We start from the raw sequence: 56,553 nt of genomic DNA, 5'->3' as shown, positions 1-56,553 counted from the left end.
GACCCGGTGATCCGCGAACGCCGCATTTCCGGTGCCGGGCAGGCCCGCAGTTTCCTCGCCGAGTTCGCGCCGCTGAAGGACATCCGTGTCTGGCGCTTCGCGCTCTACTACTTCTTCGTCTTCGGCGCATTCGTCGCGCTGGCGCTCTGGCTCCCCCGCTATCTGACCGGCGTCTACGGCTTCGACATCGCGACCGCAGGCATGATCGGCGCGGCCTATTCGATCCCGGCCTCGATCTTCCGCGCCTATGGCGGCGTCCTGTCGGACAGGATCGGCGCGCGCACCGTGCTCTATTGGACCTTCGCCGTTTCCGCCGTGGCCTGTGCGGTGCTCTCGTTGCCGGTCGCCGACTACACCGTGCGGGGCATAAACGGACCGATCAGCTTCCATTTCGAGATCGGGCCGATTGCCTTCGTCGCGGTTGCCTTCGTCCTCGGTTTCTTCATGAGCCTCGGCAAGGCGGCGGTCTACAAGCACATTCCAGCCTACTACCCGCACAATGTCGGTGCGGTGGGCGGCCTCGTCGGAATGATCGGAGGCCTCGGCGGCTTCGTCCTGCCGATCGCCTTCGGAGCCCTCAACGACCTCACCGGCGTCTGGTCGAGCTGCTTCATGCTGCTCCTCGCCATCGTCCTCGTCTGCTTCGGCTGGATGCACGTCGCCATCCTGCGGATGGAACAGGCGCGGGCGCTGGCCGAACAGGCCGTCGTTTCGCCGGCCGAATAGTGCCAACGGTCGTTGAGATCGACCGTTGGAGCGCGCGACTGCGCGCCGCGCCCGTTGGCGCGAAAGCCAAGCGGCCCGGATGGGCCGCGCCGGCGACTGATGCCGCCTGGATGCGCCAGCATCCAGGCCCACTGGGATATTACTTCAGGGAATGCACGTCATGACCGAGAAACTCGTCATCATCGGCAATGGCATGGCGCCCGGCCGGATGCTGGAACATCTGCTGGAGGCCGCGCCGGACCGTTACCGGATCACCATCTTCAACGCCGAGCCGCGCGTGAACTACGACCGCATCATGCTGTCGCCCGTGCTTTCGGGCGAGAAGCAATTTGAGGAGATCGTCATCCATGGCGACGGCTGGTACATCAAGCACGGCATCACGCTCTACAAGGGCCACAGGATCGTCGCGATCGACCGCGAGGCGAAGACGGTCACCTCGGACCAGGGCGTGACTGAACCCTATGACAGGCTGGTCATCGCGACCGGGTCGGTGCCCTTCATCATTCCGGTGCCGGGCAACGACCTGCCCGGCGTGCTGAGCTATCGCGACCTCGACGACGTCAATGCCATGCTGCTCGCGGCACAGTCCCGCGCCAAAGCGGTCGTCATCGGCGGCGGTTTGCTGGGCCTCGAGGCGGCGGCGGGTCTCAAGGAACGCGGCATGGACGTCACGGTGCTGCATGTCATGCCGACGCTGATGGAACGCCAGCTCGATCCTGCCGCAGGCTATCTCCTGCAGAAGGCCGTCGAAGCGCGCGGCATCAAGGTGATCACCAAGGCCAATACCAAGGCCATCGTCGGCAACGGCAAGGTCGAGGGTGTCGAACTGGCTGACGGCACGATCATTCCGGCGACGCTCGTGGTCATGGCGGTCGGCATCAGGCCCAATGCCGGGCTCGCCAAAGAGGCGGGGCTGGCCATCAATCGCGGCATCGTCACCGACGACAGGATGCAGACCTCGGATCCGGACATCCTAGCGCTCGGCGAATGCGCGGAGGTCGGCGGCCATGTCTACGGTCTCGTCGCGCCGCTCTACGAGATGGCGCGCGTCGCGGCCGCCGGGCTCGCCGGCGGCGAGGACAGGCGCTTCGTGCATTCCGATACGCCGACCAAGCTCAAGGTCACCGGCATCGACCTTTATTCGATCGGCGATTTCGCCGACGGCGACGATCGCGAAGAGATCATCCTGCGCGATGCGTCGGCCGGCATCTACAAGCGCGTGATCCTCCAGGGCAACAGGATCATCGGTACCGTGCTGTTCGGCGAAACCGGCGACGGCGCCTGGTTCAACGACCTCAAGAAGAAGGAGGTCGATATCTCGGAGATGCGCGACACCCTCATCTTCGGTCAGGCTTTTCAGGGGGGCGCCTCCGCGGACCCTCTGGCGGCCGTTGCGGCACTGGCGGATGACGCCGAGATCTGCGGCTGCAACGGCGTCTGCAAGGGAAAGATCGTCTCAAGCATCACGGCGAAGGGGCTGACCTCGCTCGACGACGTGCGCGCCCACACGAAGGCCTCCGCGTCATGCGGCACCTGCACGGGTCTGGTCGAGAAGCTCATGGCGCTCACTCTGGGCGACGGCTACAACCCGGCCGCCGTTCAGCCGATGTGTTCCTGCACCACGCTCGGCCATGACGAGGTCCGCCGGCTGATCAAGGCCACGGGGCTGAAGACGATCCCGGCCGTCATGCAGGAGCTGGAATGGAAGACGTCCTGCGGCTGCGCCAAATGCCGTCCGGCGCTGAACTACTATCTCGTCGCGGATTGGCCGGACGAATATGCCGACGACTATCAATCCCGTTTCATCAACGAGCGTGTTCACGCCAACATCCAGAAGGACGGCACCTATTCCGTGGTGCCTCGCATGTGGGGCGGCGTCACGTCAGCGAAGGAATTGCGCGCTATCGCCGACGTGGTCGACAAATTCGCCATTCCGACGGTCAAGGTCACCGGCGGGCAGCGCATCGACATGCTGGGCATAAAGAAGGAAGACCTGCCTGCGGTCTGGGCTGATCTCGGCCAGGCCGGCTTCGTTTCCGGCCATGCCTACGCAAAAGGCCTGCGTACGGTGAAGACCTGCGTCGGAACGGACTGGTGCCGTTTCGGAACGCAGGACTCGACCGGCCTCGGCATCCGCATCGAGAAGTTCATGTGGGGCTCGTGGACGCCGGCCAAGGTGAAGATGGCGGTGTCGGGCTGTCCGCGCAATTGCGCCGAGGCGACCTGCAAGGACGTCGGCGTGGTGTGCGTGGATTCGGGCTACGAGATCCATTTCGCCGGCGCGGCCGGGCTCGACATCAAGGGCACGGAAGTGCTGGGCCTGGTCAGGACGGAGGACGAGGCCCTGGAGGCGATCGTGGCGCTCGTCCAGATGTATCGCGAGCAGGCCCGTTATCTCGAGCGCATCTACAAATGGGCCAAGCGTGTCGGCATCGAGGAGATCCGCCGGCAGATCATGGAAGATCCCGACAGGCGCAAGACCTATTTCGATCGCTTCGTCTTCAGCCAGAAATTCGCGCAGGTCGATCCGTGGTCGGAGCGCGTCTCCGGCAAGGACAAGCACGAGTTCCGGCCGATGGCCGTGGCGGACTTCAAGGAGGCGGCGGAGTGAAGTTCCGCGATCGCTCCGACCACAGAGGGCAGCTTCACATGACCTGGTTCGACATCGGCACGATGGACGACATTCCGCAGCGCGGAGCGCGTTGCGTGACGACGCCGCAAGGCAGGATCGGCGTCTTCCGCACGCATGACGATCGCATCTTCGCCATCGAGGATCATTGCCCGCACAAGCGCGGTCCGCTCAGCCAGGGCATCGTCCACGGCGCGGCGGTCACCTGCCCGCTGCACAACTGGGTGATTTCGCTGGAAACCGGGAAGGCGACAGGAGCCGACGAGGGCTCGGTCAGGACGATCCCGGTCAGGGTCGAGGACGGACGCATCTCGATCGCGCTCGGCGAGGCGCTGTTGGCGGCGGAGTGACGGCGGTATGAGCGATGCAGGCCAGGCACCCGAAGTGAGGACGACCTGTCCCTATTGCGGGGTCGGTTGCGGCGTGCTGGCCAGGGTCGCCGCGAGCGGCAAGGTGTCCGTCCGCGGCGACCCCGATCATCCCGCCAATCGCGGCAGGCTGTGCTCGAAAGGGTCGGCGCTGGCCGAAACCATGGGCCTCGACGGGCGCGTGCTCCATCCCGAGATCGCAGGAAAACGGGTCGATTGGGATGCCGCTCTCGACCTCGTCGCTCGCAGGTTTTCCGAGACTGTCGCGGCGCACGGTCCCGACTCGGTCGCCTTCTACATCTCCGGCCAGTTGCTGACGGAGGACTATTACGTCGCGAACAAGCTGATGAAGGGTTTCATCGGCTCCGGCAATATCGACACCAATTCGCGGCTTTGCATGGCGTCGTCGGTCGCGGGTCACCGCCGGGCCTTCGGCGAGGATATCGTTCCGGGCGTCTATGACGATTTCGAGCAAGCCGATCTGATCGTGCTCGTGGGGTCCAATACGGCCTGGTGCCATCCGATCCTCTACCAGCGCATGCTGGCGGCGCGGAAAGAACGGGGATCGAGGCTCGTCGTGATCGATCCGCGCCGCACCGCGACGGCGCAGGAGGGCGACCTTCACCTTGCGCTCGACCCGGGTTCCGACGTGCTGTTGTTCAACGGCCTGCTGGCGCATCTGGCGCGTGTCGGCAAGGTCGACGAGAGCTACGTCGCGGCCAGCACTTCGGGCTTCGACAGCGCCGTATCGCTAGCCTTGGCCGATGCACCGTCGGTCGAGCGGGTCGCCGAAGGCTGCGGCCTCGCCGCGGCCGATGTGCGCCTGTTCTTCGAGCTCTTCGCCGCGACGGAACGCACGGTCACCGTCTACAGCCAGGGCGTGAACCAATCCGCCCATGGCACCGACAAGGTCAACGCCATCGTCAACTGCCATCTCGCCACGGGCCGCATCGGCATGCCGGGCATGGGGCCGTTCTCGGTCACGGGCCAGCCCAATGCGATGGGCGGCCGCGAGGTGGGCGGCCTCGCCAACCAGCTTGCCGCCCATATGAGCTTCGAGCAGGCGGCGGATGTCGATCGCGTTGCCCGCTTCTGGGGTGCGCCGAACATGGCGCGCAAGGCCGGCCTGAAGGCGGTCGACCTTTTCCAGGCCGCCGGCGACGGCCGGATCAAGGCGCTGTGGATCATGGGCACCAATCCGGCCGTGTCGATGCCGGATGCGGGCCGCGTACGCGCGGCGCTGAAGGCCTGCGATTTCGTGGTCGTCTCCGATGTCGCGCGAACCGACACGACCCGATATGCCGATGTCTTCCTGCCGGCTGCCGCCTGGGGCGAGAAGGACGGCATGGTCACAAATTCGGAGCGCCGCCTTTCGCGTCAAAGGCCGTTCATGGCGACTCCGGGCGAGGCGCGTGCCGACTGGCGCATCATCTGCGACGTTGCGCAGCGCATGGGTCTCGGCGGCGCGTTCGACTATGCCGGTCCTGCCGCGATCTTCCGCGAACATGCGGCCCTTTCCGCCTTCGAGAACGATGGCGAAAGGCTGTTCGATATCGGCGCCCTGACAACTCTCGACAACGAGAGTTATGAAACCTTCGAACCGCGTCACTGGCCGGCGCGCGCCGGAGGCGAGAGTTCGGATCGCCTTCTCGGCCGGGGGCGCTTTCCGACCTCAGATGGTCGCGCGCGTTTTGTGCCGGTGAGGCAGGAAGGTGTCGCCGGCGCAGTCGATACGGCCTTCCCGCTCGCCCTCAATACAGGCCGTCTGCGCGACCAGTGGCACACCATGACGCGCACCGGCCGCGTGCCGCGCCTCATGGCGAATGCGCCCGAGCCTGTCGTCGATCTTCATCCTCGGGATGCGGCCGCGAATGGGGTGAAGGATGGCGATCTCGCGCATCTCTCGACGCGCTACGGTTTCGCCCGCGCCAAGGTGCGCGTCACCGATGCGCAGCGGCCGGGCCAGGCGTTCCTGCCGATGCATTGGAGCGGCCACTTCGCGGCCAATGCGGGCGCGGGCTCGCTTTCCTCGCCGATATCGGACCCCTTCTCCGGTCAGCCCGAGCTCAAGCATGTGCCTTTGCGCATAAGGCGCGAGGAGATGGCATGGAGCGGCGTTCTGATGACCCGGCGCGACCTGCGGCCGACCGGCTTCGTGCACTGGAGCCGGCAGAAGGTGGAAGGAGGCTGGGTCTACGAGTTCGGAGGAACCGAAACGCCCGATCAAGGCATACTGCTCTGCCGGAAATTTTTCGAAGCATTCGATCCGGGCCGGATGCTCGAGTACCGCGATCGGCGTGGACTCGCCTACCGCGCGGCCGTCGTCGACGAAGCCGGGGCGATGGTCGAGGCGCTGCTGGTAGCAGCTCCGGGTCAGCTCCCGGCGCGGGATTGGCTGGTTTCGCAGCTCGGCTCACGCGCTCCGCTGACACTGGCCGAGCGCCAGGCGCTGTTGTCCGGCCGCGCGCCCGTGGCCGTTCCATCCGCAGGGCGCATCGTGTGTTCCTGTTTCAATGTCGGCGTCAACCAGCTTGCCGACGCCGTCGCCGCGGGCTGCCGCGATCTGGAAGCCATCGGCAAAACCCTCAATGCCGGCACGAATTGCGGCTCCTGCCGTTCCGAGATCAGGACCATCATCGATGCAGCTCATATCCAGGCAGCCGAGTGATCCGGCACCGGCCCGTATTCGGCCCCTCAGTGTCCTGCCGGTCTTTCTCGACCTCCAGGGCAAACGCGCGGTGGTCGCGGGAGGCACCGACGGAGCGGCATGGAAGGCCGAATTGCTCGCGGCGGCCGGAGCGCATGTCCACGTCTATGCGCCGGCCGGCGACGTTTCTTCCGAAATGCGCCGCGTCATCGATCGCGAACCGGCAATCATTCACCATCAGCGGGTCTGGGACGCGGCAAGCCTGGAAGGTGCTGCCGTGGCGTTGGCGGACGCCGAGGGCGATGACGAGGCGGCTCGTTTCGAGGCGGCCGCGCGAGCGGCGGGTGCCGCCTGCAACGTCATCGACAAGCCTGCCTGGTGCCATTTCCAGTTCGGCTCGATCGTCAATCGCTCGCCCGTCGTGGTCGGCATCTCCACCTCGGGCGCCGCGCCGATCCTGGGCCAGGCGATCCGCCGCAGGATTGAGGCCTCGCTGCCGCCCGCGCTCGCCGAATGGGCGGCCCTGGCGCGCCGGCTGCGCGACCGCGTGACGGAACGGCTTGCTCCGGGCCCCTGCCGCCGCGCCTTCTGGGAAAGGCTCGTCGATCGCGCTTTCGGGCCGGCTCCCACCGCCGATGCAGAAACCGAGCTTCACGAAGCGATTGCCGTCGGATCGGCTGTTGGCCGGACCGGTCACGTCACCTTCCTTGTGGTTCCGGGCGATGCCGAATTGCTGACCTTGAAGAGTGTGCGGGCCCTGCAGGCGGCCGATGTCGTCCTCTTCGACCACCACGTTCCGGACGACGTGCTGGAGCTGGCGCGCCGCGAGGCTGGACGCATTCCGGTAAGCCGGCGGGGAGGGCCGGAATCCAGCCCGCGCGAGATCGCCGACATGATGGTGAGCCTCGCCAGAGATGGCCGCCGCGTCGTGCGGCTGCGGCACTGCGACGAGATGATGGCCGGCAACGCTGGGGAGATCGAAGCCTTGGGTCGTGCCGCTATCACCTATGACGTCGCGCCGGGGGTCGGCACGGTGGCAGCCACGGTGGCCGCCACGGACGTCGCGCCCGGCGCCGGTTTTCAGCGCGCGGGCAGGGATCGCGTCACCCGGCCCGGCCCGTCATGGATCCTGTTCCGAAGATCCGTTCGGGGATTTCGATCCCGGCCGGTTCGTCATCCGCTTCCCCGGCTGCTTCGCGAGTGACGGTCGACGTCATTCTTCGCGCGCGGGTTCTGGGCGCAGAAGCTGCAGCTCGCCCTTGTCTGGACCTGCCGAGGTTACTGAAACGACTGCGTCGGCAATGTCTGCGCCTTCGCCTTGAACGCGGACGAATACCGGGTTCATGTCGACCTCGCACACGGAATTCCGTTGATCGATCAACATGGTGCTGACCTTCAGCAGCAGGTCGACGAGCGCCTCGACATCGGCCGGAGGCGCTCCACGAAAGCCTGCAAGCAGGTCCGCAACCTTCGTCTCGGCAATCATGGCAAGGGCGTCGCCCCGGGTCAGGGGCGCAAGGCGGAACGCCACGTCGCCGAACGCCTCGGCATGGATGCCGCCCGCGCCGAACATGACCGCCGGTCCGAGCGCGGGGTCGCACATGCCGCCCACGATGACCTCGACGCCGCCCGGCAGCATCGGCGCGACGAGCACGCCTTCGAATTCGACCGAACGGTCGAGACGGGCGGGGATCGCGACAATGTCCTCATAGGCGGCGCGAACGGCCGCGGCATCGCCGAGCCCGATCCGAACGCCGCCGATATCCGACTTGTGTGGCAGATTCCGGGAGACGATCTTGAGGACGACCGGATAGCCGATCGTCCCGGCAGCGGCGACCGCATCATCCGCGCTTCGAACGAGCTTCTCGCTCGGCACCTCAATGCCCGCTGCGCGGAGGATCGCCTTGGACTCCGCTTCGTTGAGCGTGGTCAGGTCGGTGCTGCCGCCCTGCGTCAAAGCAGGCGACGACACAGCCGACATCTGCACCAGGCGCTTCCGTGCTTCGGCAAATCGCCACAGGGCGCCAAGACCGCGGATGCAGCGCGCCGGCGTCGGGTAGACCGCGATGCCCGCGTCGCGCAGCAGGTCGACGCCCTTGCGCGCCGCCTCGTCGATCGGCGTCCAGGACACCGTCACCGGCAAGCCGGTGCTGCGCGCCATGTCCGCGATTGCCGTCACGGCGCGGGTCGCCGCAACGCCGCCGATCGCGGCAAGCCCGATCGCCACCATGTCGAACGCGCCGGATTGCCCGGCGAGCCGGATGGCCTCGCCGAACGCCTCTCCGCCGCTGATCGCCTCCGCGGTCACGTCGAGCGGGTTCGATACGCTCGCGAAGGCGGGCAGGATCTTGCGCAGGTCGCCGAAGAGTCCGTCTCCGAGGGGCGGCGTCGCGAGGTCGTATCTCGCCGTTCGGTCGGTCATGGCGATGCCGGCGCCGCCCGACAGCGTGACCATCAGCACCCGGTTTGAGGCAGGCAGTTCGGGCGCCGCGAACGCCTTCAGGCAGTCGGCCATGTCGGCGATGTCGTCGACGTCGATGATGCCGAACTGGCGGAAGGCGCTGAAGTAGAGCCCGGCATGACCAGCGAGATTGGCCGTGTGCGAGGCCGCCGCCCTGGCGCCGCTGTCGGTATTGCCGACCTTCCAGACCACGAGCGGCTTGCGCAGGCGCAACGCCTTCAGCGCGATCTGGCGCAGGCGGACGCCATCGCGCAGGCCCTCGACATACGCGCCTACCGAGGTCGTGCCGTCATCGTCGAGATATGCGTCGATCAGGTCGAGCGTGCTTACATCGGCTTCATTGCCGGTCGAGACGTAGTGGCGAAGGCCGACGCCCTCGCCATTGAGCCCCATCACGATCGAATTGCCGAAGGCGCCGGATTGCGACGTCAGGCTGGTTCCGCCGACCTCGTAGTCGAGGCCGTACGGCACGCCGAAGCCGAGCCGCACGCCGTCGGCAATGTTCATCATGCCCTGGCAGTTCGGGCCGACGATGCGGATGCCGCCTTCCTCGGCCGCGCTTTCCAGTTTCACCTGCAGGGCCTCCCCCTCCGGGCCCGTTTCCGCGAAGCCGGAGGAGAAAACGATGGCAAAGCGCACGCCGAGCCGACCCGCCTCCAGGATGATGTCGGGAACCATTGCGGCCGCCACCGCAACCACGACGAGGTCCGGCGCCGAGGGCAGGGCGGCGAGGCTCGGATAGCTCTTCAGCCCGCCGATCTCGGCGTGGCGCGGATTGATCGGGAAGACGTCGCCGTCGAAGCTCTTCTCGCGCAGATATCTGATCGGCTGGCCGCCGATGGCGAGCGGGTTGGAACTTGCGCCGACGATGGCGATGGACCGCGGCCGGAAGAGCGTCTCGAAGGAGGTGCTGGTCGTCATTGGGCGCCCTTCAATGTCAGCTTGGCGATGGTGAGTTGGTGGATCTGGCTCGTGCCCTCATAGAGACGGAACAGCCGGACATCGCGGTAGAAGCGCTCGATGGCACTGTAGTCGGCGACATAACCCGAACCGCCGAACATCTGGACGGCGCGGTCGGCGACGCGGCCGCACATCTCCGAGGCGAAATACTTGCAGATCGAGGATTCAAGGCTGGTGTCGCGCCCCGCGTCGCGCTTGCGGGCCGTTTCGAGAACGAGCGCGCGGGCCGCGTGGATTTCGGTCTGGCAGTCGGCAATCATGGCCTGGACGAGCTGGAAGTCGCTGACCGGCCGGCCAAACTGGCGGCGGCTCGTCACATGGCCGATCGCCTCGTCGAGCATTCGGATCGCCGGGCCGATGCACAATGCAGCGAGATGCAGCCGCTGCTTGTTCAGCACCTTCATCGTCGTGCGGAAGCCCATGTTTTCCGCGCCGCCGATCAGGTTGGCGGCCGGCACGCGGCAATCGGCGAAGTGAACCTCGGAGACGGGCGAGCCGGCCTGCCCCATCTTGCGGTAGGGTGCGCCGGTGGTAAGCCCCGGCGTGTCGCGCTCGACGACGAAGGCGCTGACGCCGCGCGCGCCTGGCTTGTCCGGATCGGTCCGCGCCAGAACGGTGAAGAGGTCGGCGATCGGAGCGTTGGTGATGAAGGCCTTCGAGCCGTTGAGGACGTAAGTGTCGCCGTCGCGGGCCGCGCTGGTGGCGAGCGCCGCCGCATCCGAGCCCGCATCGCGCTCCGTCAAGGCCAGGCAGCCGGTCAGGGAGCCGCTTGCCAGTCCGGGCAGGAAGCGCCGCTTCTGGTCCTCGGTTCCGTCGGCAACCAGCGCTTCGGAGCCGATGCCGGTATTGGTGCCGACGCGGGCGCGAAAGGCGACGGCGCATTGCGACAGTTCGAGCGCCGCCGTGACGAGTTCTTCCGCGGTCAGGCCGAGGCCGCCATATTCTTCCGGAATGCTCCAGCCGAAATAGCCGCGCGCCCGCATGTCCGAGACGATGTCGTCCGGCACCTCGTCGGCGGCTGCGACCCGTTCCTCGTTCGGGATCGCAACGGTGCGCACCCAATCGCGCACGTCGGCCAGCAGCCGATCGAGCTTTGGCTGATCGCGGATCATATCTCCTCCCGCGCTACGGGTTGCGGATCTGTCTTGCGACGGCTCCTTCGATCTCCCCCAGGATCGCGTCGGTATGTTCGGCAAAGGCGGGCGGGCGCCGGCGATAGGTCGCCGGCGTGCCGGACAGCCTGACCGGACTTGCCGTGCCGCGAACGCCATCGACCTCGACGATCATTTCGCGCGCGGCCGTGTGGGGATCGGCGACGACGGCATCGATGTCGCGCACGGATGCGCAGGGCACGCCGGACGTAATCAGCCCTTCGGCGATTTCGCCCGCCTGATGCCTGGCAAGCGCCTGTTCGAGGATGGCGCGCAACGCGTCGCGATTGAAGTTGCGCGCCGCCGTCTCGTGACCTTCGGGCGGCTCGACCTTGATGACGTCGCCGCCATGGTCGGCGAGGATCTGCGCACGGTAAGGTCCGCCAGGAACGCGACTTGCGTCGATGGCGCGAATGCCGTCGAGCGCGCCCATCGGCTGTTCAGGCTGCCTCAAGGGTCTGCAACCGGCCCTGGAAGTTGACCAGCGGCTCGCCGGCGCGGGAATCGACGCCGACGATGCTGCCGACGAACATGCTGTGGCTGCCGACGACGTGGCTCGCCATCAGTTCGCACTCGATCGCGCAGAGCGCATCCTCGAGGACGGGAAGGTCGAGCGCCCCGGTGCCCCAGCGCCCCTCGTCGAAGCGTGACGCGCCTTTCGTACCGTCCTGCCCGGCAAAGCGAAGCGCGAGCTCCTTGTGATCGACGTCGAGCAGATTGACCGAGAAGCGGCCGTTCGCGACAATCACGTCATGCGCCTCGGCGCTGCGGTTGACGCAGACGAGCAGGCAGGGCGGTTCGGCCGAGACGGACGTGACTGCGGTGACGGTCATCCCGCGCCGCCCGGAGTCCGCGCCGGTCGCGACGATGGCGACGCCCCCGGCCAGGTTGCGCATGGCCTGCTTGAAATCGTCGACGGCCACGGGCGGCATCTGCGCGACGACCGGCTCGCGCTCGACGATGTGGGCACGAATGGCGCCGTTGGCGTCCACCCAGCCCTTGCGTTCGGCATAGGCGACCATGGCGCTGAACCCCTTTTCCCATTCGGGATGCCCGGCGCGCGGCGCCAGGCCTCTCAGCTGTTCCGGATCGATCCAGGCGTTGCTCTCGCCGTCGAGCCGGGCGATGGGCCTGAGAGCGTCGGCCGCCCGGCACCGGGCATTCGCCTCGACGGCGACGGCGAAGCTGGTGAAATCGTCGTCGCCCGCGAGCAAAAGCCCGCCTTCACCGGTGACACGGATCTCCATGGCCTTTTTCCTCAGGCTGCGTCGCGCGCTTGGGCCGTGTCGGTGCCCAGTTCCTTGCGGATCGCGGGGATGATGCGCTCGCCCCACAGCTCGATCTGCTCCAGCATCGTCTTCTGGTCGAAGTCGCCGAGCTGAGTCTGGATCGCGATGTGGTCCGGCTTGAGGATCGAAATCTCCTCCAGCATCCGGTCGATGACCTGATTGACGTTGCCGACCGGCAGGTTGCTGCGCAGCTCGTCGAAGGTCACGTCGGTCGGGCTCGGCTCCTCCTTGATCAGGTAGCCGTCCTCGCTCTGCGCGCGGCGGAACTTGAGGCTCTCCGACAGGCGGCGCTGGAAGCGCGCATTGTCGAGATAGGAATCGACCTCGGCGGGATTGTCGCTGGCAAAGGCGCAGCGCAGGAAGCCGAACTTCGTGCCCTCAAGCTTGCGGCCTTCCTTCTCGGCGATGCCTTCGAGGCGGGTGCGCAGGTCGTGGACGCCGTCGAGGCCCTTGAGCAGCGCGGTGACGAAGAGGTTGTGGCCTTCGCGCATCGCCTTGCCGAGCGTGTTCGGATTGCCCGACGTCACCCAGATCGGCGGCAGCGGCTCCTGTACGGTGCGCACCGCGATCGAGGTCGGCGGGATCTTCAGATGCTTCCCGTCATAGGAGAAGAGCTTCTCCGTCAGGCCGAGCTGCAGCACGTCCATCATCTCGGCATAGAGCTCGTGGGCGTCTTCGAGGCTGGTGCCGAAGCGCTGGAACTCGAAATCCTGATAGCCCGAGCCGACGCCGAGATCGAGGCGTCCATCCGAAACGGTGTCGGCGAAGCCGACTTCGGCCAGAAGGCGCAGCGGCTGATAGAGCGGCAGGATGCACACGGCCGTACCAAGCCGGATACGGCTGGTACGGCCGGCACAGTGGGCCACGGTCATCAGCGGGGAGGGAGACAGCGAATAGTTGTTGAAGTGATGCTCGGCGTACCAGGCATTGTCGAAGCCGGCGGCTTCCGCGGCGACGGTCTGCTCGACCGAGTTCCTGATCACCTCGCGCGACGACTGGTGATAGCCGCGCTGCTGGGCGAGGATGAAGACGCCAAATTCCATCGAGCTATCCTCCAAGTTGCTCATCTCGGGGGAAAGGCTAGGACATTGCGGAATTGGCAACAATCGGAGATATCTGAACAAGACTTGTGCAGTCTGTGCAAAGGAGAGCCATGGCGCGGCTTCAGGCAATGCGGCTGTTCGCGGATACGGTGCGGCTCGGCAGCTTCTCGCAGGCTGCGCGCAATGCCGGCCTGACGCCGGGCTCGGTGTCGCGGCGCATCTCCGAGCTCGAACAGGGGCTCGGCGTCCAGCTCTTCAGCCGCACGACGCGGCAGATCGCGCTGACGGAAGCCGGCCGCGTCTATTTCCAGCATATCGAGAAGGTGCTCGACAGCATCCTCGAAGCCGAAAGCGCGGCCGCGGCGCTGCAGGAGACGCCGCGCGGCACGCTGCGCATCCATTCGCGTACCTTGTTCGGCCTGCTTGTCCTCTCGCGTCTCATCCCCGCCTTTCGCGAGCGTTATCCCGACATCAAGGTCGAGCTGCGCCTGTCCGAGCGCCCGATTCAGTTGCGCGAGGAGGATTGCGACATCGATTTCCGCATCGCGCCGCCGCGCGATGCGGGGCTGATGCAGCGCAAGCTCTTTTCGAGCCAGCGCGTCCTTCTCGCTTCGCCGTCCTATCTCGGCCGCCACGCCGCGATCGAGACGCCGTCCGACCTGGCCCATCACGCCTGCCTCAGCTATCTGATCGGGCATGACGAGCCGGTCTGGCGCTTCCTCAGGGATGGAAAGCTGGAGGAAATGCCGGTGCCGTCGAGCTTCTCGGTCAACAACGGCATGATCCTGCGCGACCTTGCCCTTTCCGGTCACGGCATCGCGCTTCTCGACGACTATACGGTGACGGAGGAGCTGGAGCGCGGCGCGCTGGTGCGCGTGCTCGAGCGCTATCGCGTGACCAACACGACCTTCGACGAAGGCATGTACGCGACCTATCTGGAGGTCGCGCATGTCGCCGAAAAGATCAGGGTCTTCCTCGATTTCCTTGTCGCGGAACTGAAGCCGATGATCGCGCGGCGCAACGCCGTGCTGTCGGCATGATCAGGGCAGGGTGACGCGGTGCCCGGCGAGGCCTGCAACCCCGAGGCCCTCGATCGCATAGAGCCCGCCGGCGCTTTCGTCCCCGTCGAGGAGCCGGCCGCTGTCGCTGAGCGACGTTAGATAGAGCGTATCCAGCTTCGGGCCGCCGAAGGCGAGGCTGGTCGGGTGCTTCGGCGGCACGTCGATGAGGCGGTCGAGCGTGCCGTCCGGTGCAAAACGCGCGATGGCGGCGCGATGGACGAGCGCGCTCCAGAGAAATCCTTCGCTGTCGATCGTCGCGCCGTCCCGGGGCCGAGCCCACATCGGCGAGATCGATGAAGGGCGCGCGGTCCGAGAGATTGCCGCCATCGTCGCGGCGATAACGCCAGATGACCCGCGCGGCGCTGTCGGCCAGATAGAAGAAGCGGCCGTCCGGCGAAAAGCATGGACCGTTCGCAACGCCGATCCCGGCATCTAGCTCTGTGACCGTTCCGTCGCCGGTCACGCGGTAGAGGCCGCCAAGGGGCGGGTCGCCCGCGGCGCGTCCGACATGCATCGTGCCGCAGACGAAACCGCCCGCCGCATCCGCGATCCCGTCATTGATGCGAACGTCGGGATGGTCGATCCCGAGCGGCGCCAGCGCATGCATCGACCGGTCCGTGAAGTCGTAGACGGCAAAGCCGTCCTTCAGCGCCAGGATCGCGCGTCCGTCGTCCGAAAGCGCGAACGACCCGAGCGGCGCAGGCACCTCGAAGTCGTCGCGGCTTCCGCTCGTCACGCACAGCCGGCGCACGATGCCGGCGCGGCAGTCCGCCCAGTAGAGATGTCCGCAGGCGCCGTTCCAGACGGGGCATTCGCCCAGTCTGTCGCGCGTGTTGCCGATGCGCCTGATCGCGATTTTCCTCACGCCCAATCGCCGTCCTGCATATGCCTTGACCGGTCGGTCAGCGAAACATAGGGTCGATCCATGTTGCCGCGACGCGCGGTGGCAGGAGCGGGAGCATGAAAGAGAAAAGATGAAGACTGTGGCCGCGGAAATCGAGCCCAAAGAACGCGTTGCGCAGATATTGGAGGCGTCCGCACGAATATTTGCCAGCAAAGGTTACGATGGAACGTCAATGCGCGATATTTCCGAATCGTGCGGAATATCGAAGTCGCTTCTCTATCATCATTTTCAGAGCAAGGACGAGCTCTACACGCGCGTCGCGCAGACGGCGACGCAGGAACTCTACAGTTTCGTCGAGGGTCGCGTCGCCGGCGAAACCGACCCGATCGCGAAGATCCGGGCGTTCATGATAGCGACGGCGGAATATTTCCATCGCTACCGCTGGGCATGGATCGCGTCGACCAATGCGTTCTGGAGCGATCCGAAGCGTCATCGGCAGAAGGAGCGCATGATGCGGCGAAAGCGCTATGAAGAGCATCTGCGCGCGCTGATCCGCGAGGCGATCGAAGCGGGGAAAATCCGCAATGTCGACGAGGCGATGGCGGGACGCCTGATCCTGTCGTCGCTGAACTGGATGCATCGCTGGTACGATCCCTCCAAGCCCGCCACGCCGCAGGAAATCGCCGACATGTTCTTCGACTTCATCCTGCACGGGCTCGAGAAAAGAGCCTGAGGACCACAGCGGGATCGGCCGGCCGCATGGACCGCCCGATCCCGTTTTGGGCGGCTAATTCAGCGCGAGGTTCTCGGAGGCGACGATCTCGCCCCACAGCGCCGCATCGTCCTGCAATTGCTTGTCCAGCACTTCCGGTCCGCCTTCGCGGGGGCGCAGGCCCTGCGCCTCGAGGCGTTCGCGTATCGTCTTGTCCGCCAGCGCCTTGTTCGCGGAGGCATTGACCATCTCGATCATCTCCGGCGGCGTGCCCTTGGGCGCGTGAAGCGCGGTCCAGAACGACGCTGTCAGCTTCGGATAGCCGAGTTCCTTCAGGGTCGGCGTGTCCTTGAATTGCGGCAGCCGCTCGTCTGTCGTCAGGGCCAGCATCCGCAACTGGCCGGCACGGATGTGTTCGAGTACGGCGATCGGCGTTGCAAAGCTCAGTTCGGCCTGCATGCCGAGCAGGTCCACGATCGATGCCGGATTGTTCCGATAGGCGACGTCGACGACCGGAATGTCGAACTCCTTGCCGAGGATCAGCCCGAAGAGGTGCGTCACGCTGCCGGGGCCGAGCGTTCCGTAGCGCATCGGCCGTTTCTGCTCCTTCGCCCAGGCGATGAATTCGGCGACGGTTTTGGCGGGCACCTGCGCGTTGATGGTCAGCGACAGCGGCCCGTCGAACAGCATGCCGACGGATTCGAAATCCGCGAGCGCATAGGGCAGGTCCTTGCGCAGGAGCACGTTGAGCGAGATCGGACCGGTGCCTCCCGCCAGAAGCGTCAGCCCGTCGGGTTTGGCGCGGGCCACGTACTGGGCGCCGACGATGCCGTTGCCGCCGGGCTTGTTCTCGACCAGCACCGGCCGCCCGAGATCCTGCGACATGTACTCGGCGACCATGCGCACGATACCGTCGACAGATCCGCCGCCGCCATAAGGCACCACGATCGTGATCGGTTGGTCGGACTGGGCCTGCGCCGTGCCGGACATCGTCGGCAATGTGCAAAGTGCGGCGGCGGCCATCAAGCCCAGGGCGCCGCGTCGGTTGAAGGCCTTCATGCAAACTCCTCCCTTGCGTTGTGCAGATGACAATAAATTGACGAAGACTGACCGATCAGTCAATAGCGTCCGCACATCGGCGCTCCGCGCAAGGGCTGTGGAGCGCGAACGGTGCGTCCGAATACCGATCGATCGGTCAGCAGTTACCGTCGGGACGATGGGGGAACGATGAACGCTTCACGGCCCGGCCCTAAGAGGCGCGCGTGACGGCATCGGCCGCACGACGGCCCGGATGCTGCCTGCCGCGATCGACGGTGGCCTGCGTCGGGGAGGTGACGGCTTCAACTGAAAGGCGGCGCCTCGAAACAGTCATGCTGACCAATCGGTCAATTCGTAGTTTTTGCGATCGGTGTGTTGAATCCTTGGTTCGCAAATGATAGCAACGTCACGCTGACCGATCGGTCAGTATCGATGGAGGAGAATCAGGAGGAGGCCATGAGTGCGGGGCCGCTAAGGCTTGAAGTCGCCGATCACATAGCGCTGGTGACGCTCGACCGTCCGCCGGTCAATGCGCTCGACCGCGCCGCGCGCGCCGCGCTCGTCGAGACTTTCGATGCGCTGTCCGAGCGCGACGATGTCCGCGCCGTCGTCCTGACCGGCGCGGGCAACACGTTCTGCGCGGGCGCCGACCTCAAGGACCGTCCCGACCCGGACAAGATGGGCGACTTCCTCAGCCACAATCGCATCACGCGCGAGACCGGCAATTCGATCAGGGAATGCTCCAAACCCGTCATCGCCGCCGTCAACGGTCCGGCGCTCGGCGCCGGCTTCGGCCTGATGGCGGCGTGCGACATCTTCATCGCTTCCGAGAACGCGACCTTCGGCATGCCCGAGATCAATGTCGGGCTGGCCGGGGGCATCTCGATGCTGCGCACCATTTTCGGCCGGTCGAACACGCGCCGCATGTTCTTCACCGGAATGCGCGTCAGCGCCCAGGAACTCTACGACCGCCGGATCATCGAAGCGGTGACCTCGCGCGAGGAGTTGCTGCCGATGGCGATGGAAATCGCCGCCGAAATCGCCTCCAAGAGCCCGATCGCGATCGCCTACGCCAAGCAGGCGGCCAACATGGTCGATCTCATGCCGCAGCGCGACGCCTACCGTTTCGAGCAGAATTTCACCATGGCGTTGTCGAAGACCGAGGACGCGCGCGAGGCGCGCATGGCCTTCATCGAAAAGCGCAAGCCGGTCTTCAAGGGGCGCTGAGATGCGTTTGGGTGAAGGGCTGGACGCCGTTCTCGAGCCGCGGTCGATCGCCATCGTCGGCGCTTCGCAGGACCCGACCAAGATCGGCGGCCGGCCGGTCCAGCTTCTGCGGAAGCACGGCTATGCCGGGCCGATCTTTCCGGTGAATCCGCGCGCCGCCGAGGTGCAGGGCCTTCCCGCCTTCGCCTCGGTCGCGGACCTGCCGCAGGCCGCGGACCTCGCCGTCATCGCGGTGCCGGCCGAGGCCGCGCCCCAGGCGGTTCAGGATTGCGCGAACAGGGGCGTGCGCGCGGCCGTCGTGCTGTCGTCCGGCTTTTCCGAACTCGGGCAGAAGGGCGCGGACCTCCAGCGCCGGCTCGGCGACATCGCCGCCCGCACCGGCATCCGCCTCGTCGGCCCGAACTGCCTCGGCACGGTTGGCGTGGCGGACCGGGCGATTGCCACATTCTCGATCGTGCTCGAAAGCGAAATGCCGTCCCCCGGCCCGCTGGCGATCGTCTCGCAAAGCGGCAATCTCGGCAGCTTCACCATGCGCCTTGCCATGGAGCGCGGCATCGGCGTCAGCCGGTTCATGACGACAGGCAACGAATGCGACCTCGACATCGCCGACGGCCTCGCCTGGCTCGCCGGCGATCCGGCGACGCGCGTCATCCTGTGCTGCATGGAGACGTGCCGCGATTCCGCAAAGCTCGTCGCCGCCCTCGACGCCGCGCGCAAGGCGGGCAAGCCCGTCGTCGTCCTGAAGATCGGCTCCTCCGATGTCGGCCAGGCGGCCGCCGCCTCGCATACCGGCGCGCTGGCGGGCTCCGACGCCGTGTTCGATGCGGTCTTCGAGCGCCATGGCGCGATCCGCGTGCGCAGCATCGAGCAGTTGATGAATGTCGGCCACGCCGCGACGGTGCTCCTGCCCGGCGGCCTGCCGAAGGGCAAGCGCGTTGCGCTGATCACCGCGTCCGGCGGCTTCGGCGTCATGATGGCGGATGCCGCGAGCGCCGCGGGCCTTGCGGTTCCCCGGCTTTCCGAGGCGGCGCAACAGAGCGTCCTGTCGGTCGTGCCCTACGCATCGGCGCGCAATCCGGTCGACACGACCGCACAGGTGTCGAGCCGCCCGGAGATCATGGAAGAGGTTCTGCGGGCTGTCCTCGCCGACGAGACCTGCGATGCCGCCATGCTGCTGCTGTCGTCCTCGCTGCATCTTCCGCGCCTGCGCACGGTCTATATGGAAGCGCTGCGCAGGCTTCGCGCCGCGCTGCCCGACCGGCTCCTGATGCTGGTGGTCAAGGGGCCGGCGGACGCCGTCGAGGAACTCAACGCCATGGGCTACCCGACCGTCGACGGCATCGACGCGGCCTGCGCGACGCTCGCCTCGCTGGCGGCCATGGGGCAGGCGTCGACCGCTCCCTTGCCGTCCGAACCGGACCCGATCGACCTCCCGCAATTGCGCCCCGAGGCGCTGGCGCATGAGCACGGCGCGAAGGCCGCGCTCGCCGAGGCCGGTCTCCCGGTGCTGCGCGAGCACATGGTCGCCGATGTCGACGCGGCGGTCGCGGCCGCCAATGACGTCGGCTACCCGGTCGTCATCAAGATCGTCTCGCCCGACCTGCCGCACAAGACCGAAGTCGGCGGCGTCGTCGTCGGCATCGCCGGCGAGCCGGAAATGCACGAAGCCTATGCTTCGATGATGGCGTCCGTCCGCGCCAGGGCGCCCGGTGCGCGCCTTGAAGGCGTGCTCGTCGCGCCGATGGTCTCGGGCGGGGTCGAACTCATCCTCGGTACGAAGAACGACCCGATCTTCGGTCCCGTTGTCGTGGCCGGCATGGGCGGCATCTATGCCGAGATCATGCAGGACGTGGCGCTCAGGACCGCGCCCGTCGACCGCGCGACCGCGCTTGAAATGCTTCGTTCGCTGCGCGTCTACAAGATGCTCGACGGCGCGCGGGGCCGTCCGAAGGCCGATATCGCGGCCGCCGCCGACGCTATCGTCGCCCTGTCGCGCTTTGCCGGCCACCACCGCGACGTCATTGGCGAGATCGACGTCAATCCGCTCGTCGTGTTGCCCGAAGCCCAGGGGGCCGTCGCGCTGGATGCGCTGATCGTCGGCGTGACTTCGCACGGAAAGGAAACCACATGAACGCGCTTGCCGGCCTTGCCGTGCCGCCACTCTCCCCCTCTTCCCGGGAGGACGACTGCCGTCCTCCCCGGGAGGACGACTGCTGTCCTCCCCGGGAGGACGACTACCGTCATTCGATCCGTTCGTGGCTCAAGGCCAACTTGCCGGCGCATTTCCGCAACGATTCCACCGCCTATCGCGCGCCGACGCTCAAGGAGCAGCAGGCGTTCGAGGCGGCAATGCACAAGGCCGGCCTTGCCGGTGTGGCATGGCCCAGGGCCTATGGCGGGCAGGGGCTGACGCTTCGCGAGCATCTGGTGGTCAGCCAGGAAATCGGCGCCGTCGCCATGCCCGAAAGCGTGAACTCGATCGGCAAGGAGCTGGCGGGGCCGATCATCCAGGCGGTCGCGACGGAGGAGCAGAAGCTGCGCTTCCTGCCCGCGATCCTGGAAATGCGCGACACGTGGTGCCAGGGGTTTTCGGAGCCGGGGGCCGGTTCCGACCTCGCGGGCCTGCGCACCAGGGCCGTGCGCGAAGGCGACGAATGGGTCATCAACGGCCAGAAGATTTGGACGAGCGGCGCCTATCGCTCGCAGCGCTGCCTGCTTCTGGCGCGCACCGGCACGGTAGAGGATCGCCATCGCGGCCTCGCGCTGTTTGCGGTCGACATGAAGTCGCCGGGCATCCGGGTGAACAGGATCAGATCGATCGACGACAAGGAGAGCTTCTGCGAGGTTTTCTTCGATGACGTGCGCGTGCCGCAGGTCGATGCGCTCGGCGTGCCGGACGAGGGCTGGGCGGCTGCCGTCCGTGTCCTCTCGATCGAGCGCGCGACCAACCGCATGCACCGTTCCTGGCGCTTCGAGAACGAGCTCAACCATCTGATCGCCGTCTGTCGCGCCGATCCGGTGCTGTCGGACCTTCTGGCCGGGAGCCATTACCGCCGACGGATCGCCGCGACCGTCGCCGACATCGAAGTCCTCAAGGCCTATGTCGAAAGCGTCGTCGCCGCGATTTGCCGTGGCGAGCCGATCGGCGCGCGCGGCTCGCTCTACAAGCTCTACTGGAGCGAGGCGCATCAGCGCTTCTCCGTCCTCGCCCGCGAACTCCTGGTGCAGGCGTCCGTCGATGCGGGACCGGCCGTCGAGAACGCGATCACGCGCTTCAACGGCGTCTATCTCGCTGGCCGGGCCGAGACGATCTACGCCGGAACGACCGAAATCCAGCTCGGCATCATCGCCGACCGCATTCTCGAACTGCCCCGGGTGAAATGACCATGGCCCTTCAATTCAACGGAATGACGCCTGCGGATTTCGAGGATACCGCGCGCCGCGCGGTGGCGGCCTGCGAGGGCAAGTCGCTTGCCAGGCAGGCGGCGCTTCTCGCGGCCGATGGGCTCCTCTCCATCTGCGTGCCGGAGGCGGCCGGCGGCATGGGACTTCCAATAGGCTTCGCGCTTCCGGTCGCTGAGGCCGGCGGCCGCGCGCTTTTGCGCTTCCCCATGATCGAGACGCTGCTCGTCGCCAGCAGCCTCGCCGAAGCCCTTGAGCCGGCGGCACGCGTAGCTGCGGGCGGGGCGGTCGCCACCGTCGCGTGGAAAGGCCGCGTCGCGCGGTCGCCGGCCGGGGACCGTATCTCCTTGTCAGGCAGCGTCGGCAGCGCGCCCTTTGCCGACGGAGCCGACTTCGCTCTTCTGAGGACAGACGACGGATGCGGCGTCCTTGTCGATCTTCGCGTCGCCGGCGCCAGCGTGAGGGCCCACCGGAATTCGCTCGACGTCGTCCATCCCGAATTCACGATCGTGCTGGACAAGGTCGAAATCGGGCAGGCCGATCTGGTGTCTGCTGAAACGATGGACCGCATCGAGCGCGACGCGCTCCTGCTGCAGGCGGCCGCTACCGTCGGCTCGGCGGAGTTCTGCCTCGCCGCGGCCACGCGGCATGCGACCGACCGCAAGCAGTTCGGCAAGGCGCTGATCGGTAACCAGGCGATCCGCCACGGTCTTGCCCGCCAGAAGCTCGCGCTGGAAAGCGCCCGGGTCGCGCTTGGCCATGCCGCTGCCGGACAGGGTTCGCCGCATGCCGCCCGCATCGCGTTCCTGGCCGCCGTGACGGGCGGCGTCGCGGTCGCCGAGGGCGCGATCCAGGTCCATGGGGGAATGGGCTTCACCTGGGAGGTGCCGCTGCATTTTTACCTGCGCCATATCCGCAGCCTTGAAGCGCAGGGCGATGCGGCCGGAAATCTCGATCGGCTGGCCGAGGCTTACGTTGCAGGCATCGCGCCGGCTCTCGAAGCTGCCTGAGGAGGAGACAAGATGACCCGCTCGCTGCAAGGAAAGGTCGCGCTCGTCACCGGCGCCGGTCACGGGATCGGCCGCGCGAGCGCCAGACTGATGGCCGCGCGCGGCGCGATCGTCGCGATCAACGACCTCAAGGAAGAATTCGTCGCCGACTGCGTCGCGGATATCAAGGGGCTCGGCGGGCGCGCCGTCCCGGTCGCCGTCAATGTCGCGACGCGCGAGGGCATGCGCGAGGCCGTCGCCCGCACGCGCGAGACCGGCGGACGTTTCGACATCCTTGTCAACAATGCCGCATGGGTCCGGTATCAGGCCGTCGCCGACATCGCGCCGGAGACGGTCGACCGGATGCTAGTCATCGGCTTCAAGAGCGTGATCTGGGGCATCCAGGCGGCCGTCGAGGCGATGGACGGCAAGGGCGGCTCGATCGTCAACGTCGCCTCCACGGCCGGTCTGCGCTCGGCGGCCAATTCCGTCGTCTACAGCGGCATCAAGTCCGGCGTGATGGGCATCACGCGGGCCGCCGCCGCCGAGCTCGGCGCGCAGCGCATCCGGGTCAACGCCGTCGCCCCCTCGGCCATCCCGACCGAAGGCACCGCCAGGCATCGCTCGGCCGAGCGCGACGCAAAGCGCATCGCCGCGACGCCGCTCGGCCGGCTCGGCACGGTCGACGACATCGCGCGCGCCATCTGCTACCTTGCCAGCGACGAAAGCGATTTCATCACCGGCCAGACGCTCGCCGTCGATGGCGGCGTGACCTTCTCCAACCTTTGAGGGCCGTGATGCCGCGGGCGCGGATGTCGGGCAAGGCGGTCATCGTGACGGGCGCTGCGGCGGGCATCGGCCGGGCGACCGCCCGTCTCCTGGCGGCATGCGGCGCGCATGTCGTGCTTGCAGATCTCGACGGGGATCGCGCGGCCGAGGCGGCGGCGGAACTCGGCCCCCGCCATATCGCCTTCGCCGTCGACGTCGCCAGCAAAAGCAGCCTCGCGGCGATGTTCGCCGCCTGCCGCGAAGCGTTCGGCCGCATCGACGTTCTCGTCAACAATGCCGGGCGGACGGACCAGCGCGGACTGCCGCTGCTCGACCACGACCGGTCATCTTTCGAGGCCGTTTTGTCGGTCAATCTCTCCGGCGCGGCCATGGCGGGGCGGATGGCGCTCGCGCACATGGCAGGTGAGGAGGGCGCAGGCGAGGGGGGCGCCATCGTGAACGTCGCTTCCGGCGCGGCCTTTCGCGCCCTGCCTCTGCGCGGCAGCTACAGCGCGTCGAAGGCCGGCGTCCTCGGCCTGACGCGTGCCCTGGCCGACGAGGCGCGGGCGCATGGTGTCAGGGTCAATGCCGTCGCGCCGGGCTTCGTCCACACCGATCTCGTCGGTGCCCTCATTGCGGCCGGACGGCTCGACCCGGCCGAAGCGGCCGCCAAAATCCCGCTCGGACGCATCGGCCGGCCGGAGGAAATCGCCGAGGTCATCGCTTTCCTCGCCGGGCCGGCTGCGTCACGTGTCAGCGGCGCAATCCTTGCCGCCGACGGCGGATCGCAGGCCTTCGGCGGCAGTCGTCCTCCGGCGGCCGTCGAGGTTGCGGCGGTCGCGCCGGCCGAGGCGGCGACGACGATCGTCATCGGCGACGGCTTCGGCGAGACCTGCGCCGGCACGTTCTGGAATGACGATGCGCGTGTCGTCTGGCTTCCCTCCGACGTCGCCACCGACGGCCTCGTCTTGCGATCGGCTCTCGACGAACAGCTTCGCAGGCATGGCGGGATTGCCGCCATCGTCGATGCGTCCGGTGCGCCTGCCGGCGAGGCAGGCCTGCTGCCGGCGCTGACGAGGCGTTTCGAGGTCGCGCGCGCGGCGGGACATGTGCTTTGCGGGCAGCGCTACGGTGCGTTCGTGTCCTTCATCGACGGTGCGACCCTGGCGGGCGCCGCCGAGGCGGCCGCCTATCGCGATGCGGCGGGCATGCTCGTCAAGACGCTCGCCTGCGAATGGGCGGCGAAGGGCGTGCGCGCCAATGCCGTCGCCGGCGCGCCGGGCGAGGGGGCATGCCAGACGCTGCATTTCCTCGCCGGCCCGCAGGCCTCCTATTGCACTGGCAGCGTCGTCGAAGTCGGAGGTGAGGTCGATGTCCGATGATGATGGCCTGACACCCGACCAGTTGCGCCGCAAGGAGGCCTTCATCGCCGCGCGCGGCTACTGGCGGCCATGGACGCATGATCTTCTCGTCATCGACCCCGCTTTCCTCGAGGCCTATGGCCGCTATGCCGGCTATCCCGCTGCGCATGGTCCGCTTTCGCGCCGGATGGTCGAACTCGTCTATGTCGCGCTCGACTGCTCGGCCGCGCACATGTTCGCGCCGGGCGCCGCCCTCCACATCCGCCTCGCGCTGGAAGCCGGCGCCAGCCGGCGCGACATCTGCGACGTCCTCAAGCTTGCGACCGCGCGGGGGCTCGACGGCTGCCTTGCGGGGATGGACATCCTGTCCGGGGAACTCGGCCGCCGCGGCGCGGCATCGAGTGCCGGGCCGCTGTCGCTGGAACAGGCGGAGCTTCGAGGCCGCTACATCGCGATCCGTGGCGACTGGCCCGGACATTGCGACTATCTGTTGCGCCGCGATGCCGCCTTCTTCGCACTGATGCTCGACATGATGGCGGTCCGCGACGACGGCGAGGGGCTCTCGCCTCGGGATCAGGTGCTCATCCGTATCGCGCTCGCGGCCTGTTTCGTCGCGCTGGACCGGGAAAGCCTGCGCGCCGCGATCCGGCAGTCGCTGGCGCTGGACGCGACGCAAGACGAGATCGAGCAGGTGCTGCAACTGACCGCCCATATCGCGGTCCATGCCTGCGCGGTCGGTTTCCCGGCCATGCGCGAGGCGTGCGCCGCCTTGGACAGGAACGCCCGATCGTGTTGACCGACCGGTCAGTCATGGGGTATCTGTCCTTCGACGTCCCGGCCCGGCATTGCCAGGCCGTCTACGGCCGCCCGTCCAGTGCGGGTCCGGCTTCAGGACCTGCCGCTGCGGGAGGATTGCAGCGCCGGTCGATACAACTTCTCGGGAGGAAGTTCGAATGCGAGTGTTTGATCGCAGCATGACCGACATCGTGGCCGGTGGCGCCACGAGCCTCGTCGGCCTGTTGACCGTCTATTTCGCCTGGGAGTATCCACTGGGCACCGCCCGCGACATGGGACCCGGCTACTTCCCGACCATCGCCGGCGTGGTCCTCGCGCTTCTCGGTCTCGGCATCGTCGTCGTCGAAGGTCGCACGCCCGTCGAGGAAGACCACGATTACATCCATCCGCGCCAGCTTCTGCTGGTCCTCGGCAGCATCGCGGCCTTTGCCGCGCTGGTCGGGCCTTTCGGGCTCGGGCCGGCAACCTTCGTTGCCGTCTTCCTGGCATCGCTCGCCGACCGGTCGCCGTCGCTGCTCCTCGCCGCAATGCTTGCGGTCCTGGTGACGGCCTTCTCGCTCGCCGCTTTCGTCTACGGCCTCGGCGTCCAGATTCCCGCGATCCGGTGGTAGTGATGGATCTCTTCTCGAACATGGCGCTCGGCATGGGCGTCGCATTCTCGACGCAGGGCCTGTTCTACTGCTTCGTCGGCGTATCGCTGGGCACGCTGGTCGGCGTCCTGCCGGGGCTGGGGCCGATGGCGTCCATCGCAATGCTCCTGCCGCTGACCTATCACGTCAGTCCCGCTTTCGCGCTCATCCTGCTCGCCGGCATCTATTATGGGGCTGCCTATGGCGGGCGCATCACCTCGATCCTGCTTAATCTGGCGGGCGAGGCCTCGAGCGCCGTCACCCTCATCGACGGCTACCCTATGGCGCGGCAGGGACGGGCCGGCGTTGCGCTGTTCATCACCGCGATCGCTTCCTTCGTCGGCGGCATTGTCGGCCTGATCCTGCTCGCCGCCTTTTCGCAGCCGCTTGCCGAACTGGCGATCCGGTTCAGCGCGCAGGAATATTTCTCGCTGATGCTCCTCGGCCTCGTGGCCGCCGCGCTGCTCGCCAGCGAGTCGCCTTTCCGCGCCCTGACGATGGTCGTCTTCGGCCTCGTCCTCGGCCTCGTCGGCATCGATCTGAACAGCGGCACGGCACGCTTCACCTTTGGCGTTCCCGCGCTTTATGACGGCCTGTCCCTTGTCGCGATCGCGGTCGGCCTCTTCGGTCTGCCCGAAGTCATGGCGACCGCCGGCTCGAAGGATCGGGCACGTCCGGCGCCGGGCAGGATCACGCTGAAGTCGCTCGCGCCGACGCGCGCCGACTGGAAACAATCGCTCATGCCGATCGTGCGCGGCTCGGCGATCGGCTCCTTCTTCGGCGCATTGCCCGGAACCGGCGGCGTGACCGCATCCTTCATGTCCTACGCGGTCGAAAAGCGCGTGGCCAAGGACCCGTCGCGCTTCGGCAGGGGCGCGATCGAGGGCGTGGCCTCGCCGGAAGCGGCAAACAATTCCGCAGTTCAGACCTCGTTCATCCCAACGCTCAGCCTCGGCATTCCGGGCGATCCGGTCATGGCGCTGATGCTCGGCGTGATGATGGTGCACAACATCCTTCCCGGACCGAACTTCATCGCAGGCCAGCCGGAGCTCTTCTGGAGCCTGGTGATGAGCTTCCTGATCGGCAACATCATGCTCGTCATCCTCAACGTGCCGATGATCGGTCTTTGGGTGCGCATCCTGCTCATCCCCTACCGCGTCCTCTTTCCTGTTATCATCGCGCTGGTCTGCATCGGGGTTTACAGCGTCGCCAACCAGGTGGTGGACCTCTATGTGCTCATCGCCTTCGGCCTGCTCGGTTACATCCTGAAGCTGCTGCGCTTCCAGGTCGCGCCGCTCCTTCTGGGGCTCGTCCTCGGGCCGATGCTGGAGGAAAATATCCGCCGCGCCATGGTGATCGCCGGCGGCGACTTCTCCAGCTTCTTCACGCGTCCCCTGAGCGCCGCTTTCCTCGCCTGCATCGCCGCGATTGTCCTCTGGACCGCGATTTCGCGGTTGCGCGGACGCCATCGCGCGCTGGCGACGCCGGCCGAAGGTGCAGGCTGAGGCCGGGAGACAATCGCATGTCGGAACAGTCGAGCGTCCTTGTCACCAGTCATGGCGCCTATCGCACGATCGCGCTGAACCGTCCGGACAAGCTCAACGCCTTCACCAGGGCGCTGCATGGCGAGTTGCCCGCCGCGTTGCAGGCAGGCGGCGGAGGCCGACAACGCCTGTCGCGCCGTCCTTCTGACGGGCGCTGGGCGGGCCTTCTGTGCCGGGCAGGACCTGACGGAGCGCGTCTTCGTCGACGGCGTCGAGCCTGACCTGTCGGAGAATTTGCGGGAGCTACAATCCGCTGATCAGCTTCATTCGCAATTCGCGCCTTCCCGTCGTCGCCGCCGTCAACGGCGTTGCGGCCGGCGCGGGCGCGAGCCTCGCCTTTGCCTGCGATATCGTCATCGCCGCAGCGCCCGGAGATGCCATCGCCCCCGAGAGATTTCCGGAACGGGCGTCGCGATCAACACGGTCCTCTGGCAAGAGATTGGCGGCGAACCGACGAACGCCGCCGATGTCGAGATCCACGCTTCGCTGAAGTACCTCCGGGCCTTCTCTCGCGAATTCCGAGAAGGCCGGCATCGTGCCGCCGGCAGGTTCTGCGTGGCTCTCAGTCAGCGAAATAGGCGGGATGTCGCGCCGCCAGCTTGGGCAGCGACAGCAGGATTTCGGACAGGTGCTGTCGCATCGTCGTTTCCGCCTCCTGCGGCGAGCGACTGGCCAGGGCGGCGACGATGTTCCGATGCTGCTCGATGATGGTCTCCAGGGGCGTTGCCTCCGGCAGCGACAGATAGCGTACCCGATCCATCTGCGCCTTCAGCCCTTCGAGCACCCGCCAGGCATCCTCGCAATCGGCACTGCGGGCGATTGCCTGGTGAAATTTCTCGTCCAGCCGCAGGAACGCGGCGTTGTCGCCATTGACGGCTACTGCGCGTTGCTCGGCGATCAACGCCTCCAGCGCGGCAATGTCCGCATCGGTAGCTTCCACTGCCGCCTTCCTGGCGATGGCGACCTCGATTGCCTCGCGCAGGAATCGGGCGTTGCCCACTTCGCGCATGGAGATCATCCGGACGAAGGTGCCGCGCTGTGGCCGGATCTCCACCAGCCCCGTTTCCGCGAGCTTGATGAAGGCTTCACGAACCGGCTGCCGGGATACGCCGAGCTGCCGGGCGATCTCCGCCTCGGACAAGGGGTTTCCGGGGCGAAACTGGAGCTGGATGATCGCCGCTCGCACGCTCTCGAAGACGCGGCCTCCCATCGTCTGCTGCCGAAGGCGCCGGCCATCCTGTTCCAGTGCGGAAAGTGAGAAATCGACGGTCATGTTGACAATTCTATACTACCATACTAGCCTACATGAAAGATGCATTGGTCTGGGAGGAACACATGCAACACGTCTCGCTGAAGGCATTGGTGCCTGTGGCATTGCTGGCCCTGACGTGGCCGGCGCTGGGTGCCGACCACACTCTGAGCATCAACACCGCCCTTACCACCGACGACCCGCTCTACAAAGGGCTCGAGAGCTTCCGCGACGCCGTCGCTGAACGATCCAAAGGGGCGATCGAGGTCAAGCTGTTCCCCAATTCGCAGCTTGGCCCGGATGAGGACGTGCTGGAGCAAGCCAGGGCCGGCGCGCCGGTGGCCGTGGTTGTGGATGGTGGCCGGCTTGCAGTCTTCCAGAAGGAGTTCGGCGTGCTCGGCGCGCCTTATCTCGCCTCGGGCTACGACGGGGTCCGCAAGGTCGTTACCTCGCCGCTGTTCGAGGAGTGGGTCAAGAAACTTCATGACGGTTCCGGCCTGCAGGTGCTCTCCTTCAACTGGTGGCAGGGCGAGCGGCAATTATGGACCAAGACCCCGGTTAATTCGCCGGCCGACTTGAAGGGCGTGCGCATGCGCACGATCGGTTCTCCGGTCTGGCTCGAGACAATCGGGGCCATGGGCGCGACCCCGACTCCGATGCCCTATGCCGAAGTCTACTCGGGCCTGCAGCAGAATGTAATCGACGCGGTGGAGGCGCAATTGCCCGCCGGACAGGGGTCAAAGCTCTTCGAGGTCACCAAGTTCGTGACCAAGACGCATCATATCAATCTCATAACCGGGCTTGTCACCAGCGGCGCCTGGTTCGACGCCCTGCCGACGGACATGCAGGCGATGTTGCGTGAGGAGGGCCTGAAGGCAGGTGACGTCGCCTCGCGCGGGACCGGCGATTCCCTCGCGAAGATCGAGCAGCAGCTCAGGAATGAAGGCATGACCGTGAACGAAATCGATGTGCGGCCCTTCGAGGAGGCTACCGCCGGAGTTTACGACAAGTTGGGGTACGGTGAGCTTCGCGCGGAACTGCAGAAGATCGTCGGGCAATAATCATCGGGATCCATGCGACCAGGTTGAAACGTCCGTGCCGAGAATGGCCGAAATGCTCAATCGTCTCGCCAGACTGGAATTCGTTGTCGGGGCCTGTCTGCTGACCGCGATCGTTGTTCTCGTGTTCGTCGCCGTGATCATGCGCTTCTTCGACCGGCCTCTCATCTGGTCGGTCGATGTCGCGCAACTGCTTTTCATCTGGCTGTGTTTCGTGGGCGCGACGCGGGCGATGCGGGAGAAAGGTCACATCGGCATCGAACTGTTCACACGCCATCTCGGCCACCGCCGACGCTTCGCGCTGGAGATGCTGCTTTCCGTCGTCATTCTCGTCTTCCTCGCCTTCCTCGCCGTCGAAGGATGCAGGCTCACCTTGTTCAACCGGCAGCGCCTGTTCGGTGACAGCGGGCTCTCCTATGCCTGGGTCACCGCGGCCGTCCCCGTCGGCTCCGTCATGCTCGGCATCGCGCTGGCCTCGAACATGGTGAAGGCATGGCGTTCTCGCGCGCAGGGTGCGCTGGTCTATTCGCGCACCGGCGGCGAAGCCGCTCCGGCGTCGGAACTCTGAGCCATGGTTCTCATCACGCTGGTCTTCTTCGTCCTTATGTTCCTGGGAATGCCCGTGGCTTTCGCCATCGGTATTTCGGGATTCATCTTCTTCGTGACCGATTCGACCATGCCGATGTCGATCGGCGTCCAGAAGATAGCGACGATGAGCCAGAGCTTTCCACTCCTGGCGGTTCCGTTCTTCGTGTTTGCCGGCCACCTGATGAACGAGAGCGGCATCACCGCGAGGCTGTTCCGTTTTTCGTCGGTAGCCGTCGGCTGGATGTCGGGTGGGCTGGCCCAGGTCGCGATCGTCCTGTCGACCGTGATGGGGGGCGTTTCCGGTTCGGCCGTCGCCGACGCGGCGATGGAGGCCCGCATTCTCGGTCCCTCCATGATATCGCATGGTTATGCGAGGGGATTCTCGGCGGCGGCCATCGCCGTCGGATCGCTCATCACGGCCACCATCCCTCCGTCGATCGGCCTCATCCTCTACGGCTATGTCGGCAATGTCTCGATCGGGCGGCTTTTCCTTGCCGGTATCGTTCCGGGACTCCTGATGATGTGCGTGCTCATGGCCACGACCTATGTGATCGCCAGGCGCCGCAACTACGTGGTCGCCAATACAGAACGACCAACGACGAAGGCTCTCGTTTCGGCGGTGTGGGGCGCGAAATGGGCTCTGCTTTTCCCGGTAGCGCTTGTCTTTGCCATTAGAGGAGGCGTGTTCACGCCGTCGGAGGTCGGCTCACTGGCTGTCGTCTACGCCGTGGCGGTCGGCTTTCTCGCACATCGTGAACTGGACTGGTCGAAGATGTGCCGTGCCTTCGAACATGCGATCTCCGATATCGGGCTCATCACGATCATCATCCTGATGTCGGGCATGGTGGGGTTTGCCATCATCTATATGCAAGTGCCTCAAGGCATCTCGCATTGGATGCTCAACGGCATCAGCAATCCGCAGATGATCGTCGCGGCCATTCTGCTTTTCCTGCTCGTCGCCGGCTGCTTCGTGGAAAGCACCGTCCTTGTTCTGCTCCTGACGCCGATCTTCGTTCCCATCGTCGCGCAGGCAGGCGTGGATCCCGTGCATTTCGGCATCCTCATGATGAGCATCGTAACGCTCGGCGGCATGACGCCCCCGGTCGGCGTGGCCATGTTCGCCGTCTGCTCGCTCATGGATGTCAGGATCGAGGACTACACCCGGGAGGCGGTGCCCTTCGTCGCCGCGGTGGTGGGCCTCATCTTCGCGCTGCTTTTCCTGCCGGGCCTGGTTCTGTGGCTCCCAGATCTGGCGTTTGGCTGACGATACGGCGAGCGGGATTCGGAGAAGCACAATGCGTCATTGCTGGCGATGGTTCGGGCCGGTGGACAAGGTGACCTTGTCCGACGCCCGTCAGGCTGGTGCGGTGGGCATCGTCTCAGCGCTGCATCATGTGCCGCCGGGCGCGGTGTGGCAGCCAGCGGAGATCGAGAAGCGGCAGCGCGAGGTCGCGATGCTTCCCGAGGGGGTGCCAAGCGGCCTCCGATGGGAAGTGGTCGAGAGCTTGCCGGTCTCGGAAGCGATCAAGACACAGGCCCGCAACTGGCGCGAACACGTTGCCAACTACCGCATCTCGCTCGAAAACCTTGCCCGGGCCGGCCTGTCGACTATCTGCTACAACTTCATGCCCGTGCTCGACTGGACGCGCACCGACCTCGCATGGCGCGTGCCGCATGGCGGGACCACCATGCGTTTCGACTTGGTCGACTTTGCAGCGTTCGACCTGCACATCCTGAAGCGCACTGGCGCAGCCGGGCACTACCGCGCCGACATGGTCGAAGCCGCGGACGCCCGCTTCGCCGCCATGGACGACAGCCGGCGAGCCAGGCTGGCCGCCAGCGTCAACGCGGGCTTGCCGGGATCGGCCGAGGACAATTCGTTGGACGGGCTCATTCGGCGGCTTGATCTCTACAGGGGGATAGACGCGGCCAGGCTTCGCCGGCATCTCATCGATTTTCTGGCCGAGGTCGTCCCGGTCGCCGAGCGGCTCGGCCTTCGGCTCTGCTGCCACCCCGACGACCCGCCCTTCCCACTGCTCGGCCTGCCGCGGATCATGTCGACGGAGGCGGACTACACCCACGTGCTGAGGGAGGTGGACAGTCCGGCCAACGGCGTCACCTTGTGCAGCGGCTCGCTTGGCGCGCGCCCCGACAACGACCTTCCCGGCATGATCGAGCGATTTGGCTCGCGCCTTCACTTTGTGCATTTGCGAAACGTGACGCGCGAGACGCCGGACTGGCCCTGTTCCTTCCACGAGGCCGAGCATCTTTCCGGCGATGCCGATATGGTGGCGCTTGTTGCCGCGCTGTTGAACGAAGAGGCACGCCGCCGCGCGCACGGCCGTGCCGACTGGGAGATACCGATGCGGCCCGATCACGGTCAGGATATACTCGACGACCTGAAACGCGGGGCGCAGCCCGGCTATCCTGCCATCGGCCGGCTGAAGGGCCTGGCCGAATTGCGCGGTGTCGAATGCGCAGTGGCAGCCATCGGCACTCGATGAGATCTGCGACCGCTCTCATTGGCTTGAAGGGGTGTCCCGGGTGCGTTCAGTTAAATGCTGCGTGAGGCATGGGCACGTATGATTGATGCCCTTGGCCTCACCGCAGCGGCAGGGCGTGGCTCTGCTTGACGGTTTCGCTCGGCACGTCGGTCTTGACGTTCTGGATGCCGTTGACCCTGGTGAGATGAGCGGCCTGAAAACGGCGATAGTCCTCCAGGTCGGCCACGACCACGCGCAGCAGCGCATCGCTCTCGCCGAGCATGATGTAGCATTCCACCACCTGCTCGAGCTTGCGCATGGCGGCGATGAAGCGATCGATCGTCTCGGCGTCCTGCGCCGTCAGCCAGACGCGGGCGAACATGGTGAGTCCCAGTCCGACCCTTTGCTGATTGAGCACCGCGACATAGCGGTCGATGACGCCGGCCTCCTCCAGCAGTTTCACGCGGCGCAGGCAGGGCGACGGTGACAGGCCCACCTCCCTGGCGAGGTCGATATTGGAAATGCGCCCGTTCCGCTGCAGCGCGCGCAGGATGCGCTTGTCGATGTCGTCGAGCATCATTGGCAGAATATTCCACGAATTGCCTGATTACGGCACGTTGTGCTGGATATTGGGTGTTGGCTGGCATCTTCGCAACAACATTGCGCGTCGCCGGGCCTAGCCTCGGAAAATGGAGATCTCGCACGCGCTCCTCTTCGTCGCAACCGTGCTGCCGCTGATCTGCACGCCGGGGCCCGACATGCTGTTCATCGCCTCGCAAGCCTTGTCCGGCGGGGCGGCGGCCGGGCTGCGCGCCACGGGAGGCGTCTGCCTGGGCTACGTCGTCCATTCGCTGCTCGTCGCGGCAGGCGTGGCCGCGATCATCTCCGCCTCGCCCGTCCTCTTCGAGGCGCTGCGCTGGTTCGGCGTCGCCTATCTCGCCTGGCTTGCCCTGCAGCTCATCCGCGCCGCGCTGCGCCCGGGCGGGCTCGACCTGCCGCGCGCCGATACCGGTGGTCAGCTCGGCCGCGGCTTCCTGACCGCCTTCCTCAATCCGAAGGGCATGATGATCTACTTCGCCATCCTGCCGCAGTTCATCGACCACGCCGCCCCGGTTGGTCCGCAGGCGCTGGTGCTGTCGGCGATTTTCGTCGCCCTGTGCGGCCTCGTCTACGCCGTGCTCAGCTTCATGCTCGGAGCCCTGCGGCAACGCGGCGGCTTCGGCGATCGCCGCCGCCGCGTCGTCGAGGGCACGGCCGGAGCCCTGCTTGTCCTCGCGGCGGGACGGCTCGCCATGGGAACGCGCTGATACGCGCCGGCATTGCCACGTGCGATCACTTCTTGCTGACCCGCCCGTGACGGGCATTGACTCCGGGGACGGAAGATCGGATTTTCCGACTGCCAACGTCAGGTTGCCGAATCGTGCCCGCCCGTCCCGTCGGTGCGGGTTTTTTCTTGCCTGTGCGTTGACGTCGTGGATTCGCCTTGGTCCTGTTAAAATCCAGTACTTAACAGGACGCGGCGGATTGCACCGGAACATGGCGACAAGGCGTCTCGACGGCAATAGTCTGTGCCGCGGCGCGATTCCCGATCGGCGGGAGGTTCGAGGAACCTGCCGACGCTCGGCGCGTTGCTTGGAGTCGTAACACTGGCAGAGGGTCAGATGAGGGAATTCAACCGCCGCAGGCTTCTGACGATCGCTGCGGCCGGCGCTGCTTCGGCGGCGCTTACCGCCTGCTCGAGCGTTCGGCCCCGGGCCTATGCGCAGATGCCGGAGCCTCTGCCTCCGCTCGCGCCGGCCATGCCTGCCTTCGGCGACCCCGCGCTGATCTATTCGGCGGTGGTCGACGAGGGCTACAACATCCCGGCCATCCCGTATCAGAGCGTCGATCCGCAGTTCTACAGGCAGGTGGTGCCCGACCCTACCGGCGAGCAGCCGGGAACAGTCGTCATCGATACGAGCGCCCATTTCCTCTATCTGGTCGGCAATCTCGGCGAGGCGATCCGCTACGGCGTCGGCCTCGGCCGGCAGGGCTTCGAATGGTCCGGCCGCGGCGTCATCGAATGGAAGCAGAAATGGCCGCGCTGGTTCCCGCCCGACGACATGATCGCGCGCCAGCCCGAACTGGCGAAATACCGCGCACGCCAGATTCCCGGCAAGAACGAATGGGAAGGCGGCATGGAGCCCGGCATCATGAACCCGCTCGGCGCCCGTGCGCTCTATATCTTCCAGGATGGCAAGGACACGCTCTATCGGCTCCACGGCTCGCCGGAATGGCAGTCGATCGGCAAATCGGTGTCATCGGGCTGCGTCCGCTTCATCAACCAGGATATCATCGACCTCTATGAGCGTGTGCCCGACGGCACGCCGATCGTCGTCACCGGCGGCCTGCCGTCCCTCGCCTAGTTCGAAGCCTGCCTGTTTTTCCGCAAGGCCGATCGACGCGCGAACACGCTGCACCGTCCGATATGGTCAAGAATCGGCATCCCGCCGACATCGACTTTCTGATATGCTAGGATGATAGAGATGGCAGCCTCGTGAGGTCTGCCGACGGCGGACGATGACGATGTCCGAGCTACGCGAGACATGGGAAGCGGCAGCGTCCGGTTGGGCGAAATGGGAGCATGTATTAGCAACGGGGCTCTCCAACGCCACTGAGGTGCTGATCGAAAGGGCCGGTATCCGGCCGGGCATGCGGGTTCTTGATCTGGCCTGCGGCGCCGGCAGCCAGAGTATCCAGGCGGCGAAGCGCGTGGGCCCGGACGGCAGGGTCGTGGCCAGTGACATATCGGCCGCCATGCTGGACCATGTGCGCCGAAACGCTGCTCTCGCAGGCCTGCAGAATATTGAAACGCTGGAATCTGCGGCGGAGGACCTGGCAAAGCCGGAGGCGTCCTTCGACGCGTCGATCTGCCGGTTGGGACTGATGCTCTTCCCATCGCCGCGCAAGGCACTGGAAGCTGTCCGGCGTGTTTTGAAGCCGGGCGCGCGTTTTTCGGCGCTGGTGTTCACGACGCCGGCCGGCAATCCCGTCATGGCGCAGCCGATGGCGATCCTGCTGCGCCATGCTGGCAAGTCGCCTCCCGCGCCCGGGCAGCCCGGATTATTCGCGTTGGGAGGCGAGGGCGTCTTGGAGCGCTTGATGACTGAAAATGGCTTTGGGGATGTGACAATGGAGGTCGTCCGGGCATCGCTTGTCGTGCCGAGCGCGTCCGATGCCTTGCAGTTTCTGCAGGAAGCCGCCGGCGCCTACCGGGCGGTGGTGGCTGACCTCGACGATGCAGACAGATCCAAGGCGTGGAGCGAGGTCTATGAATGCCTGAAGCAGTTTGAAGCCGGTGGCAGCTTCGCGACCGAGCTCGAGCTGCTCATCGGGTCGGGCGCCAGGCCGAGCTAGATCGTGATCGCGTTCCGGGCACTTCAGCCGATCGCCATGGCGGCCTCTTGCTTCGCCGCTTCCCGCAAAAGCATGCCGAAGAGATCGCGCGGCTCGTCGGGATCGGCGAGCAGGTCGAGCTCCTCGTAGAAGGGAAACGCCTTCAGCTGGTCGCGCACATAGCGCAGCGCCGAGAAATCCTCGATGGCGAAGCCGACGGAATCGAACAGCGTGATCTGGCGCGGGTCCGTGCGGCCGGGTGCCGCGCCCGCCAGCACCTGCCACAGCTCCGTCACCGGATGATCCGGGTCGAGCTGCTGGATCTCGCCTTCGATCCGCGTCTGGGGCGTATATTCCACGAAGATGCCGGAGCGCAGAAGGATGTCGCGATGCAGTTCCGTCTTGCCCGGGCAGTCGCCGCCCACCGCATTGATGTGCACGCCCGTGCCGACCATGTTGTCGGTCAGGATCGTGGCATATTGCTTGTCGGCGGTGACCGTGGTGATGATCTCGGCGCCCTCGACGGCCTCCTGGCCGGTGCCGCAGATGGTGATGTCGAAGCCCATGCCTTCGAGGTTCTTCGCACAGCGGCGCGAGGCCGCCGGGTCGATGTCGTAGAGGCGCAGCTTGTTTGCCCCGACGATGGCCTTGAAGGCGATAGCCTGGAACTCCGACTGCGCGCCGTTGCCGATCAGCGCCATCGTGTCGGCGCCGTCGGGCGCGAGCACCCGCGCCGCCATCGCCGAGGTCGCGGCGGTGCGCAGCGCCGTCAGGATCGTCATCTCGGTGAGCAGCATCGGATAGCCCGAGCCGACATCGGACAGCACGCCGAACGCAGTCACCGTCTGCAGGCCTTCGCGTGTGTTCTTGGGATGGCCGTTGACATATTTGAAGCCATAGAGCCGGCCGTCGCTGGTCGGCATCAGCTCGATCACCCCTTCCTGGCTGTGCGAGGCGACGCGCGGCGTCTTGTCGAACAGCTCCCAGCGCCGGAAATCCTCTTCGACATAGGTCGCGAGCTCGACCAGGAAACGCTCGACGCCGATGGCGAGCACGAGCTTCATCATGCTGTCGACGCTGATGAAGGGCACGATGTTGAGCTTGGCGGTCATTTCAGTAACTCCGGGTCGGGCGGTCCATGATGCGGCGGCCCATCAAGCTCGCAGTCAGGTCGACCATGAGGGTAGCGGTCCGGCCGCGTTCGTCCAGGAAGGGGTTGAGCTCGACCAGGTCGAGGCTGGTGACGAGGCCGGAATCGTGGAGCATCTCCATCGTCAGATGCGCTTCCCGGAAGGTCGCGCCGCCAGGCACCGTGGTGCCGACCGCCGGCGCGATCGACGGGTCGAGGAAGTCGACGTCGAGGCTGACATGCAGCATGCCCCTCACTGCAGCCACGCGCTCAAGGAAGGCGCGCAGCAACGGGGCGATGCCATGTTCGTCTATCGCGCGCATGTCGTGCACCGTCACGCCGGCCTCGGTCAGGGCAAGGCGCTCCGCCGGGTCGACACTGCGCAGCCCGAGCGTGCAGATACGCGTGGGGTCCACCGGCGCCGGCAGTTCCGGGAAATAGCCGGCGAAGCCCGGCCGGCCGCTGGCATAAGCGAGCGGCACGCCGTGGAGATTGCCGCTCGCCGTCGTGTCGAGCGTGTGGAAATCGGGATGGGCGTCGAGCCAGAGCACGAAGAGCGGCCGGCTCTGCTCCCCGGCCCGGCGGGCGACGCCCGACAGCGTTCCGGCCGAGATCGAATGGTCGCCGCCGAGGAAGATCGGCATGGCGCCGGCGCTGGCGCGGTAGGCGGCTTTGGCGATCGCCGTCGTCCAGGCCGCGATCTCCGGCAGCGCCTTCAACGCCTCGTTGGCATGGGGAAGCGGCTGGGCCGGCTCCGGGTGGACGGTGCCCAGATCCTCGACTTCATGGCCAAGCTCCCGCAGCGTTGCGACAAGCCCGGCGGTTCTCAGCGCGCTCGGCCCCATTTCGCATCCCATGCGGCCGGCTCCGTCCTGGACCGGCGCTCCCAAAATCCTGCAGTGCATCTGTCGCTCTCGTCAAAGGGTAGACGACATTGAACGAGGCTTGGCCGGCGAATTGAAGAGCCTGAAATGATAGATTTGGCATGACATTTGCGCGAAACGGCAGCAAGATCGAGCGGATTGGAAACTCCGATGGACGAACTGGACAAACGTCTTGTCACCTTGCTGCGCCACCAGGGCCGGCGCAGCATCTCCGACCTCGCGGCGGATCTCGGCGTATCGCGCGCCACGGTGCGGGCGCGCATGGAGCGGCTGGAGAAATCCGGCGACATCGTCGGCTACACCGTGGTGCTGCGTGCCGACGCGCTCGACCAGGCGGTTCGCGGCATCATGCTGATCGAGATCGAGGGCCATGCCGCCGACCGCGTGATCCGCGCTCTCGGCGGCTTCTCGGAGGTGGCCGAGATTCACACCACCAACGGCCGCTGGGACATCGTGGTCGAACTCGGCACTTCGACGCTGACCGATTTCGATTCCGTCCTGCGCCGGATCCGGCTCATTCCGGGCATTACCGGCAGCGAGACCAACCTTCTGCTGGCCACCCCGCGCAGCACGCGGGCGAGGCTCTGAGGAGGTTTCGGAGAAATTGTTCCGCGGCTTTCCGACAAGGTCCTGCGGCAAGAGAAGAGGCCAGGCAGGTGAAGCGTGGGCGAAGCCACGCAAACCTGCTCAGGGCACCACGCCCCGGCATGCCCAGGCCACCGATGCGAAGGAGCGCGGGCCATCCGGCCTGCCGGCCTCGTAGGCAGCCCTCACCGCGGCATCGGTTTCCGCCTTCTGCGCCGGATTGAGCGTGGCGACATATTTGCCGAGCGGCCCTTCGCCCGCGGCGATGGGTTCCCAGAAGTCGTCGAAGGATTTGTAGTTCATGCGGATCAGCAGCGAGGCCTCTTCCACCTCGGTCAGGCCGTTCTTCACGAAGCTCTTCTTCATCTCGCCCGGCTGCATCATCGGCTGGAAGCAATAGCGGCTGCGCAACTCGCGGGCGTTCTCGTCGAGCACCGCCATCGTATCGAGCGCCATGCGCATGACGGGCATGCCGCCGATATGGTCCCAGACCGCGGCGGCCACCACGCCGCCGGGTCGCACGACCCGCCGCATTTCACCGATGGCCTTCCCGGCTTCGGGCACGAAATGCAGGACGAGCAACGACATGGCGCGGTCGAAACGGCCGTCGTCGAACGGCAGTGCGCAGGCATCCGCCTCCTGGATGGTGATGCGCCGGTTCTTGTTGCGCTTCCTGGCCGCCGCGACGAATACGGGCGAATAGTCGATCGCGACGATCTCGGCGAGGTCGGCCGCCTTCGGCAGGGCGAAGGTGAGGCTGCCCGTGCCGCAGCCGACGTCGATGACGCGCTCGCCGTCCGCCAGACCCGCGAAGTCGATCAGCAGCGGCGCGAGCGTCCGGCTCCAGCGGCCCATGAGCTGCTCGTAGCCGGCTGCGTTCTGGACGTTGAAGCTTGACGGCATCGGAGCCTCCGCGAGCCAAGGAAACCCGCATGCTACCGCATCGGGCCGCGGGACGGTACGTCATCGGAAAGCCGGATGGGTCGGCAAAAAGCGGTAGCGCATCCCTGCAACCAGCGATACGGGCACGCCCGCTCGCCTCGCTTGGGGAGTGCTTGTTTCTGCAACTTTGCCAACAGCTTGCCCTCCGTCCACTTCAGGATGGCGCCCGGTTGACCGTAAGCAGCGCGTCGATCTCGTCGCGCTTGGGGCTTGGCGCAGCAGAATCTGCTCGATCCGCATCCGCAGGGCCTCTGCCGCCCGCAGACGTAAAACGTCCGTTCTGACGCTACGCCGATAAATCGCCAGCGAAATGTTGCAATCAATCGTCGCTTTTGCGATGAACGGGCGATGTCAAGGAGAGCGGAGTTCGACATGACAAACAGTGAACGCCCCCGAAACATGATCGTGTCATCCAGACATCTGGCATCGGAAGATGGCTGGCAAGCTTCTGAATTCGAGTACGGCCTGATCATCGCCTACAACGGATTCGCCCGCTGGGTCAGCCGTTGCATGGCAACTGCCGGCGAACAGAGCCTCACCGTTCTCGAGATACTGATCCTGCATCATGTCAACCACCGGGCGCGCCAGAAGAGGCTGAACGACATCTGCTTTCTTCTGAACATCGAGGATACTCACACTGTCAATTATGCGCTGAAGAAATTGCAGAAAGCTGGTCTGATCGCGGGGGAGAAGGTGGGCAAGGAGATCTTTTACCGCGTTACGCCGGTGGGCGAATCGCTTTGCGAAAAATATCGGGAAATCCGCGAAGAATGCCTGATCGACAGCATCAAACATCTGGACAACGATCCCCAGACGCTGAGTGAAACCGCGGCAATCTTGAGAATGATGTCGGGAATCTATGACCAGGCATCGAGAGCTGCCAGCTCCATTTGAGGGGCGCCGGCTGCCATCACCGCCCTATCCAGACGGTCGATGAAATCGATCGTTGAAGCGCGACCGCGTGGCCCGCGCCCGTTGGCGAAAGCCGGCGGCACGGAAGGCCTGCGCCGGTGGTTGAGGCCTTTGGTACTGGTTCAGTTGCCCATCAGTCCCGGCAGGTAGGTGACAACGCCGGGAAACAGCGTGATCAGGACGACGGCTACCAGCAACAGGAGGAAGAACGGGAACGCAGATCGCGCGATGCGCAGGATGTCATATCCCGTGAGGCCCTGGATCACGAACAGGTTGAAGCCGACAGGTGGCGTAATCTGCGACATCTCGACGACGATGACCAGATAGATCCCGAACCAGAGTGGATCTATGCCCGCCGCCTGCACCATCGGCATGATGATCGAGGTGGTGAGGACGACGACCGAGATGCCGTCGAGAAAGCAGCCGAGCACCACGAAGAACACCGTCAGTGCGGCAAGCAACGCGTAGGGCGAAAGCCCGAGCGAACCGATCCACTCGGCAAGCTGACGCGGGATACCGGTGAAGCCCATCGACACGGAAAGAAATGCCGCGCCGACCAGAATGAACGCGATCATGCAGGATGTGACGGTTGCACCCATCAGGCTTTCACGGAACATGTTCCACGACAGCGATCCGTTGAAGGCTGACAGAACAAGCGACAATACGACACCGACAGCAGCGGCATCCGTCGGCGAGGCGATGCCAATGTAGATGGATCCGATCACGCCTGCGATGAGCAGCATGACAGGGATCAGGCGGCGTGAGGCTTTCAGCTTCTCGACGAGGCTCACCTTTTCGCGATCGGCCGGAATGGCGTTGGGCCGAAGCAGCGCATAGGCGGTGACATAGGCAATGAACAACCCCACCAGCATCATGCCGGGAAGCACCCCGGCGATAAACAGCCGGGCAATCGACTGCTCCGTCGCAACCCCATAGACGATCAGGATGATCGATGGCGGGATGAGCAGGCCGAGCGTTGCGGAGCCGGCAAGCGAACCGATGACGAGGCCCTCGGGATAGCCGCGCCTGGTCAACTCCGGCACGGACAATTTGCCGATGGTTGCGGCTGTGGCGGCCGATGATCCGGAAACGGCGGCAAAGATCGCGCAGCCGAAGACATTCACATGAAGCAGGCGGCCGGGGAGGCTATGCAACCAGGGCGCAAGGCCGGAGAACATATCTTCGGACAGGCGCGAGCGAAGCAGGATCTCCCCCATCAGAATGAACATGGGCAAGGCGGCCAGCGCCCAGGCCGTGCTGTTTCCCCAAAGGGTCGTGGCCAGGATCGGTCCGATCGGAGCCGAAGACATCATCGACATTCCGAGGCCTCCGACGATGATGAGCGAGAAGGCGACCCAGGTTCCTGCGCCAAGCAGAGCGATGAGTACGATGAAGAGAACGGAAATGGCGGCGAAATCGGACATGGCCGTCACTCCGTCGACGCGTTTTCGATCACCGGGCGCCGAGCCCGGATCGTCTGGACGAGAAGGTCGACCAGTGCCACGGCAAAGATCACAAGACCGAGCAGCATGACCGCCTGCGGGACAAACAGCGGTATCGCGACGATACCCGAAGATACGTCCCCGAATTCCCACGAATCCATGGTCAGCTTAGCCATATAGCGCGCGGCAAAGATGGCTGTGGCCGCGCATATCGCGAGAACGAAGATCTCCAGCCCGAACCGGACGCGGTCTCCGGTGACCCCGGTCAGTAAGGTGACACGGATATGCCCACCCTTTTGCAGCGTATACGACAGCGCCAGAAAAGACGAAGCCGCAAGAAAATAACCTGCAAAATCGGCATAGGACGGGATGGTGGGGGACAGCCCGAATATCCCGATCTTTGCAATGACGTTAAGGACGACCTGCGTACAGACGAGCAGGCAAATCATGCAGATAAACATCGCGGCCAGACCGCCGCTGATCGAATACAACGCGTCGAGTGTCCGTCGCATGTTTCCGGCCCCTGAGATGAGCGGGCCGGCTCTTCCAGCCGGCCCCTCGACGCTTATTTGTTATACTCGGCCATGATGGCCTTGGCGTCCTCGGATGCGCCCGCGGCCCATTCCTCCTGCATCTTGGCGCCGATCGCCTTGAGCCCTTCCAGGAGTTCCGCGCTCGGCTCGACAACCTTCATCCCGTTGGCCTTGAGTTCCTCGGTCTTTGCGTCGGTTTCCTTCATGCTCATCTCCCAGCCGCGCTTTTCGGCGTCAGCGGCAGCGTCGAGAATAGCCTTTCGGGTCGCTTCGTCCAGCGCGTCGAATGCGGCCTTGTTCACCACCACGACGTTCTTCGGCACCCAGGCATTGATCGGAGTGTAGTAGGATACGTAGTCCCACGCTTTTCCGTTCGCGCCGGTCGAAGGCGAGGTGATCATCGCTTCGACCTGGCCGGTCGAAAACGCCTGCGGGATATCCGGAACCTCGACCTGCACCGGGGCGGCACCCGCCGCGGCGGCGAATTTCTCCAGCGCGGCGTTGTAGGCGCGGAACTTCAGACCCTTGAGATCGTCGACCGTCTTGATCTCCTTGTTCGTGTAGAGGCCCTGGGGCGGCCAGGGAACCGAGAAGAGCGGCATCAGGCGCTGCTTCTCGAGCAGCTTTGTGATGACCGGTTTCTGGGCATCCGACATTTTCTTGGCGTCTTCATAGCTGGTGGCCACGAAGGGTTCTGAGTCCACGCCGAAGGCGGCGTCCTCGTTCGCGAGGGTGGACAGGAAGAACTCGCCGATCGGAACCTGGCTGCTGCGGACCGCATTCTTGATATCGCCGTGCTTGATCAGCGACCCCGCCGAATGGACGGTGATCGTAACCGCGCCGTCGGTCTTGTCGGCTACTTCCTGGGCGAAGGTCCGGATGTTTGCGGTGTGAAAGGTCGCATCCGGATATGGGGTCGGCATGTCCCAGTTGTCCGCCCGTGCGACACTGCTGGCCGCTACCGCAGCGACAAAGGCCGCGGCCAGTATGGAACGCGAAATGAAGGTCATTTTGTTCTCCCTGTGAGCTTCCCACTCGTCGAATCTTTCCCGCGTTCTCGTGACGCAATGAAGGCCGAAAAGACACGTTGACAAAATGTCATCGTTTTGTAGTTAAATCAACAAAAAAATGGAATCGGGAGTTTTCTCATGCCTCATGCCAAATGGGACTTCTGGATTGATCGGGGCGGCACCTTCACCGACATCGTTGCGCGTCGGCCGGACGGTTCCCTTCAGTCTCACAAGCTGCTCTCGGAAAACCCCGAGCGATACAGGGACGCAGCCGTTCAGGGGATCCGGGAGCTTCTTGGGCTCGGGGCAGACGATCCGATTCCGGAAGGCGCGATCGACGCGGTGAAGATGGGCACGACAGTTGCCACCAACGCGCTTCTGGAACGAAAGGGCGACCGGACAGTTCTGCTGATCACCCGGGGGATGCGGGACCTGTTGAGGATAGGCTATCAGAACCGTCCGAGGCTCTTCGATCTGGAGATTGTGCTGCCCGAACTCCTTTATGAGAAGGTCATCGAGGTGGAAGAACGCCTCGACGCCGAAGGCAAGATCGTGACTCCGATGAAGCTGAGCCAGGTGCGCGACGCGCTAGGCGCCGCCTATGCGAAGGGCTTCCGCTCCGTCGCGGTGGCCCTGATGCACGGATATCGTTTCCCCGACCACGAACGGAGAATCGGCGAGATGGCCCGTCAGCAGGGCTTCGAGCAGGTCTCGCTCAGCCACGAGGTCAGCCCGCTCATCAAGCTGGTCTCGCGAGGCGATACGACGGTGGTGGATGCCTATCTCTCACCCATCCTGCGGCGCTATGTCGGCCAGGTCGGCGATGCGCTTGGCACCGATCACGGCGGCTGCAAGACGCTCATGTTCATGCAGTCGAATGGCGGTTTGACGGATGCTGCTCTGTTCCAGGGCAAGGATGCGATTCTTTCGGGGCCGGCGGGCGGGGTCGTCGGCATGGTGCGCACGGCTCAAGAGGCCGGGTTCGGCAAGCTGATCGGGTTCGATATGGGCGGTACCTCGACCGACGTTTGCCACTTCGCCGGAGAGTATGAGCGCTCTTTCGAGACCGAAGTGGCGGGCGTGCGGATGCGCGCGCCGATGATGAGCATCCACACTGTCGCGGCCGGTGGCGGCTCGATCCTGTCCTACCGCCAGGGGCGGATGCAGGTCGGCCCGGAAAGCGCTGGCGCGAATCCCGGCCCCGCGAGTTATCGCCGGGATGGGCCGCTCGCGGTGACTGATTGCAACGTGGTGCTGGGCAAGCTGCAACCCGAGGAGTTCCCTGCCGTCTTCGGACCAGGCGGAGACATGCCCCTGGATGTGGAGGCCGCGCGGCAAAAGTTCCGGTCCCTGGCCGCGGAAATCGCCGCCGAGACCGGTGAGGCCGAGATCGGCGTCGAGACGCTCGCCGAAGGCTTCCTGCGCATTGCAGTCGAGAACATGGCCAATGCGATCAAGAAGATCAGCGTCCAGCGCGGCTATGACGTGACCAAATACACCATGAACTGCTTCGGTGGTGCGGGCGGTCAGCACGCCTGCCAGGTGGCGGACGTTCTGGGGATGGAAAGCATCTATATCCATCCCTTCGCCGGGGTGCTTTCGGCCTTCGGCATGGGACTGGCCGACATTCGCGCCATCCGCGAGCATCAATTCGCGGCCTCTCTCGGCGAGGTCGCGAGGGCGCGGGAGGTGCTGGAGCGCATCGGCGCACAAGCGCGCGAGGAGGTTTCAGGGCAGGGGATCGCCGAGACGCAGATCGGCATGATCCTGACGGCCCATATCCGCACGCCCGGATCGCACCAGACCCTGCCGGTGCACTTTGCGTCGGAACCCGAGATGCGGGCCGGATTCGATGCGGCGCACAAACAACGTTTCGGTTTCGTCCCGGATTATGACGATCTCATCATCGACCTCCTGACCGCCGAGGCGGTCGGATCGACGGGCGAGGGTGTTTCCTTCGAACCGAACGCGGCCGAGGAAAGCGGGGAGCGGATCGCGCGGATGTTCACCGAAGGCGGGTGGCGCGACGTGCCGCTGGTGCGGCGTGAGGCGCTGCGCGCCGGAGCGAAGGTGGACGGACCTGCGATCGTCGTGGAGCCGACCGGCACCAACGTGGTCGAACCCGGCTGGCGGGCCGAAGGGTTGGCGGGTGGCGGGCTCGTCCTTCGCCGCGTCAAACCGCGTCAGCGCAAGGAGGCCATCGGCACCAGCGTCGACCCGGTGATGCTCGAAGTGTTCAACAACCTGTTCATGTCGATCGCTGACCAGATGGGCGCCACGCTCGCCAACACCGCCTATTCGGTGAATATCAAGGAACGCTACGATTTCTCCTGTGCGGTCTTCGATGCGAGCGGCGATCTTGTCGCCAACGCCCCGCATGTGCCCGTTCATCTGGGCTCGATGAGCGACAGCGTGCGCACGATCCTGCGCGAGAACGCCGGCAAGATCCGCCCCGGCGACGTCTTCATGATGAACAATCCCTACAATGGGGGCACCCACCTGCCTGACGTGACGGTCATCACCCCGGTCTTCGACACGGACGGAAAGGACGTCATCTTCCTCACCGCCTCGCGCGGGCACCATGCCGATATCGGCGGCAAGACTCCCGGATCCGCCCCGCCCGATAGCCGCCATATCGACGAAGAAGGCGTATTGATCGACAACTTCCTGCTGGTGGATCAGGGCATCCTGCGCGAGGCCGAGACGCGGAATCTCCTGGCGTCGGGTCGCTATCCCTGCCGAAACATCGACGAGAACATGGCCGACCTCGCCGCCCAGATCGCGGCGAACGCGACCGGCGCGCAGGAGTTGACGCGCATCGTCGGCCAGTTCGGGCTGGACGTGGTGCGGGCCTATATGGGGCATGTGCAGGACAATGCCGAGGAAAGCGTACGCCGGGTGCTCGATGTGCTGAAGGATTGCTCTTTCACCTATCCGCTCGACAGCGGGGCTGAGATCAAGGTGGAGATCTCCGTCGATCACTCGGCGCGCACGGCGCTGGTGGATTTTGCAGGCACGTCCGAACAGGATCGGTTCAACTACAACGCTCCGTTCTCGATCTGCCGCGCGGTGGTTCTTTACGTGTTCCGCACCCTCGTCGGCGCCGATATCCCGATGAACGAAGGTTGCCTGAAGCCAATCGAGATCCAGGCGCCGAGGGATTCGATGATCAACCCGGAATATCCGGCCGCCGTTATCTCGGGCAACACCGAGGTCAGTCAGGCCATCGCCGACACGCTCTATGGTGCGCTCGGTGTGGTCGCGGGGTCACAGGGGACGATGAACAACTTCGTCTACGGCAACGCGCGCATCCAGAACTACGAGACGATCTGCGGCGGCACCGGCGCTGGCAAGGGCTTCAATGGCGCCAGCGCCGTCCACAGCCACATGACCAACACCCGCATGACCGACCCCGAGGTGCTGGAAACCCGCTTCCCCGTCCGGGTCGAGGAATTTTCCATCCGGCGCGGATCCGGCGGCGCCGGCCAATGGCACGGCGGTGATGGCATCACCCGGCGGCTACGCTTCCTCGAAGAGATGACAGCGACGGTCCTCTCCTCACACAGAGACGTGTCGCCCCATGGTGCCGCGGGAGGCCAGCCCGGCCGAACCGGCGAAAACCATGTCGAGCGCAAGAACGGGACCATCGTGCGCCTGAAGGGCAACGACGAGGCGCTCATGGCGCCCGGCGATGTCTTCGTCATGAACACTCCAGGCGGAGGCGGTTATGGCGCGGTTTCGAGCAAGAAGGCGTAGAAACGAGTTCCTTGTCCGTGAGGTTGCGGCCCTCCTCGCGGGCATCGTCGAAGCTTGAGGCAACTCGTCAGGCCAACCCGATTGGATTGTTCGAGTTCGCCGAATGCGTGTTAATTGTCGATGATCCGACGTTTGACGGACAGGGCCGCGCCTCCCGGGAGGCCGTGACGCATCGCATGGAGGAATGCATGGGTGACGACCTCTTCCCCGGTTTCCGGAGCGACAGGTTGAAAGGTCCCGGCGGGCCGCTCTTCGCCCGTGTCGGCGGAGACGGGCCGCCGCTCGTGCTCCTTCACGGCTTTCCCCAGACGCATGTCTGCTGGCATCGTGTCGCGCCGGCCCTGGCGAAGGACTTCACCGTGGTCTGCCTCGACCTTCGCGGTTACGGCGCCTCGGCCGCGCCGCGCGGCGACGGCCGTTCGACCTATTCCAAGCGCCGGATGGCCGAGGATGTGGTGGCGGCCATGAGCGAGCTCGGTCACCAGCGTTTCTCGCTGGCGGGACACGATCGCGGAGCGCGTGTCGGCTACAGGCTGGGGCTCGACCATCCTGACCGGCTGGAACGGCTGGCGCTGCTCGACATCGTTCCGACCAGCATCTTCTGGACGCAGATCCGGAGCGGCAGTTTCTCCGCGCCGCACTGGACCTATCTTGCCGGCCCCTCGCCGCAAACGGAGGACGAGATCGGCAAGGACCCTGTCGCCTATTTCGACACGCTTCTGGCGCGATGGTCGAGCAGCGGTTCGCTGGATGCGTTCGATCCGCGTGCCCATGCGGCCTACCGCGCGGCCTACATGCAGCCGGAACGGATCCACGCCTTCTGCGAGGACTATCGCGCCGGCGCGACGAGCGACGTCGAAGCGGACGAGGCTGATCTGGCGGCGGGCCGCAGCGTCGCCTGCCCGACCCTGCTTTTGTGGAGCAGCTATCTCACGCGCGGCGAAGCGGCCAAGGCCGAAACACCGCCGCAGGTCTGGAAACGCACCTTCGCGCCGCAGGCCGAGGAGGTGCAGGTCGACGCCGGCCATTTCATTCCCGAAGAGGCGCCCGAAGCGACGCTCGCCGCACTGTCCGCCTTCATCAAGGCCGGCGCGTCGTAGTCGCCGTCACGACAGCGGGACCATGCTTCCCTGGCCGAGGCGTGGATCGCCGACATGATCGTCCGGCTCGCCGTTTCGTGGCCGTTGGTCGCTATCGAATTCAGGGGCGATCGCGAAGCCGTGCATGACAAGTATGCAGTCGGCGAGCGCCGGCGGCGGTCGAAGCCGTTCCAACTACCGTTTCGTTTATTGCGTTTGCAGACGATATTGCCCATATAGAGCATATGCCTGATGGTTCCGCCTGTTGCGGGCCGGGGGAACAGGGAGAACGACGATGTTGCTCGAACACCCCGATACGATCGTGCCCACGGCCGACGATGCGGAATTGGCGGCTAAGGCGAGCCGGATCCTGTCGCGTCGCGGCAAGAACGGCCTGCGCATCCGCCTCGACGATGGTGAGGAACTTACCCTTCCCGTCGCGGCGGCAAGATTGCTTACGCATCTGCTCACCGAAATGTCACAGGGAAACGCGGTTACTCTGATCCCGGTGCATGCGGAGCTCACGACACGCCAGGCGGCTGAATATCTCAACGTTTCGCGGCCCCATGTGGTCAAGCTGCTGGAGCAATCCAGGATTCCCTACCACAAGGTTGGAACGCACAGGCGCATAAGGTTCAGCGATCTTGAAGCCTTCAAGCGGCAGCAGGAAACCGCGCGAGGTCAGGCTCTCGATGCCTTGGCCGCCGAAGCCCAGGAAATGGGGATGGGCTATTAGGATCGCCGGCTACACGGTCGTTCTCGACGCGTGCGTGCTGTATCCTGCACCGCTGCGCGATTTCCTGCTAGAACTTGCCGGAAGCGGCATGTTTCGAGCACGTTGGTCCGATATCATCCACGACGAATGGATCCGCAACCTGTTGAAGGCTCGTCCCGATCTCAGCCGCGATCGTCTCATGCGTACGCGTCGGCTGATGGACGACAGTGTGCTCGGGAGCCTGGTCGAGGGGTTCGAAGAGCTGATCCCCGTGTTGGAGTTGCCCGATCCTGACGATCGGCATGTGCTTGCCGCGGCGATACACAGTGGAAGCGACGCGATCGTCACCGTCAACCTCAAGGATTTTCCTGCCGAGGTTGCAAAACGCTACGAGCTGGAAATTCTTCACCCTGACGATTTTCTCTATCAGCAGTTCGGGCTTGATCCGGCGGCAGTTGTCCTTGCTGCCCGAAATTGCCGTGCGCGGTTGAAAAGCCCGCCGAGAAGCGGCGGCGAGTACCTCGCTACGCTCGAGGCGCAGGGCCTGCCTTTGCTCGTCAGCGAACTGCGCAAGTTCGAAGACCTGCTCTGAAGGCAGACCACCCGCGCGCTCGGTCGAGACCATTCTCTTTCGATACCCGGTCGAACGGCGTTGTCGCGGCGGTCCGTCGCCATGGTGTCCGCGCGTCCTTGCCAAGGACGTTATGTTGTTATAACCATTCCAGTCGAGCGCCGAACCGGCTGCTCCTCCGGAGGATAATCATGAACAAGATCTCGCGACTGAAATATGCGCTCACCGCCATGGTCATGCTGCCCGGCACCGCCCTGGCCGAGCCGGTCAACCTGTCATATCTCACTCATTGGGCGCCGGAGACGGTGGCCAGGCTGGAAGAGGCTGCGCGCAGCTATTCGTCGAGCAACCCCGATGTCACCATCACCGTTCGCGCCGTGCCCTTCGGCGATCTCCTGACCACGATCCGTTCGCAGGGCGGCGCCGGCGGCCCGACCATCGCCAGTATCTATGACCTCTGGCTGCCGGAGCTGGTGCGCGACAAGCTGGTCGGTCCCGCTCCGGACGCCGTTTCGGCTGAAGTGAAGTCGGCCTGGCCGGCCGGCGTCGCCTCCGCCGCGACGGTCGACGGCAAGGTCTACGGCATCCCCAACGAGATCAACGTCTATGCGCTGAACTACAACAAGGCACTCTTCGCCGAGGCCGGCATCGCCGCGCCGCCCCGGACCTGGGACGAGTTGAAGGACGCCGCCGCCAAGCTGACCAAGAAGGAGGGCACCCAGGTCACGCAGCAGGGCTTCGGGCTGATCAACTCCTGGGCGGCGGGCGTCGTGCACCCCTTCGCCTCGCTGCTGGTCTCCAACGGCGGACAGCTTGTTGCCGACGGCAAGCCCGCCCTCGACAGCAAGGCGGCCGGTGAGACCTTCGCGCTCTATGAGGAGATGGTGAAAGCGGGCTACACCGATCCGGCCATGGGCACCGCCGACGCCAACACGACGGGCCCTTTCCTCGACAATTTCGTCTCGGGCAAGACCGGCATGATCATTATGGCCAACTGGTGGGAGAGCGCGCTCAAGGCCGGCATGGGGGACAGGTTCTCCGACATCGCGACCGCGCCGATCCCGGTCGGCCCGAGCGGCGAAAGCGCCAAGTCGATCTCCTATACCTGGATGACGGTGGTCAATGCCGGCGCCAGCGAGGCTGAGCAGAAGGCCGCCTGGGACTTCCTCGCCTGGCTCAACGGCAAGGATTCCGGCCAGAACGGCGCCTCGGCCATGGCCGACATCCTGGTGTCCATGGGCATCCTGCCGTCGCGCGGCTCCGACGTCGAGGCGCACCAGGCCAAGCTCGGCGGCGAGTTCCTGAAGGGTTATGTCGAGACGCTTGCCAATGCGCAGGCCTTCCCCGTGGTGCTCGGCGGCCAGGAATTCTCGGAATCGCTGCAGCAGGTCGTCGAATCGCTCGAATACGGCAAGGTCACCGCCGCGGAGGCCCAGGCCAACGCCCAGGCTGACGCCGCCTCGATCCTCGAGCGCGCCGCCCAGTGACGCGTTCGGACAGAAGAGGCGGATGCGGCTTCGGCCGCATCCGCTGATCCCGGAAAACGACTGATGGCCACGCTCCGCAAGAAATCCATCTGGGTGATGCTCACGCCGGCAGCGGGGCTGATCGGCGTGTTCATCCTGATCCCGATGGCGCTGACCATCTGGCTGTCCTTCCACAACTGGTCGACGCAGACCGGGTTCGAAACCGCCCGCTTCGTGGGCCTGCGCAACTACCAGGACATCTTCGGCCCGATATCGGTCGGCCGCGACTTCAAGCAGGCGCTGGTGAACACGGCGATCTATACGGTGCTGTCCGTGCTGATGATCCTGCCGCTCTCGGTGGTGCTGGGCCTGCTCGTCTATCAGAAGCGCGTGGCCGGCGGCGAGACGCTCAGGGCGATCCTGTTCTCGACCTATATGGTCCCGATGATCGCGGTCGCGCTGGTCTGGTCGAAGCTCTATTCGCCGAGCGAGGGCCCGATCAACCAGATCCTGGGCTGGCTCGGCTTCGGCCCCCAGCCTTGGCTCTCCTCGCCCGACACGGCGCTGGTCTCGATCGTGTTTCTCAATGTGTGGCAGCAGGTCGGCTATTTCACCGTGCTCGTCGTGGCGGGCCTCACCCAGATTTCGCCGTCCATCTACGAGGCCGCCAAGATCGACGGCGCGCCGCCGCTGCAGGAGTTCTTCCGGATCACCCTGCCGCTCTTGCGGCGCACTCTGCTGTTCAGCGCGGTCATCGCCGTCATCAATGCCGTCCAGGTCTTCGAGCCGGTCGCGCTCATAACCCAGGGCGGCCCGGCGGGCTCGACCAATGTGCTCACCTACCACATCCGCCGGGTCGGCATAGAACGCGCGCAGGGTGGGTTGGGCTCTGCCATGGCCGTGACCTTGATGCTGGCGCTGGTCGTCATCATCGTGGCGCTCTTTGCCTTCGCCCGCCGCCGCGAGGGAGACGACGCATGAGGGCCTATGGAAACCGTCGCCGGCGGCCGTCCGACGCGCTGCTGCTCGCGCTCATCGTGTTCCTGGCGGTCATCGCCGCCTTTCCGCTGCTGTGGATGGTTCTTTCCAGCCTCAAGACACCGGCCGAGACGATGCAGACGCCGCCGGTCTGGCTGCCCCGCTCGCCCGGTTTCGGCGCCTATGGCGAGGTCGCCGGCGTGATCAATGCCGGGCGGTCCTTCCTGAATTCGGCTGTTATCGCCACCGTCACCACGACAGGCATCGTGGTGACCAGCCTGATGGCCGGCTATGCCTTCGCCAAATATCGCTTTGCCGGGCGCAACGTGCTCTTCGCGGTGATGATAGCGACCATGTTCCTGCCGCCGATCGTGACGCTGATCCCGCTCTACCGCCTCGTCACCTATCTGGGCATGAACGGCAGCCTGATCGGCGTCATCGTGCCCAATCTCGCCAATGCCTTCGGTATTTTCCTGATGCGCCAGTTCATCGCGGGCGTCCCCGACGATCTGATCGACGCCGCGCGCATCGACGGCGCCTCGGAACTGCGCATCGTCTTCTCGATCGTCGCCCCGGCGATCGTGCCGGCGATCGCGGCCCTGACGCTGTTCGCCTTCGTCTACCACTGGAACACCTATCTGTGGCCGCTCACCGTTCTCCAGGGCAGCAGCGACGACTACCCGATCGTCATCAGCCTGAGCCGCCTCCTGAGCTACAATCGCGGCGCGCTCAACACCAATCTGGTGATGGCGGGCGCGACCCTGGCAGTGCTGCCGCCGCTCGTCATGTTCGTCTTCCTGCAGCGTTTCTTCGTCGACAGCATCGTCGGCTCGGGGGTGAAGGGATGAGCCGCGCGCTGGCGATCGACCTCGGCGGCACCAATATGCGCGCCGGCCTCGCCGACGCGGCGCGACCGGTGGAGATCCGGCCGGTCGGGTCCTGGCCGGCCCCGGCGCGCCGCGCCGCTTTTCAGGAACTGGTCGAGGGGCTGCTTGTCGCCCATTCCATCAAGCGGCTCGGCATCGCCGTGCCGGGGCTGGCCCTCGGCACGCGCTGCGTGTGGATCCCCAATCTTCCTTATCTCGACGGCCTCGATCTTTCGGAAGCGTTTCCCGACGTCTCGATCGCCCTCGGCAACGACGCGCAGTTCGCGCTGCTGGCCGAAGCGAGTGCCGGCGCGGCAAGCGGATTGAGCGACGCGATCCTGCTGGCGATCGGCACCGGCATCGGCTCGGCGGTGCTGTCGGGCGGCCGCATCCTGCGCGGCGCAAGGGGCGGGGCTGCATCCTTCGGATGGGCCTCGGCGGACCCTTCGGATCCCGGCGACGACAGGGACGGCTGGCTGGAACGCAATGCCTCCGGCCGGGCGCTCGACCGGCTCGCGGCGGAAACCGGGCTGGAGAATGGCGCGGCCCTGATCGAGCGGGCGCGGAGCGGCGACGGCGAAGCGCTCCTGTCGCTTGGCCGCGCTGCGGGCGCGCTCGGCACTGCCCTTGCCGGCGCCGTCGCGCTTCTCGACCCGCAGAAGATCCTGGTCAGCGGCGGGGTCGCGGCCGCCCTGGATGTGCTGGAAGCGCCGGTGCTGTCGGCGCTGCGCCGTCAGTTGCCGCCGCACCTGCGCGGCATCACGCTGACATCGGGAGCGTTCGGTGCGGGCGCCAGCCTCGCCGGCGCGGGCATCGCCGCGTTCAGGGGACAGAACTGGGAGGAGGTTCGATGACCGGGATCGGCGTTTTTCCGAAGCCCGACCGCAACCGGCCGGAACCGCTCTGGCATCAGGCCGAGCAGGCCCTGCGGTCGCTCATCGCCGACGGGACCTGGAAGGACGGCACCCAGATCCCCAATGAGGAACTGCTCAGCCAGATGCTGGGGATCAGCCGCATCACCACCCGCCACGCCTTGCGCAACATCGAGGAATCGGGGCTGCTCAGACGCGAGCACGGACGCGGCACCTTCGTACGCTCGTCGACGGTGATCGCCGGCGTGCGCGGCCTGACGAGCTTCACCCAGGAAATGGCCAATCTCGGTCTCGTCGTCGGCTCGCGTGTGCTCGAACTCGCCGAGGTTCCCGCCGCACCCGATGTCGCCGGGGCGCTGGAGGTCAAGCTCGGCGCGCCTACCGTGAGGCTGCGCCGCCTTCGGCTCGGCAACAAGGCGCCGATCGGCATCCAGACCGTCTACATGCCGGTGTCGCGCGTCGCCGGCTTCCTCGACAAGGCCGATCCGGCCGCTTCGCTCTACGACACGCTGCGCAATCGTTTCGGTATCACTCCGCGTGAGGCCCGCGAGGTGTTTCGGGTCGGCGCCGTGGGGCCGGAAGAGGCCGAACTGCTCGAGATCGCGGCGGGAAGCCCGGTCTTCATGGTCGAGCGCATCACCTCCGACGCCATCGGCCCCTTCGAATTCACCGCCTCCACGATGCGTGGCGACCGCTACGAAATCCGCTCGAAGCTCCATCTCTGACTTCAACAAGGCCAGCTCTGGTTCAACAAGGCCGGCTCTGGTCCAACAAGGAAAGTGAAAGATCCCATGTCCTCCCTCTATATCAGCCGCCTCATAAAGCTCGCCGAGGAAGCGGCGCAGAAGAACGAAGCTGCACTGGAGACGACGGCCGGAAAGCTCGCCGACACGCTTCAAAACGAAGGCCTCGTCCATCTCTACGGATCGGGCCATTCGGTGCTGCCCTGCCAGGAGACATTCCCCCGCTACGGCAGCTATGTCGGCTTCAACCCCCTGACTGATCCGCGCGTGATGTGGCACAATGTGCTGGGCGCCGGCGGCGTCCGCGAGTTGCTCTGGCTCGAGCGCACCGAGAAATACGCCGAGAAGTTCCTCGACCATCAGCCGCTCAATCCCGGCGACAGCATCGTCATTTTCGGCCACAGCGGCCGCAATGCCTCGGGCATCGATACCGCACTTTACGCCAGGAAACGCGGCCTGTTCGTCGTGGCCATCACCAGCACGCACAATCTCGACAAGCCGGCCACCCATTCCTCCGGCAAGCGGCTGGCCGATGCGGCCGACATCGTCATCGACACGCGTTCGCCGATCGAGGATGCGATCGTGCCCGTAGAGGGCTGGACGCGTCCGGTCGCCGGCTCCTCGACCGTGCTCGCCATGATGCTGATGCATGAGCTGGTCGCCCGCACCGCCGCCAGGCTCGGCGAGCGCGGCGTCGAGCTGCCGACCTTCGCCTCGCCGACCATCGCCGGCGTGACGCTGCACGACACCGACGTCATCTACGGCAAGTATCGCGAGCGCATGATCGATGCGCAGCAGAAGCACCTCGACTTCTTCAAGGGGCGCATGCAGGGCGACGCCTGATCCGACTGCCGGAGCGCTTCCTCTGGTCCACCGGGACGTTCCGAACATCCGAAAAAAGGCAGCACCGCGCGTCCATCTGGCCGCGCGGCGCTGCCGCGATTGCGGCCCGGTGGCCAAAGCCCTTTCCTCCCACGCATATCCCGTGCTTCATTTCCGACCGGAACATGCCGACCGAACGGTCGCCGCACGCACAGGCGGGACATCCATTGCCGATCGCTCTGCCGCTTTTCAGGATCCGAAGCCTGCTGGTGGTCATTGCGGTCGCCGGCCTGGCAGCGGGCGGTTCTGTCTGGTTCGGAGGTCGAGGGGACTGGGCCGGCTGGATCTGGGCCGCTTGCACGCTACCGGTCCTCGCGGCGCTCGTCGTGGAGATCCTTACCAGCCTGCGTCGGGGAGAGGTCGGCCTCGATCTGGTTGCGGCCCTTTCCATGACGGCCGCGCTCGCTTTCGGGGAACCGCTGGCCGGAAACGTCGTGGCGCTGATGTATGCCGGCGGCCAGCTTCTGGAGAGTTATGCGGAACGCCGCGCCCGCCGCGAGATGACCGCCTTGCTCGGGCGCGTCGCCCGGACGGCAATGCGTTATGTCGACAGCCGGCTCGACGAGGTGGCCATCGAGGAGCTGGCCAAGGGTGACCGCATCCTGGTTCGCCATGGCGAGGTCGTGCCGGTCGACGGGACGGTGGCGTCGAGCGAGGCGCTGGTAGACCAGTCCGCTCTCACCGGCGAGAGCATTCCCGTCGAAAAGCGGCAGAGCGACGAGATCCTCAGCGGCTCGACCAATGTCGGCGACGCGTTCGACCTGGTCGCGGTCCGTCCGGCCGGGGAGAGC

General features: G+C 65.6%; 52 protein-coding genes and 3 pseudogenes (2 of these 55 cut by a window edge). 38 read left to right on the top strand and 17 right to left on the bottom strand.

Annotation, left to right across the window (positions count from 1 at the left end):
- The 5 genes from JN280_RS04370 to JN280_RS04350 all read left to right on the top strand — a co-directional run.
- Positions 1-726, top strand: partial view of an MFS transporter gene (locus tag JN280_RS04370; protein WP_202314531.1) — the 3' portion only. The gene continues 516 nt to the left of window position 1, outside the view; only the last 726 of its 1,242 coding nucleotides appear in the window; its start codon lies off the left edge, out of view; it ends in the stop codon at positions 724-726.
- A 160-nt stretch (positions 727-886) separates the two neighbouring features.
- Positions 887-3,337: a nitrite reductase large subunit NirB gene (gene nirB / locus JN280_RS04365; RefSeq protein WP_202310282.1), complete on the top strand. Its 2,451-nt coding sequence runs from the start codon at positions 887-889 to the stop codon at positions 3,335-3,337.
- 38 nt (positions 3,338-3,375) lie between these two features.
- Positions 3,376-3,705 (top strand): nitrite reductase small subunit NirD, encoded by a 330-nt coding sequence (gene nirD, locus JN280_RS04360; RefSeq protein ID WP_202314529.1) that lies wholly within the window; start codon positions 3,376-3,378, stop codon positions 3,703-3,705.
- Between the two features lie 7 nt (positions 3,706-3,712).
- Positions 3,713-6,391: a nitrate reductase gene (locus JN280_RS04355; protein WP_202310281.1), complete on the top strand. Its 2,679-nt coding sequence runs from the start codon at positions 3,713-3,715 to the stop codon at positions 6,389-6,391.
- Complete coding sequence (locus tag JN280_RS04350) at positions 6,363-7,574, top strand: siroheme synthase family protein (RefSeq protein ID WP_202310280.1); 1,212 nt, start codon at positions 6,363-6,365, stop codon at positions 7,572-7,574. The genes JN280_RS04355 and JN280_RS04350 overlap by 29 nt, the downstream gene beginning before the upstream one ends.
- Before the next feature lie 9 nt (positions 7,575-7,583).
- Here JN280_RS04350 and JN280_RS04345 read toward each other — a convergent pair whose 3' ends face one another.
- The 6 genes and pseudogenes from JN280_RS04345 to JN280_RS04325 form a co-directional block, all read right to left on the bottom strand.
- Complete coding sequence (locus JN280_RS04345) at positions 7,584-9,752, bottom strand: acetate--CoA ligase family protein (RefSeq protein ID WP_202310279.1); 2,169 nt, start codon at positions 9,750-9,752, stop codon at positions 7,584-7,586.
- The gene (locus JN280_RS04340) at positions 9,749-10,903 is read right to left on the bottom strand and encodes an acyl-CoA dehydrogenase family protein (protein ID WP_202310278.1); all 1,155 of its coding nucleotides are present in this window, start codon (positions 10,901-10,903) and stop codon (positions 9,749-9,751) included. The genes JN280_RS04345 and JN280_RS04340 overlap by 4 nt, the downstream gene beginning before the upstream one ends.
- 13 nt (positions 10,904-10,916) lie before the next feature.
- Positions 10,917-11,237: pseudogene (locus JN280_RS04335) on the bottom strand (CoA transferase); the annotation flags it as partial.
- Between the two features lie 12 nt (positions 11,238-11,249).
- A pseudogene (locus tag JN280_RS40225) lies at positions 11,250-11,375 on the bottom strand (CoA transferase); the annotation flags it as partial.
- A 7-nt stretch (positions 11,376-11,382) separates the two neighbouring features.
- Positions 11,383-12,189 (bottom strand): flavin reductase family protein, encoded by an 807-nt coding sequence (locus tag JN280_RS39285; RefSeq protein WP_244742952.1) that lies wholly within the window; start codon positions 12,187-12,189, stop codon positions 11,383-11,385.
- An 11-nt stretch (positions 12,190-12,200) separates the two neighbouring features.
- On the bottom strand, positions 12,201-13,274 hold the full coding sequence (locus JN280_RS04325) for an LLM class flavin-dependent oxidoreductase (protein ID WP_202310276.1): 1,074 nt from the start codon (positions 13,272-13,274) through the stop codon (positions 12,201-12,203).
- A 110-nt stretch (positions 13,275-13,384) separates the two neighbouring features.
- On the opposite strand from JN280_RS04325, the gene JN280_RS04320 reads away from it, so the two are divergent.
- Entirely contained in the window at positions 13,385-14,314 is a 930-nt protein-coding gene (locus JN280_RS04320) for a LysR family transcriptional regulator (RefSeq protein WP_202310275.1), read from the top strand.
- Here JN280_RS04320 and JN280_RS39935 read toward each other — a convergent pair whose 3' ends face one another.
- Both JN280_RS39935 and JN280_RS39930 read right to left on the bottom strand, forming a co-directional pair.
- Positions 14,315-14,617: an SMP-30/gluconolactonase/LRE family protein gene (locus tag JN280_RS39935; RefSeq protein ID WP_274609066.1), complete on the bottom strand. Its 303-nt coding sequence runs from the start codon at positions 14,615-14,617 to the stop codon at positions 14,315-14,317. It lies immediately after the preceding gene.
- A gap of 55 nt (positions 14,618-14,672) precedes the next feature.
- Positions 14,673-15,200 (bottom strand): annotated as a pseudogene (locus JN280_RS39930) (SMP-30/gluconolactonase/LRE family protein); the annotation flags it as partial.
- A 109-nt stretch (positions 15,201-15,309) separates the two neighbouring features.
- On the opposite strand from JN280_RS39930, the gene JN280_RS04310 reads away from it, so the two are divergent.
- Positions 15,310-15,912 carry a TetR/AcrR family transcriptional regulator gene (locus JN280_RS04310; protein ID WP_202310274.1) on the top strand — a complete coding sequence of 201 codons (603 nt, stop codon included), beginning with the start codon at positions 15,310-15,312 and terminating at the stop codon, positions 15,910-15,912.
- Between the two features lie 54 nt (positions 15,913-15,966).
- Here the strand turns inward: JN280_RS04310 and JN280_RS04305 are convergent, their stop codons facing one another.
- Complete coding sequence (locus tag JN280_RS04305) at positions 15,967-16,950, bottom strand: Bug family tripartite tricarboxylate transporter substrate binding protein (protein ID WP_202310273.1); 984 nt, start codon at positions 16,948-16,950, stop codon at positions 15,967-15,969.
- Between the two features lie 435 nt (positions 16,951-17,385).
- Here JN280_RS04305 and JN280_RS04300 point away from each other — a divergent pair, with 435 nt between their 5' ends.
- The 11 genes from JN280_RS04300 (at position 17,386) to JN280_RS40215 (ending at position 28,134) form a co-directional block, all read left to right on the top strand.
- Entirely contained in the window at positions 17,386-18,156 is a 771-nt protein-coding gene (locus JN280_RS04300) for an enoyl-CoA hydratase/isomerase family protein (RefSeq protein ID WP_202310272.1), read from the top strand.
- A 1-nt stretch (position 18,157) separates the two neighbouring features.
- The gene (locus tag JN280_RS04295; RefSeq protein WP_202310271.1) at positions 18,158-20,287 is read left to right on the top strand and encodes an acetate--CoA ligase family protein; all 2,130 of its coding nucleotides are present in this window, start codon (positions 18,158-18,160) and stop codon (positions 20,285-20,287) included.
- On the top strand, positions 20,284-21,540 hold the full coding sequence (locus tag JN280_RS04290; protein ID WP_202310270.1) for an acyl-CoA dehydrogenase family protein: 1,257 nt from the start codon (positions 20,284-20,286) through the stop codon (positions 21,538-21,540). The genes JN280_RS04295 and JN280_RS04290 overlap by 4 nt, the downstream gene beginning before the upstream one ends.
- 2 nt (positions 21,541-21,542) lie before the next feature.
- Positions 21,543-22,568 carry an acyl-CoA dehydrogenase family protein gene (locus JN280_RS04285; RefSeq protein ID WP_202310269.1) on the top strand — a complete coding sequence of 342 codons (1,026 nt, stop codon included), beginning with the start codon at positions 21,543-21,545 and terminating at the stop codon, positions 22,566-22,568.
- 12 nt (positions 22,569-22,580) lie between these two features.
- Positions 22,581-23,336: an SDR family NAD(P)-dependent oxidoreductase gene (locus tag JN280_RS04280; protein WP_202310268.1), complete on the top strand. Its 756-nt coding sequence runs from the start codon at positions 22,581-22,583 to the stop codon at positions 23,334-23,336.
- A gap of 8 nt (positions 23,337-23,344) precedes the next feature.
- Positions 23,345-24,697 carry an SDR family NAD(P)-dependent oxidoreductase gene (locus JN280_RS04275; protein ID WP_210387832.1) on the top strand — a complete coding sequence of 451 codons (1,353 nt, stop codon included), beginning with the start codon at positions 23,345-23,347 and terminating at the stop codon, positions 24,695-24,697.
- Complete coding sequence (locus tag JN280_RS04270; protein ID WP_202310267.1) at positions 24,687-25,472, top strand: carboxymuconolactone decarboxylase family protein; 786 nt, start codon at positions 24,687-24,689, stop codon at positions 25,470-25,472. The genes JN280_RS04275 and JN280_RS04270 overlap by 11 nt, the downstream gene beginning before the upstream one ends.
- 157 nt (positions 25,473-25,629) lie before the next feature.
- Positions 25,630-26,082 carry a tripartite tricarboxylate transporter TctB family protein gene (locus tag JN280_RS04265; protein ID WP_202310266.1) on the top strand — a complete coding sequence of 151 codons (453 nt, stop codon included), beginning with the start codon at positions 25,630-25,632 and terminating at the stop codon, positions 26,080-26,082.
- 2 nt (positions 26,083-26,084) lie between these two features.
- A complete protein-coding gene (locus JN280_RS04260; RefSeq protein WP_202310265.1) occupies positions 26,085-27,605 on the top strand; it encodes a tripartite tricarboxylate transporter permease in 1,521 nt (506 codons plus the stop codon).
- A gap of 17 nt (positions 27,606-27,622) precedes the next feature.
- Entirely contained in the window at positions 27,623-27,865 is a 243-nt protein-coding gene (locus tag JN280_RS40220; protein WP_446720810.1) for a hypothetical protein, read from the top strand.
- Entirely contained in the window at positions 27,862-28,134 is a 273-nt protein-coding gene (locus JN280_RS40215) for an enoyl-CoA hydratase-related protein (RefSeq protein ID WP_446720836.1), read from the top strand. Before JN280_RS40220 ends, JN280_RS40215 begins: the two co-directional genes overlap by 4 nt.
- 72 nt (positions 28,135-28,206) lie before the next feature.
- On the opposite strand, the gene JN280_RS04250 is transcribed toward JN280_RS40215, so the two are convergent.
- The gene (locus tag JN280_RS04250) at positions 28,207-28,917 is read right to left on the bottom strand and encodes a GntR family transcriptional regulator (RefSeq protein ID WP_244742945.1); all 711 of its coding nucleotides are present in this window, start codon (positions 28,915-28,917) and stop codon (positions 28,207-28,209) included.
- 62 nt (positions 28,918-28,979) lie between these two features.
- Between JN280_RS04250 and JN280_RS04245 the strand changes: the two genes are divergently transcribed.
- From JN280_RS04245 to uxuA, 4 genes are read left to right on the top strand one after another with little or no spacing between them, the layout of a single operon-like run.
- Entirely contained in the window at positions 28,980-29,954 is a 975-nt protein-coding gene (locus tag JN280_RS04245) for a C4-dicarboxylate TRAP transporter substrate-binding protein (protein ID WP_202310264.1), read from the top strand.
- 52 nt (positions 29,955-30,006) lie between these two features.
- Positions 30,007-30,519, top strand: coding sequence for a TRAP transporter small permease (locus JN280_RS04240; RefSeq protein WP_202310263.1), 513 nt, complete (start codon positions 30,007-30,009; stop codon positions 30,517-30,519).
- Positions 30,520-30,522: 3 nt separating this feature from the next.
- A complete protein-coding gene (locus tag JN280_RS04235) occupies positions 30,523-31,803 on the top strand; it encodes a TRAP transporter large permease (protein WP_202310262.1) in 1,281 nt (426 codons plus the stop codon).
- 31 nt (positions 31,804-31,834) lie between these two features.
- A complete protein-coding gene (gene uxuA / locus JN280_RS04230) occupies positions 31,835-33,043 on the top strand; it encodes a mannonate dehydratase (RefSeq protein ID WP_202310261.1) in 1,209 nt (402 codons plus the stop codon).
- 97 nt (positions 33,044-33,140) lie between these two features.
- Here uxuA and JN280_RS04225 read toward each other — a convergent pair whose 3' ends face one another.
- The gene (locus JN280_RS04225; protein ID WP_202314521.1) at positions 33,141-33,608 is read right to left on the bottom strand and encodes an Lrp/AsnC family transcriptional regulator; all 468 of its coding nucleotides are present in this window, start codon (positions 33,606-33,608) and stop codon (positions 33,141-33,143) included.
- Positions 33,609-33,711: 103 nt separating this feature from the next.
- On the opposite strand from JN280_RS04225, the gene JN280_RS04220 reads away from it, so the two are divergent.
- The 3 genes from JN280_RS04220 to JN280_RS04210 all read left to right on the top strand — a co-directional run bounded on the left by JN280_RS04220 (position 33,712) and on the right by JN280_RS04210 (position 36,418).
- A complete protein-coding gene (locus JN280_RS04220) occupies positions 33,712-34,329 on the top strand; it encodes a LysE family translocator (RefSeq protein ID WP_202310260.1) in 618 nt (205 codons plus the stop codon).
- 354 nt (positions 34,330-34,683) lie between these two features.
- Positions 34,684-35,427: a L,D-transpeptidase gene (locus JN280_RS04215; RefSeq protein ID WP_202310259.1), complete on the top strand. Its 744-nt coding sequence runs from the start codon at positions 34,684-34,686 to the stop codon at positions 35,425-35,427.
- A gap of 160 nt (positions 35,428-35,587) precedes the next feature.
- Positions 35,588-36,418 (top strand): class I SAM-dependent methyltransferase, encoded by an 831-nt coding sequence (locus JN280_RS04210; protein ID WP_202310258.1) that lies wholly within the window; start codon positions 35,588-35,590, stop codon positions 36,416-36,418.
- 23 nt (positions 36,419-36,441) lie between these two features.
- On the opposite strand, the gene JN280_RS04205 is transcribed toward JN280_RS04210, so the two are convergent.
- The gene (locus JN280_RS04205; protein WP_202310257.1) at positions 36,442-37,509 is read right to left on the bottom strand and encodes an ornithine cyclodeaminase; all 1,068 of its coding nucleotides are present in this window, start codon (positions 37,507-37,509) and stop codon (positions 36,442-36,444) included.
- 1 nt (position 37,510) lies between these two features.
- Entirely contained in the window at positions 37,511-38,431 is a 921-nt protein-coding gene (gene rocF, locus JN280_RS04200) for an arginase (protein WP_202310256.1), read from the bottom strand.
- A gap of 129 nt (positions 38,432-38,560) precedes the next feature.
- Here rocF and JN280_RS04195 point away from each other — a divergent pair, with 129 nt between their 5' ends.
- A complete protein-coding gene (locus JN280_RS04195; RefSeq protein ID WP_202310255.1) occupies positions 38,561-38,998 on the top strand; it encodes an Lrp/AsnC family transcriptional regulator in 438 nt (145 codons plus the stop codon).
- Positions 38,999-39,097: 99 nt separating this feature from the next.
- On the opposite strand, the gene JN280_RS04190 is transcribed toward JN280_RS04195, so the two are convergent.
- Positions 39,098-39,898: a class I SAM-dependent methyltransferase gene (locus tag JN280_RS04190; RefSeq protein ID WP_202310254.1), complete on the bottom strand. Its 801-nt coding sequence runs from the start codon at positions 39,896-39,898 to the stop codon at positions 39,098-39,100.
- 411 nt (positions 39,899-40,309) lie between these two features.
- Between JN280_RS04190 and JN280_RS04185 the strand changes: the two genes are divergently transcribed.
- Complete coding sequence (locus JN280_RS04185; protein ID WP_202310253.1) at positions 40,310-40,831, top strand: winged helix DNA-binding protein; 522 nt, start codon at positions 40,310-40,312, stop codon at positions 40,829-40,831.
- Positions 40,832-40,971: 140 nt separating this feature from the next.
- Here the strand turns inward: JN280_RS04185 and JN280_RS04180 are convergent, their stop codons facing one another.
- The 3 genes from JN280_RS04180 to JN280_RS04170 are packed head-to-tail and all read right to left on the bottom strand — an operon-like array spanning position 40,972 to position 43,834.
- On the bottom strand, positions 40,972-42,273 hold the full coding sequence (locus JN280_RS04180; protein WP_202310252.1) for a TRAP transporter large permease: 1,302 nt from the start codon (positions 42,271-42,273) through the stop codon (positions 40,972-40,974).
- A 5-nt stretch (positions 42,274-42,278) separates the two neighbouring features.
- Positions 42,279-42,803 (bottom strand): TRAP transporter small permease, encoded by a 525-nt coding sequence (locus tag JN280_RS04175; RefSeq protein ID WP_202310251.1) that lies wholly within the window; start codon positions 42,801-42,803, stop codon positions 42,279-42,281.
- A 53-nt stretch (positions 42,804-42,856) separates the two neighbouring features.
- On the bottom strand, positions 42,857-43,834 hold the full coding sequence (locus JN280_RS04170; RefSeq protein WP_202310250.1) for a TRAP transporter substrate-binding protein: 978 nt from the start codon (positions 43,832-43,834) through the stop codon (positions 42,857-42,859).
- Positions 43,835-43,972: 138 nt separating this feature from the next.
- Between JN280_RS04170 and JN280_RS04165 the strand changes: the two genes are divergently transcribed.
- The 11 genes from JN280_RS04165 to JN280_RS04115 all read left to right on the top strand — a co-directional run.
- Positions 43,973-47,590 (top strand): hydantoinase B/oxoprolinase family protein, encoded by a 3,618-nt coding sequence (locus tag JN280_RS04165; protein WP_202310249.1) that lies wholly within the window; start codon positions 43,973-43,975, stop codon positions 47,588-47,590.
- 188 nt (positions 47,591-47,778) lie between these two features.
- The gene (locus JN280_RS04160) at positions 47,779-48,690 is read left to right on the top strand and encodes an alpha/beta fold hydrolase (protein ID WP_244742941.1); all 912 of its coding nucleotides are present in this window, start codon (positions 47,779-47,781) and stop codon (positions 48,688-48,690) included.
- Positions 48,691-48,964: 274 nt separating this feature from the next.
- Entirely contained in the window at positions 48,965-49,405 is a 441-nt protein-coding gene (locus tag JN280_RS04155; protein ID WP_202310248.1) for a helix-turn-helix domain-containing protein, read from the top strand.
- Positions 49,362-49,976: a PIN domain-containing protein gene (locus tag JN280_RS04150; RefSeq protein ID WP_274609065.1), complete on the top strand. Its 615-nt coding sequence runs from the start codon at positions 49,362-49,364 to the stop codon at positions 49,974-49,976. Before JN280_RS04155 ends, JN280_RS04150 begins: the two co-directional genes overlap by 44 nt.
- Positions 49,977-50,146: 170 nt before the next feature.
- A complete protein-coding gene (locus tag JN280_RS04145; RefSeq protein ID WP_202310247.1) occupies positions 50,147-51,442 on the top strand; it encodes an ABC transporter substrate-binding protein in 1,296 nt (431 codons plus the stop codon).
- Between the two features lie 63 nt (positions 51,443-51,505).
- The gene (locus tag JN280_RS04140; protein WP_202310246.1) at positions 51,506-52,402 is read left to right on the top strand and encodes a carbohydrate ABC transporter permease; all 897 of its coding nucleotides are present in this window, start codon (positions 51,506-51,508) and stop codon (positions 52,400-52,402) included.
- On the top strand, positions 52,399-53,247 hold the full coding sequence (locus tag JN280_RS04135; protein WP_202310245.1) for a carbohydrate ABC transporter permease: 849 nt from the start codon (positions 52,399-52,401) through the stop codon (positions 53,245-53,247). The genes JN280_RS04140 and JN280_RS04135 overlap by 4 nt, the downstream gene beginning before the upstream one ends.
- Positions 53,244-54,119 (top strand): ROK family protein, encoded by an 876-nt coding sequence (locus JN280_RS04130; RefSeq protein WP_202310244.1) that lies wholly within the window; start codon positions 53,244-53,246, stop codon positions 54,117-54,119. Before JN280_RS04135 ends, JN280_RS04130 begins: the two co-directional genes overlap by 4 nt.
- The gene (locus tag JN280_RS04125; protein WP_202310243.1) at positions 54,116-54,862 is read left to right on the top strand and encodes a GntR family transcriptional regulator; all 747 of its coding nucleotides are present in this window, start codon (positions 54,116-54,118) and stop codon (positions 54,860-54,862) included. The genes JN280_RS04130 and JN280_RS04125 overlap by 4 nt, the downstream gene beginning before the upstream one ends.
- A 66-nt stretch (positions 54,863-54,928) precedes the next feature.
- Positions 54,929-55,723, top strand: coding sequence for a sugar isomerase domain-containing protein (locus JN280_RS04120; protein ID WP_202310242.1), 795 nt, complete (start codon positions 54,929-54,931; stop codon positions 55,721-55,723).
- 206 nt (positions 55,724-55,929) lie between these two features.
- Positions 55,930-56,553 carry the beginning of a heavy metal translocating P-type ATPase gene (locus tag JN280_RS04115; RefSeq protein ID WP_244742934.1) on the top strand. It continues 1,212 nt past the right edge of the window, so the window shows 624 of its 1,836 coding nt (coding positions 1-624); the start codon lies at positions 55,930-55,932; its stop codon lies beyond the right edge, outside the window.

It is taken from the genome of Mesorhizobium sp. L-8-10 (genome assembly GCF_016756635.1).
Lineage (GTDB): Bacteria > Pseudomonadota > Alphaproteobacteria > Rhizobiales > Rhizobiaceae.
This window is presented reverse-complemented; position numbering and strand designations above follow the sequence as displayed.

Coding starts and splice junctions, on each gene's coding strand:
- JN280_RS04125 (WP_202310243.1), top strand. CDS start 54,116: ATGACCGGGATCGGCGTTTTTCCGAAGCCCGACCGCAACCGGCCGGAA.
- JN280_RS04280 (WP_202310268.1), top strand. CDS start 22,581: ATGACCCGCTCGCTGCAAGGAAAGGTCGCGCTCGTCACCGGCGCCGGT.
- JN280_RS04265 (WP_202310266.1), top strand. CDS start 25,630: ATGCGAGTGTTTGATCGCAGCATGACCGACATCGTGGCCGGTGGCGCC.
- JN280_RS04135 (WP_202310245.1), top strand. CDS start 52,399: ATGAGGGCCTATGGAAACCGTCGCCGGCGGCCGTCCGACGCGCTGCTG.
- JN280_RS04160 (WP_244742941.1), top strand. CDS start 47,779: ATGGGTGACGACCTCTTCCCCGGTTTCCGGAGCGACAGGTTGAAAGGT.
- JN280_RS04290 (WP_202310270.1), top strand. CDS start 20,284: ATGAACGCGCTTGCCGGCCTTGCCGTGCCGCCACTCTCCCCCTCTTCC.
- nirB (WP_202310282.1), top strand. CDS start 887: ATGACCGAGAAACTCGTCATCATCGGCAATGGCATGGCGCCCGGCCGG.
- JN280_RS04350 (WP_202310280.1), top strand. CDS start 6,363: ATGCAGCTCATATCCAGGCAGCCGAGTGATCCGGCACCGGCCCGTATT.
- JN280_RS04175 (WP_202310251.1), bottom strand. CDS start 42,803: ATGCGACGGACACTCGACGCGTTGTATTCGATCAGCGGCGGTCTGGCC.
- JN280_RS04305 (WP_202310273.1), bottom strand. CDS start 16,950: ATGAAGGCCTTCAACCGACGCGGCGCCCTGGGCTTGATGGCCGCCGCC.
- JN280_RS04190 (WP_202310254.1), bottom strand. CDS start 39,898: ATGCCGTCAAGCTTCAACGTCCAGAACGCAGCCGGCTACGAGCAGCTC.
- JN280_RS04210 (WP_202310258.1), top strand. CDS start 35,588: ATGTCCGAGCTACGCGAGACATGGGAAGCGGCAGCGTCCGGTTGGGCG.
- rocF (WP_202310256.1), bottom strand. CDS start 38,431: ATGCACTGCAGGATTTTGGGAGCGCCGGTCCAGGACGGAGCCGGCCGC.
- JN280_RS04355 (WP_202310281.1), top strand. CDS start 3,713: ATGAGCGATGCAGGCCAGGCACCCGAAGTGAGGACGACCTGTCCCTAT.
- JN280_RS04155 (WP_202310248.1), top strand. CDS start 48,965: ATGTTGCTCGAACACCCCGATACGATCGTGCCCACGGCCGACGATGCG.
- JN280_RS04220 (WP_202310260.1), top strand. CDS start 33,712: ATGGAGATCTCGCACGCGCTCCTCTTCGTCGCAACCGTGCTGCCGCTG.
- JN280_RS04120 (WP_202310242.1), top strand. CDS start 54,929: ATGTCCTCCCTCTATATCAGCCGCCTCATAAAGCTCGCCGAGGAAGCG.
- JN280_RS04165 (WP_202310249.1), top strand. CDS start 43,973: ATGCCTCATGCCAAATGGGACTTCTGGATTGATCGGGGCGGCACCTTC.
- JN280_RS04345 (WP_202310279.1), bottom strand. CDS start 9,752: ATGACGACCAGCACCTCCTTCGAGACGCTCTTCCGGCCGCGGTCCATC.
- JN280_RS04140 (WP_202310246.1), top strand. CDS start 51,506: ATGGCCACGCTCCGCAAGAAATCCATCTGGGTGATGCTCACGCCGGCA.
- JN280_RS04180 (WP_202310252.1), bottom strand. CDS start 42,273: ATGTCCGATTTCGCCGCCATTTCCGTTCTCTTCATCGTACTCATCGCT.
- JN280_RS04170 (WP_202310250.1), bottom strand. CDS start 43,834: ATGACCTTCATTTCGCGTTCCATACTGGCCGCGGCCTTTGTCGCTGCG.
- JN280_RS04185 (WP_202310253.1), top strand. CDS start 40,310: ATGACAAACAGTGAACGCCCCCGAAACATGATCGTGTCATCCAGACAT.
- JN280_RS04195 (WP_202310255.1), top strand. CDS start 38,561: ATGGACGAACTGGACAAACGTCTTGTCACCTTGCTGCGCCACCAGGGC.
- JN280_RS04130 (WP_202310244.1), top strand. CDS start 53,244: ATGAGCCGCGCGCTGGCGATCGACCTCGGCGGCACCAATATGCGCGCC.
- JN280_RS04240 (WP_202310263.1), top strand. CDS start 30,007: ATGCTCAATCGTCTCGCCAGACTGGAATTCGTTGTCGGGGCCTGTCTG.
- JN280_RS04145 (WP_202310247.1), top strand. CDS start 50,147: ATGAACAAGATCTCGCGACTGAAATATGCGCTCACCGCCATGGTCATG.
- uxuA (WP_202310261.1), top strand. CDS start 31,835: ATGCGTCATTGCTGGCGATGGTTCGGGCCGGTGGACAAGGTGACCTTG.
- JN280_RS04285 (WP_202310269.1), top strand. CDS start 21,543: ATGGCCCTTCAATTCAACGGAATGACGCCTGCGGATTTCGAGGATACC.
- JN280_RS04205 (WP_202310257.1), bottom strand. CDS start 37,509: ATGACCGCCAAGCTCAACATCGTGCCCTTCATCAGCGTCGACAGCATG.
- JN280_RS04250 (WP_244742945.1), bottom strand. CDS start 28,917: ATGACCGTCGATTTCTCACTTTCCGCACTGGAACAGGATGGCCGGCGC.
- JN280_RS04215 (WP_202310259.1), top strand. CDS start 34,684: ATGAGGGAATTCAACCGCCGCAGGCTTCTGACGATCGCTGCGGCCGGC.
- JN280_RS04235 (WP_202310262.1), top strand. CDS start 30,523: ATGGTTCTCATCACGCTGGTCTTCTTCGTCCTTATGTTCCTGGGAATG.
- JN280_RS04325 (WP_202310276.1), bottom strand. CDS start 13,274: ATGGAATTTGGCGTCTTCATCCTCGCCCAGCAGCGCGGCTATCACCAG.
- JN280_RS04245 (WP_202310264.1), top strand. CDS start 28,980: ATGCAACACGTCTCGCTGAAGGCATTGGTGCCTGTGGCATTGCTGGCC.
- JN280_RS04150 (WP_274609065.1), top strand. CDS start 49,362: ATGCCTTGGCCGCCGAAGCCCAGGAAATGGGGATGGGCTATTAGGATC.
- JN280_RS04275 (WP_210387832.1), top strand. CDS start 23,345: ATGCCGCGGGCGCGGATGTCGGGCAAGGCGGTCATCGTGACGGGCGCT.
- nirD (WP_202314529.1), top strand. CDS start 3,376: ATGACCTGGTTCGACATCGGCACGATGGACGACATTCCGCAGCGCGGA.
- JN280_RS04300 (WP_202310272.1), top strand. CDS start 17,386: ATGAGTGCGGGGCCGCTAAGGCTTGAAGTCGCCGATCACATAGCGCTG.
- JN280_RS39935 (WP_274609066.1), bottom strand. CDS start 14,617: ATGTGGGCTCGGCCCCGGGACGGCGCGACGATCGACAGCGAAGGATTT.
- JN280_RS04310 (WP_202310274.1), top strand. CDS start 15,310: ATGAAGACTGTGGCCGCGGAAATCGAGCCCAAAGAACGCGTTGCGCAG.
- JN280_RS04260 (WP_202310265.1), top strand. CDS start 26,085: ATGGATCTCTTCTCGAACATGGCGCTCGGCATGGGCGTCGCATTCTCG.
- JN280_RS40220 (WP_446720810.1), top strand. CDS start 27,623: ATGTCGGAACAGTCGAGCGTCCTTGTCACCAGTCATGGCGCCTATCGC.
- JN280_RS04270 (WP_202310267.1), top strand. CDS start 24,687: ATGTCCGATGATGATGGCCTGACACCCGACCAGTTGCGCCGCAAGGAG.
- JN280_RS04340 (WP_202310278.1), bottom strand. CDS start 10,903: ATGATCCGCGATCAGCCAAAGCTCGATCGGCTGCTGGCCGACGTGCGC.
- JN280_RS39285 (WP_244742952.1), bottom strand. CDS start 12,189: ATGGAGATCCGTGTCACCGGTGAAGGCGGGCTTTTGCTCGCGGGCGAC.
- JN280_RS04295 (WP_202310271.1), top strand. CDS start 18,158: ATGCGTTTGGGTGAAGGGCTGGACGCCGTTCTCGAGCCGCGGTCGATC.
- JN280_RS04320 (WP_202310275.1), top strand. CDS start 13,385: ATGGCGCGGCTTCAGGCAATGCGGCTGTTCGCGGATACGGTGCGGCTC.